This is a genomic window from Streptoalloteichus tenebrarius (assembly GCF_024171885.1).
Taxonomy (GTDB): Bacteria; Actinomycetota; Actinomycetes; order Mycobacteriales; family Pseudonocardiaceae; genus Streptoalloteichus; species Streptoalloteichus tenebrarius.
Genome location: NZ_JAMTCP010000025.1, coordinates 57,672 through 98,419, shown reverse-complemented (window position 1 = coordinate 98,419; position 40,748 = coordinate 57,672). Strand labels below are relative to the sequence as shown.

Here is a 40,748-nt window from a genome sequence, read left to right as displayed (position 1 = left end):
GGCCTCGGCGCACGCGGAGCACTCGGGCCACTGCCACTCGGGGGGGTTGTCGCCCGGGTAGCTGGTGGTGGTCAACGGCGTGCCACAGAAGGCGACGACGTTCTCGCCATCCGGCCGCCGGCCGCCACGGTAGGCGTGGCGCCTCTCCCCCCAGGGCTGCCACATGTATCCGGGCCAGGCGGGGTCGGTCACGTTCACAGTGCCTCCTCTGTGGACGGACAGTCGGTGTGTGGTGGTGGCGGCGGGACCGGGCCAAGGGATGGGAGGGGGCCCGGTCCCGCCGCCGAAGCCCCGCTCCACCAACGGGGCCTCATCCCGCGTCTCGCCCGCTACTGGGGCAGCCCCCGCCCGTGAACGAACACGAGGACTGAACGGACGAGACACGGTCGCCTATCCCTGGCCGGCCACGGCCGTGAACAGGAGTGCGCCCACGTCGCCGGTCAGCACGATCACGGCGACCAGCAGCGCGATCACCGTTCGGGCGACCCGGGCGACGCGCACCCGAACCCGGATCGGCGGACCGGGCAGGACGACGATGAAACCACCGTCGGCGGTGGGGACGAGCACGTCGGCGAGTTCGACGCCGCACACCCGACATTCAGGGCGGATGCAGCGAGCCCAGTGCCCGAGCATCCAGAACGCGACGCCGAGCAGCCCGACGGCGAGGATGCTGGCGGCCACGGTCATCGCCGCGACCGGTCGGGGACGGTGATGACGGGAATCCTCTGGGTCTGGTCGAGCTGGGCGCGCCAGGTGGCGAGGATGGCGCGCATCGCGGCGTGGTCAGCGGCGCGGCGCCGTTCGTCGGCCTCGACCTCGCGGGTCCAGCGCTGGTTGCTGCGGTGGGCGATGAGGACCAGGGCGACGACGACTGCGACGAGCAGGGCCGTGGTGACCGTGATGATCAGTGGCGACAGGGGGATCATGCCTCTCCTCTCCGTGGGGTGCGGATCGGTGCGGATGATCATCGGCGCGACTGCGGCGTCCCGGCCGCGACCTGGTCGCGACTTATCGCGACTTCGCTACGACTTCTGCCCTGCGGGCTCTTCGCCAAGGAAGCCTGCGCCCCTACCGTGAGCCCGTACTCAGGGAGGATCTCTATGGACGTTCCTGCCACTCGACTCGCTCAACTTGTGCGAGGAAAACACCTGACCGCGAAAGACTTCGTGGATGCGTTCGGCGACCAAGCCAAGGCCATGGGCGAATCGGCGACGATCACGGAACGGCAAGCTCAGCGGTGGCTAGCCGGACACGCTCAGCCGCGCGGCGGTGTGAATGCTCGCGTCCTCGAACGCTGGTTCGGTGAGACGTTGGCCGTGCTCTTCGGTCCGCCCCAATCAGCGTCCACCCCTACTCTCACTGGTGAGGAGTTGGTCATGGCTGCTGCTCACGAGAGCACCCAGCACGCCCTCTCTGCGACGGCGGCACTCGATCCGGCCGCGATCGAACAGCTCCACGCGGCGGCTCGGCGGTACGCCCGGGCGTACACGACGATGCCGCCCATGAGTCTGTTCACCCAACTCGTCGAGCTACGCCGAACGGTGTGGGATCTCCTCGACCAGACCCGACGGCCGAGGCAGCAGACCGAGCTGTACCTGATCGCCGGCCTGATCACCGGCCTCATGGCCTCAGTCAGTTGGGATCTCGGCCACCCCGACGTCGCCGAGGAGCAAGCACAGGCCGCGATCACCTACGGGTCGGTCATCGAGCATCTACCGCTCATGTCGTGGGCGAGGGCGCTCCAGGCCACCGTGACGTTCTGGGGAGGGCGCCCGAGGCAGGCCGAGAAGGTCGCGGCGGCCGCACTGGAGCTGGCCCCGCCAGGGACGGCCCGGGTCCGGCTGCACGCCGTGCACGCCCGCGCGCTCGCCATGCTCGGCGCGCGGGGGGAGGTGGCCGAGGCCGTGGAACGCGCGACTGACGAGCTGGGAAGCACCGACCGCGACGAGTTCTTCTCGGCTGGCGGGGAACTCGCGTTCGGTAGCGCGCGACTGTCGTTGTGCGCGGCGAGTTCCTACATCGCACTGGGTGAGCCGGCTGCCGCCGAGCGGGAGGCGCAAGCCGCGCTGGACGAGTGGGCGCGCACGCCGGAGGGGGACCGGTGGCTACCCGGGGAGCTGTCGGCGCGGGCTGACCTGGTAGCCGCTCGGGTGCTAGACGATAGTCTTGACGGCGTCGTCGAGGCGCTCAAGCCGGTGCTCAAGCTGTCTCCGGACCGCCGAACCGAGGCCCTGACGCGACGCCTGGCCGAGCTTCGGCGAGCTGTCAGTGCGCCCCGATTCCGCGGTTCGCCGTCCGCTACCGAGATCGGTGAGCAAATCGAGGCGTGGACCGCTCGGACGGTGGCGCGACCGAGTCTCCCGCCTGTGGGCTGACCGTCCGCCGAATTCAGGGCCGCTGGGCTCGCCACGCCTCCAAGATCGTGGATTCGCGTTCCGGGGTGATGCCGAGTTCGGCGGCCCTTTCGTGTGCCATCGGCTCGGCGTTCTGAAGCCACTCCCACGTGTCGTGGACGGTTTCGGCCAGTGGCCGCGTGGTCAGTCCGGCCCGCTCGGCCGCCGAGGCCGAGATGTCCCACGTGCCGGCGAATGGCCGCCAGAGGGGGATCTCAGTCCAATGCTTCACGCCCGACTTGATGAGGTGCTCATCGGGTACCCACTCGACTTCGGCTGCTGATCCGGTCACCTCCGCGCAGGCTGCGAGGAACTCGCCCATGGTCGCTTCCTCGTCAAGGCCCACGACGTTGTACACACCTTGCAAACCGAGCGCGCACCGGAGCGCGAACTTCGCGACATCGCGGACGTCGACGGGCTGAATGCGCCGAGCGGGATCACCCGGCCCAATGACCGTTCCGCCGCGCTCGAATCGCCGGAGCCACCACGGGAGCCGGCCGACGTACTCATGCGGGCCGAGGATCACTCCCGGACGCAGAATCGCTACTCGCGCGGGGCCGAACGCGCTCGTGACCGCACATTCGCAACCAGCCTTCCCGAAGCCGTACCGACTCGGCCCCGGATCGGCATCGACGCCATAGTCCGCGTCCGCGTCTGGCGGACATTTGAGGGTCGGCGAGTGCTCCGTGAGCGGCTCGACCGGCCACCCCTCGTAGACGCTGACCGTCGAAACCAGCACGTAGCGATCCGCGACGGTTTCGAGGATGCGCGCCATGGCGAGGGATTCGCGGGGTACGTAGCTCATCGTGTCCACGATCGCGTCCCAGGGGCCGTGGGTGGCCAGCCGCGCGAGGTCGGCCGGCTCGGTCCGGTCGCCCTGGACCAGGCGGACGCCGCCCTGGTGGCCGGTGCGGCCCCGGCGGAAGGTGGTCACCTCCCAACCGGCCGCCAGGGCGGCGTCCACTACAGCGCGACCGAGGAACCACGAACCGCCGAGCAGGAGGAGGCGCATGGGGGCGATCCTCCCGGCGATCAGGGGAGTCGATCAACCCCCCTCCCGTGTGGGAACAGTGGGGAACAGCCCCCTCGCCCGTGTCGCTCTGTGACGTGATGCGGACTGCTACGACCACCCTTGACGCGCTGTCACCAGGACTGATCACTGCCGCCGCCGGACGCGTTCGAGCTTCCGCAGCTTTCTCCGTTCGTGCGGCTGACCGAACGCATTGAGGGGGCGCGTTTCCTGTCTCCGGTCGATCGGGCGTGGATGCGTGAGCGCCTGGCCGAGTCGCGACATCGGTACGGCCAGATTCCGCGTGGCCGGCCGATCGGCGTTGTGTCGCCTGCTTCCGGGGCGAGCGGGGTCCGCGCCCGTGGTCTGGGTGGCGCGGGGTGCCATGAGACAGCGGGCGGGGCACCGCGGAAGGCACCCCGCCCGCCCTGACCTGCGGAATCAGAGTCAGTGTTTAGCCCACACACTCGTCCGTCAGTGTTGCCAGGGGGTCCCGGAGTACCCGCCCCGGTGGCAGTCCCCGCTGGACGTACCACTCCGTGCCCAGCACCCAGCGGAACAGCGGCCGGGGGATCCGGAGCAGGGCGGCCAGGGTCCTGGTGGAGTCCCCCCCGGTTGCCTGCGTCACATGCGCGGCCATGCTCTGCCGTTTCGCCTGGGCGTATCGGCGAACATCCACCTTATGTGTGATGGCGGCGCGGGGCGAGTACGCGGTCTCGAACGTCCGCGCGTCGAACTCGGGCGGGAACGGGTAGACCTTCGACGCCAGGCGCAGCCCGCGCAGCAGCAGGTCGCGGTCGACGGTCGCCTCCAGCACCACGGGCGTCCCGGCGATCTCCGCGGCGCGCGCGCCGACCCGGTGCACCTGCACGTGGTCGGGGTGCCCGTAGCCGCCCGCCGGGTCGTAGCTGGTCAGCAGGCTGGCGTTCTCCTCGCGCAGCAGGTCGGCGAGCCGCCCGGCGGCCTCCTCGACGTCCGCCGAGGCGAACGGCGTGGGGCCGTCCCCGGCGACGGCGGAGCCGTCCAGCCCGGAGTCGGCGTAGCCGAGGAACTCCACCCTGGCGCAGCCCAGTGCCCTGGCCGAGGCGTGCAGCTCCCGGGTGCGGACCGCGCCGAGGGATCCGCCCGTCACGGCCTCGGGGGCGGCCAGCCCCTGTTCACCGGCTGTGGCCACGACCAGCACCACCCGGTGACCCTCAGCAGCCAAACGGGCCATTGTGCCGGCCGTCAGCAACGCCTCGTCATCCGGATGGGCATGAAAGAAGACACAAGCGTGTCGCATGCGCCCAGCCTGCCAGGAGGTGCACGATCGACGGGGGAAGACGGGCAGGGGGAGTCGCCGCAGTGATCGTTCACGTCACCGACTGTTTCCATCCGCGGTTGGGGGGAATCGAGGTCCAGGTCGGGGAGTTGGCCAGGGCGCAGCGGGCGAGCGGCGCCGAGATCCACGTGATCACTGCCACACCCGAGGGTGACGCCGGCCTGCCCGACCCGGGGTACCCCGTCCACCGGGTGACCGCCGCCCTGCCGTGGGAGCTCCCGGTGCACCCCCGGGCCGGCCAGCACATCCTCCGGCTGCTGCGGCGGCTGGGGCCGGACGTCGTCCACGTGCACGTCGGCGCGGTGTCGCCGTTCGCCTGGTCCGCGGTGCGGTGCGCGGTCAGGGCGGGGCTGCCCACCGTCGTCACCGTGCACAGCATGTGGGACCCGGTGACGCGCGGCATCTACCGCACGTTCGACCAGCTCACGCGGTGGAGCGACTTCCCGCTGGTCGCCTCGACCGTCAGCTCGGCCGCGGCGGGCCTGGTGCGGCGGGTGGCCCCCGAGCTGGAGGTCGCCGTCGTCCCCAACGGGATCGACCCCTCGCAGTGGCGCGTCACCCCCGCGTCCGACGCCCCGGCCCCCAACGACGCCGACGACGCCGACAACGCCGACGACGCGGACCGCTCGGAGGACGGGGTGCACGTCGTGGCCGTCGGCCGGCTGGCTCCCCGTAAGCAGCCCATCACGCTTCTCGACGTCCTGCGGGTGGCGCGCTCGCGGCTGCGCCCCGAGGTGCCGCTGCGGGCCACCATCGCCGGCTCGGGTCCCGCGCTGGAGGCGATGCGCCGCCACCTCCGACGGCACGGGATGGCCGACTGGGTGCGCCTGGCCGGCCGGCTCGACCGCGCCGGCATCCACGAGCTGCTGCGCACGGCGGACGTGTTCGTGAGCCCGACTGTGCGGGAGTCCTTCGGCATCGCGGCCCTGGAGGCGCGCACGGCCGGCGTCCCGGTCGTCGCGCGGGCGGGCACCGGTGTCGCGGACTTCGTGCGGCACGGCAGGGAGGGCCTGCTCTGCCACAGCGCGGGCGGGCTCGGCAACGCGGTCGCCCAGCTCGCCGGGGACCACCAGCTCCGTCGGCGCATCGCGGCGCACAACCTCGCCACGGAGCCGACGCACTGCACGTGGCCAGCCGTGACCAGCGCGTTCCAGCGGCTCTACGAGCGCGCCGCGGCGCTCAGCTCGCGGCACGCGTCACTCGCGCGCCCCCTCCCGTCCTGACCCGGACGGGAACAGGCGGGCGCAGGGCGCGGGCGGGCGCCGACTGGCGGCTGACCGGCGTCAGAAGAGGCGGAACTCGTCGGGCTCACGCCGACTACGCACCGACCACGACGACACGAACCGGAAAGTCCGGATCGTCGTCCCGGAAGTCGTTCTCGAATCCCCGTGGATTGTCCATGAGACGTCCCGGGTCGTAGACGATCGCGAAGAAGGCGGACACGTCGGGATGCCTCCGGTATCCGAAGATGTCGGCCACGAGCTGGTCCCGCACCTGCCGCGTCGTCATGGACTCGCGGGTCATCTTGACCTCCACGGCCACTTTCTCGGATGTCAACAGGAAGTCGATCCGGTACGAGCCCCCCGCCCTGGAGGGCGTTGTCTCCTCAGCCCGGACGTCGTCGAAGAAGACCGAGAGCACCGCGTGGAGAATCCGCTGGAGGTCGTACTCGTCGCGAATGGGCGCGCCGGGGCGTTCGCGGTTCTCCCTGGTCAGGATCGCGATCGCCTCCGGAAGTCGTACGGCGATCCTCTGGAGGAGGTCGAAGCCCGGGAACGCGCTGGCGGCGGGCTCACATCTGGCCAGAGCCTGGAGGAGGAGCTGCTTCTGCTCCTGAAGGGGAGCGAGAAAACTGTCGTTGAGCGCGTACTGCCACGGCCCACGTTCCTTGAAGAACCTGGGAACGTGGTCGTACAACGCCCACCTCTGCCGGGGGCTGCGCACGAAGTGTTGGATTTTGGGGTAGGCATACCGCCTTAGGTAGAGCCCCCGGAACCGCGCTGTCAGGTCGTCCGGGATGACGGCCAACGCCTCCGCGTACCACCGCGCGTATCGATCCTGGAGTTCGGCCGCGGCGACGAGGGCGTCCTCCTCGTCATCCTCCTGCGCGCGTCTCCCGAGGCTTTCGAGCGCGGGAACCGCTTCCAACAGGGATTCCAGCTTCCTGGCCCCGGCGGACACACTCACGTCACACCCCGCGTGATCGACGAAGAACGCGCGTCCCACCTACCACACGACCGGGTGTGCGCGAGAACTCAGAAGAGGCGGAACTCGTCGGGCTCGATGCCACGCAGGGCGTCGTAGTCCACGACCAGGCACCGGATGCCCCGGTCCTCGGCCAACGTGCGCGCCTGCGGCTTGATCTGCTGCGCGGCGAACACGCCCTTGACGGGGGCGAGCAGGGGGTCGCGGTTGAGCAGCTCCAGGTACCGCGTGAGCTGCTCGACGCCGTCGATCTCGCCCCGCCGCTTGACCTCCACGGCGACGGTCGCGCCGTCGGCGTCCCTGCACAGCAGGTCCACGGGTCCGATCGCGGTCGGGTACTCCCGCCGCACCAGCGACCACCCCTCGCCGAAGGTCGTCACGTGCTCGGCGAGCAGCTCCTGGAGGTGGGCCTCCACGCCGTCCTTGACCAGGCCCGGCTCGGCGCCCAGCTCGTGCCGCGAGTCGTGCAGGATCTCGTCGAGGGTGATGACCAGCTTCTCCCCCGCCTTGTTCTGCACGGTCCACACGCCCTCGTCCTCGACGAGCCAGCACGGCGGGCTCATCCAGTTCAACGGCTTGTAGGCGCGGTCGTCGGAGTGCACCGACACCGACCCGTCCGCCTTGACCAGCAGCAACCGCTGGGCCATCGGCAGATGGGCGGTCAGACGGCCGACGTAGTCCACCTGGCAGCGGGCGATCACGAGACGCACCTGACAAGCGTAATGACTCGTCAGAACGGTGGAACCGTAGCCCCGTCGCCGGAGTCAATAGCGCGCGAATGCCCCGAAACGGACCCCTGTGACCGAGGTGCGAGCGTGTACGGAGACCCGGACAAGATCGACGAGTTGGCGCGGTCGCTCCGTGCCCAGGCGGCCCGCGCCGCCGAACAGGCCTCCCGTGTCCGCGACGCCGTGGCGGCGGTGCACTGGGAGGGCCAGGCGGCCGCCGCGTTCCGGCAGCGGATGGCCCAGCGGGTGAAGGCGTGCGAGACGGCCCAGGCCGACCTGCTGGCCGCCGCGAAGGCGGTGGAGGAGCACGCCGACGAGGTCCGCACACTCCTCGCCGAGATCAACCGGTTGCAGGAGGCGGTGACCGGGTGGGTCAACTCCGCCATCGACACCGCGACCGGGCTGGCCAGGAAGGCCGTCGACGCCGTGGGCAAGGTCGTGGGCGCGGTCGAGGACCACCTGCCGTGGAAGGGTTGGGACTTCGACCCGACCAAGCTGCCCGCCCCCGGCCACAAGGACTGGTTGGAGCTGGGGCGCCGGATCTCCGAGAAGGGAGTCGCGCTGTGACGGCCGACGCCACCGGGTCCCTCCGGGTCTCCAGCGAGGAGCTGGAGGTGTTGCTGTTCGTGCTCGGGGAGGCCGCCGCGCTGCCGGGTCGGATGGTCAGCCGCGAGCAGACCGAGCACATGGAGCTGGTGCGGGAGGTCGCGGCGCGCTCGTTGCTCGCGCGGGGCCTGGTGACCGGGGTCGAGGGCGGCTACCGGGTGGAGCCGACGCTGGCGGAGGCGCTGGCGGTCCCCACCCGGCAGGTGCTGGCGTTCGAGGCGGACCTGGAGCGCGAGGGCCGGCTCGTGCGGGGCGCGGCGGCCACCGACGGCGAGCGCGGCCTGCTCGTGCTGCCCTCGGTGGACGGCACGGTGGCGCTGCGCTGGTTCCCCGCCCACGAGCTGGCCCGCGCCGTGGTCGCCTCCGCCGGCCACGCCGAGGCGGGCCGCGCCGACCTTCGGGTGCCGGCCGCGCTGCTGGTCGAGCCGCCGGTCGACCTGAACCTGGAGCTGGACGTGCCGGCGGCGGTCGCGCGGGGCGCCTCCCCCGAGGCCGCCGCCGCCCTCGCGGAGATCCTCGCCGCCCGACACGGGTCCGGCCGTGTGGCGGCCGTGCGCCCGGTCGGCGACGGGTGGGTGGAGTCGGCGGCCCCCGTGGCCTGGTGGGACACCGACCGGGGCCGGTTCCTGGTGACCCCGGGCGGCCCTGGGCCGGACGGCGCGCGGACCGTGCGGGTGTCGCCGGGCGGGGACGAGGAGCTGGTCGGGGCGCTCGCCGGGCTCGCGGCGACGGTGTCGTAGAGGGGAGCACGAGGGTGAGCGGACACTTCGAGGTCAACACGGAGCTGCTGCGCAGGCAGTCGACCGCGGTCGCCGCGGCCGCCGAGCAGCTCAAGAAGGTCGAGCCGGTGGTCACCGGCGCCCTGACGAACGGCGACATGCTCGCCTCCGCCGTGCTCTCCCCCGGTTCGGCGGCCACCGCGGCGAAGGCGCTCGTGCGCGCGCTGACCAACGCGGGCGGGCTGGGCTGCGCGTTCGCCGGCGGCGGTCTGGCCAGCGTGGTCGACGGGATCGGCACGGTGACCGGCAACGAGGGGCTCGCCGAGCGGATCGCGGCCGACGCGCTGGGCATGCGGATCAGCTCGGTCCTCTACGACCACCCCGAGCTGGCCAACAACGACAAGCTCAACGAGATCGTCGACCTGCTGGCCGGCGACCACCAGGCCGAGGCGCTGCTGAAGATCAAGGAGCTGATGGACGACCCGAACGGCGGGGGCATGGGGACCCTCGCCCCGGTGTTGCCCGAGCTGCTGGCGCTCAACGCCCTGCTCGACGAGAACCCGGCCAACGACGCCGTGGGCTGGGACATGCTCGGCGGCCGCGAGCCCACGGTGGACCCGGTGCTCGGCATCAGCCTGGACTGGCTGTCGGGCGTCATGGACTCCGGGCCGGGCCACGCGGAGAAGATCGACAACTCCGAGATGGTCGACGAGATGACCGGCCGGCAGGCCGGCATCCACGACTATCTGTCCACACTGGACTCGCTGGGCAACACCGGCAAGATCGCGGTCTACCAGGTGGCCGGACCCGACGGCCAGCCGCGCTACGTCGTCACCCTGCCCGGGATGTCGCCGGGCAACCCGATGATGGAGTCGCCACAGGACCTCGGCGGGGCCATGCGCAACGCCCAGCACCCGGACTCCTCCTACACCAAGGCCATCCAGATGGCGTTGGACCAGGCCGGGGTGCCCAGGGGCGCGAACATGATGATCGTGGGCCACAGCGAGGGCGGCATCGCCGCCGCCAACCTGGCGCAGGACCCGAACTTCAACGGCGGCAAGTACAACGTCACCAACGTGGTGACCGTCGGGTCCCCCGTGGACAACAAGGGGCTGCCGCCCGGCGCCACCACGCAGTTCACCACCGTCACCAACGACAGGGACATCGTGCCGACGCTGGACGGCCGGGGCCCTGGCTCGCCGGAGTCGGTCGCGCCGGGGCGCACCGAGATCCGGGGCAACACGCACCACACGACGGTGCAGGACCACCAGGGGAAGAAGATCGACGCGACCGACTTCCCGAACAGCCACTCGATCGCGGCCTACCAGCACATCATCGACCAGAGCGGGCGGACCGACGCGATCAACCAGCAGGCCGCCCCCTACACACAGGGCAGGATCCAGAAGTCGTGGACCTACCAACTCCTCGACGAGCCACCGAAGAAGTGACGAGCCGAACCCGGACCACGAGGGCGGTCACCGCGGCGAAGGCCGTGGTGACCGCCGTGACCAGCGCCGTCCTCTGCGCCGCGCTGACCGCCTGCGGCTGGAGCGAGCCGGAACGCGCCGACCGCGACCGGACGATCCGCGCGGCCGTGGAGCAGCACGTGCCCGGCGTGACCGTCACCGCGACCGAACCGGGCACCGGGCCGTGGCGGAACCTGACCGACCGCCACTCGCCCTACGCCGTCGGGGTCACGGTGCGGAGCACGCCGGCCAGCCTGGACGAGGCGGAACGCACCACTAGGGCAGTGCTGCGCGCGTTGTGGGACCACGGTCCCGACGAGATGGCGCGGCTCACCGTGACGCACGAGTTCGCGCTCCCGGCCGGCGTGCCCTGCCCCGAGCAGCGCAAGCCGGACCCGTGCGGGCTGGACGGCCAGTCGGTCAGCGCCGGCTACGCGCGGAGGCTGTGGGGCGAGCCGGCCAACCGGCACAGCGTGCGGAACGCGGACGACGAGCAGACCTTCCCGCCGCTGGAGACCACGCGGTTCCTGCTGGCCGTCGGCGGCGGCACGGAGATCAGCAGCCCGCTGCTGGACCCGAGGGTGCCGCACTACGTCCAGCTCCGACTGCCGGCCGGCACGCCGGAGCAGAAGGCCCGCGAGGCGCTGGTCGGCGCGGCCAGGGCGTCGTGGCTGACCGACATCGGGCCGCTCCGACCGCTGCTGGTGCGGGCGGCCGTGCCGGCGAAGGACAAGGGTGGCCCGTGCGCGTTCGAGACCACCCACGTCGTGGTCGAGAACGGCCAGGCGGCCACTGTGACGAAGTCGCCCAGCGTGACACCCCAGCCGTGCGCGGTGATCGAGGAGACCTACTCCCCCGAGCGCATGCGACAGGAGTTCGGTGCGCGACCCGAGGGCCTTCCGCAATGAACATGACAGGAACGGGGTGCCGAGGCGTGATTCGTTGCGGAGTCACGGAACTGTTTTTCGTCCCATGACCCCCTGGTCAGGTGAGAAACGTCACTCTTGGTGACGGCGTTCACCTTGCGGGATTCTGGTCCGAACGGGCTACCGTCGCGCCTTGTGCTGCTGACCCGACACACCCTGCTGCGCACCAAGCCCGTCGAGCAGCTCGCCGACGAGGGCGCGCATACGAAGCTGAAGCGCAGCCTGGGCCTGCTGCCCCTGGTGTCGCTGTCGGTCGGCGCCACCCTCGGCACGGGGATCTTCGTGGTGCTCGGCGACGCGGCGCCCGAGGCCGGCCCCGCCGTGGTGCTGTCGTTCGTGCTCGCGGGCCTGGCCGCGCTGTTCTCCGCCCTGTCCTACGCGGAGCTGGCCGGCGCGGTGCCCGTCTCGGGCTCGGCCTACTCCTACTCGTACGCGACCCTCGGCGAGCTGGTGGCCTGGATCTGCGGCTGGTGCCTGCTGCTGGAGTACGGGGTGTCGGTCGCGGCGGTGGCCGTCGGCTGGGGCGAGTACCTCAACTCGTTCTTCGAGTCCACGCTCGGCTTCCGCATCCCCGACGCGCTCTCCGCCCCGCCCGGCGACGGCGGCGTCATCAACGTCCCCGCCGCGATCGTCGTCCTGCTCGCGACCGTGGTGCTGTTGGGCGGCATCCGGGAGAGCGCGGCGGTGACGACCACGACGACGCTGCTCAAGATCGGCGTCCTCGTGTTCTTCGTGGTGGTCGCGGTCACCGGCTTCCGGTCCGGCAACCTCACCCCGTTTTCGCCGATGGGGCTCAGCGGCATCGCCAGCGGGGCCTCGCTGGTCTTCTTCTCCTTCATCGGCTTCGACGCCGCGTCCACCGCCGGCGAGGAGGCCCGCAACCCCCAGCGCGACCTGCCGAGGGCGATCGTGATCTCGCTGGCCATCGTCACGGCGGCCTACGTCCTGGTCGCGCTCACCGCGATCGGCGCGGTCGGCGTGGACACCCTCAGCTCCTCCAAGGCGTCGCTGGCCGCCGTGCTCCAGGCCGTGACCGGGACCGGGTGGCCGGCGACCGTGCTGGCGCTGGGCGCCGTGATCGCCATCGCCTCGGTCGTGCTGACCGTGCTCTACGGCCAGACCAGGATCCTGGTCTCGATGTCCAGGGACGGCCTGGTCCCCGGGCTGTTCTCCCGCGTCAACCGGCGCGCCGTGCCGGCGGCCAACACCCTGCTCGTCGGCATCGTGGTGGCCCTGCTGGCGGCGCTGGTCCCGCTGGGCCAGCTCGCCGAGGCGACCAGCATCGGGACGCTGGTCGCGTTCAGCCTGGTCAACATCGGGGTGATGGTGCTGCGGCGGACCCGGCCCGACCTCCAGCGCAGCTTCCGCGCCCCGCTGGTGCCGATCACCCCGCTGATCGGCCTCGCGCTGTGCCTGTGGCTGGTGGCCGGCCTGCGGAAGGAGACCTGGCTCGCGTTCGCGGTCTGGAGCGTGGTGGGCCTGGTCGTGTACTTCGGCTACGGCATGCGGCGCTCGCGGTTGAACACCCCCAGGAAGGGCGGGGCCACGGGGGCCGACGCGGCACCGTGATCGCACGGCAGGATGGCGGGCGTGGAGACGCTCGCCAGTCGTGAGGTGTACGCCAACCCGTGGATGACCGTCCGTGAGGACGTGATCCGCCGCCCCGACGGCTCGACCGGCATCTACGGTGTGATCGACAAGCCGACGTACGCGCTGGTCATCCCCCTGGACGGGGACCGGCTCCAGCTCGTGGAGCAGTTCCGCTACCCCCTGGGGATGCGGCGGTGGGAGTTCCCCCAGGGCACCGCCCCCGAGCGGGCGCGGCTGGACCCGGCCGCGCTCGCCGCCCGCGAGCTGCGGGAGGAGACCGGGCTGACGGCCGGGCGAATGGTCGAACTCGGCCTGATCGACTGTGCCGCCGGCACGTCCAGCCAACGCGGGCACGCCTACCTGGCTACCGACCTGACGGTGGGCGAACCCGAGCGGGAGCCCGAGGAGCAGGACATGCGCACGGGGTGGTTCACCAGGGCCGAGTTCGAGGACATGGCGCGGCGGGGTGAGATCACCGACGCCCAGTCGCTGGCCGCGTACGCCCTGCTCCTCCTCCACGAGCGCCGGGAGGATCACGCAGGGTGACCCTGTCGTCACCCTCTACTGATCTTGCGGGACACTTCCGTGGTCGGGCGGGACCGGCACTCGCCATCCGCCCCCGAGACGGGAGTGTCCCCCTTTCATGCCCAGTGAGCTGGACGAACTCCGTACCGAGATGAACGACCTGAAGGCACGTGTCGCCAATCTGGAGGAGAAGATCGAGGTCGCTCGGGCGGACGCCGCTGCCGCCCGCGTCCTGGCCGGCGCCGCGGACCGCGACGTCGCGGAGTTCCGGGACGTCCAACGCGACCACACCCGGCTCCTCCACGCGATGCGCGCCGACCTCACCGACCTGAAGGACGAGGTGCACACGGGGTTCGCGGAGGTGCGCGGCAAGCTGGACGCCACGGCCGCCGGACAGGAGACGATCATCCGCCTGATCAGCCGGGCGCTCGACCGCGAGGCCGACGGCAACTCCTGAGCAAGCAAGTCTGAACACCCTCGCGTCACGACGGGACGCGGGCGATGAGGGAGGGCGTGGGCTCTCCTCCTCCCGCCCGCGTCCCGTTTCCGCGTCTGGGGCAACACTGCCTCTGGGGCAACACTTTCCCAGGCAGTCATAGAACGTCCACTGTGGACGATCTGGTCAACCCACCCGCGCTGGGAAGACCAGTCCGTCGCGCGGCACGGCCATCCCCTCCAAGTCGGCATCCACCTCCTCACGACGTGGCGGCGCCGGGCCGGGTCGAGAAACATTCAGTCTTGACTGTTTTTTCGGGGGCGGGCAGGGTGTGGCCATGGTCACCGCCGTGCCGGCCAGGAGCCGGCAGGAGGAACGCAGTCAGCAGACCCGCCAGCGGCTCATGACGGCCACCATCGAGTGCCTCGCCGAACTGGGCTGGTCAGGCACGACCACCACGGTGGTCGCGGAACGGGCCGGGGTCTCCCGGGGCGCGCAGCTCCACCACTACCGCACCCGCGCCGAGCTGGTGCTCGCCGCCGTCGAGCACCTCGCCGAGGTCCGGCGCGAGGAGGTGCTGCGCGAGGCGGCGGCCCTGCCCGCCGGCGAGAACCGCACGGCCGCGGTGCTCGACATGCTCGCCCGCCTCTACACCGGTCCGCTGTTCCAGGCCGCGCTGGAGCTGTGGGTCGCCGCCCGCACCGACGAGGAGCTGCGCGCGGCGGTCGTGCCGCTGGAGGCCAAGGTCGGCCGGGAGTCACACCGGCTCACGATCGAGCTGCTGGGCGCGGACGAGAGCCGTCCCGGCGTGCGGGAGGCGATCCAGGCGACCCTCGACCTGATGCGCGGCCTGGGCCTGGCCAACACCCTGACCGACGACTCCGCCCGCCGCTCGCGCCTGCTGGCGGAGTGGGCGCGGACGTTGGACCGGACCCTGCGGGAGGCGAGGTGACGGCGTCGGCGGCGGTCTTACGGGCGCCGGTTCCCGCCGCGACGGCGCCTCCCGACCCGGACCCGTTGTTGGAGCGTTCCCCCGAGGAGGCACGGTGAACACCGCCACCCTGGTCGACGACCTGCGTGCCGAGGGCGACGAGCTGGACGCGCTCGTGCGGGACCTGCCCGCCGAGGGCTGGGCCACGGCCACACCGGCGCCGGGCTGGAGCATCGCCCACCAGATCGCGCACCTGGCGTGGACCGACGCGCAGGCGCTCTGGGCGATCAAGGACCCTGACGGCTTCACCGCCGGCCTCGCCAAAGCAGCCGCCGACCCGGGCGGGTTCGTGGACGCGGGTGCGGAGGAGGGCGCCCGCGAGGACCCCGCGCGGCTGCTCCACCGCTGGCGGACCGGGCGCGCGCAGCTCGCCACGGCGCTGCAACACTTCCCGGTCGGCAGCCGCATCGTCTGGTACGGGCCGCCGATGGCCGCCGGCTCCATGGCCACCGCCCGGCTGATGGAGACCTGGGCCCACGGGCTCGACGTCGCCGAGGCGCTGGGCGTGCGGCGCGAGCCCACCCGCCGGCTGCGGCACGTCGCCCACCTCGGTGTCCGCACACTGGGGTTCTCGTTCCAGGTCAACGGGTTGCCCGCGCCGGCGGCGGACGTGCGGGTCGAGCTGCTCGGCCCGGACGGCGAGCGGTGGGAGTGGGGTCCGGAGGACGCCGAGAACCGGGTCTCCGGCCCGGCGCTGGACTTCTGCCTCCTGGTGACCCGCCGACGCCACCCCGACGACCTGGCGCTGGAGGCGGTGGGCGAGGTCGCGCGGCAGTGGCTGCGCGTGGCGCAGGCGTTCGCCGGCCCTCCCGGGCCGGACCCCGCGCCGAGGCGGAAGGAGCGGGCGTGACCGGGACTCTCCGCGTCGGCAACGCCTCCGGCTTCTACGGCGACCGGTTCTCCGCGATGCGGGAGATGCTGGAGGGCGGCCCGCTCGACGTGCTCACCGGGGACTACCTCGCCGAGCTGACCATGCTCATCCTGGGCAGGGACCGGATGCGGGACCCCGCGCTCGGGTACGCGAGGACGTTCCTGCGGCAGATGGAGGAATGCCTGGTCCTCGCCGGGGAACGGGGCGTGCGGATCGTGACCAACGCCGGGGGGCTGCACCCGGCCGGGCTCGCCGCCGCGCTCCGCGACCTGGCCGCCCGCCTCGGCCTCCGGACCAGGGTCGCCCACGTCGACGGCGACGACCTGCGAGAACGGGCCGGTGAGCTGGGGATCGACGCGCCGCTCACCGCCAACGCCTACCTCGGGTGCTGGGGCGTCGCCGAGTGCCTGCGCGCGGGCGCGGACGTCGTCGTCACCGGGCGGGTCACCGACGCGTCGCTGGTGGTCGGCCCGGCGGCGGCGCACTTCGGGTGGTCGCGGGACGACTGGGACGCGCTGGCCGGGGCCACCGTCGCCGGCCACGTGCTGGAGTGCGGGGCGCAGGCCACCGGCGGCAACTACTCCTTCTTCACTGAGTTGTCCGATGTGGACAGACCAGGGTTCCCGGTCGCCGAGGTCTCCGCCGACGGCTCGGCGGTCATCACCAAGCACGCCGGCACCGGGGGCGCGGTCACGGTCGACACCGTGACGGCCCAGCTCCTGTACGAGATCGGCGGCGCGCACTACGCGGGACCGGACGTGGTGGCGCGGTTCGACACCGCGCTGCTGACGCAGGAGGGCGTCGACCGCGTGCGGATCAGCGGCGTGCGGGGCGCTCCTCCCCCACCCGACCTCAAGGTGTGCGTGAACCGGCTCGGCGGGTTCCGCAACGCCACGACGTTCGTGCTGTGCGGTCTCGACGTGGAGGCCAAGGCGGCGCTGGCGCGACGACAGCTCGAAGCGGCGGTGGGGCCGGACGGTCTCGTGTGGACACTCGCGAGGACCGACCACGCCGACGCGGACACCGAGGAGACCGCCAGCGCCCTGTTACACGCCACGATCAAGACGCCCGATCCCGCGCGTGCCAAGGCGTTCTCCCGCGCCGCGATCGAACTGGCTCTCGCCTCCTACCCCGGCTTCCACGTGACCGCGCCGCCGACGGACGGCACCCCGTTCGGCGTCTTCTCCGCCGCGTTCGTCCCGCAGGACGCCGTCGAGCACCGGGCCGTCCTGCCCGACGGGACGTCGGTCCCGATCCCCCCGCCTCCCACGACGACTCCCCTGCCGCCCGACCCGCCCGTCGCACGGCCGGGGCCGTTGCCGGGCGGCCCCACCCGCCGGGTCCCGCTCGGCGTCCTCGCCGGCGCCCGCTCCGGCGACAAGGGCGGAGCCGCCAACCTCGGCGTGTGGGTCCGGTCGGACCCCGCCTACCGCTGGCTGACCCACGAGCTGACCACCGACCGGCTCCGCGAGCTGCTCCCCGAGGTGGCGGGCCTGCCCGTCGACCGCCACGACTTCCCGAACCTGCGCGCGGTCAACTTCGTCGTGCACGGCCTGCTCGGCGACGGGGTGGCCTCCGCGACCCGGTTCGACCCCCAGGCCAAGGCGCTCGGCGAGTGGTTGCGGTCCCGGATCGTCGACGTCCCGGAGGTGTTGCTGTGATCGAACGGGATGCGCCCGAGCGCCGCGCGCTGCGGGAGACCGTGCGCCGGTTCGTCCTGCGCGAGGTCGTGCCCCACCTGGCCGAGTGGGAACGCGCCGGGGAGGTTCCCCGCGACCCGCACCGACGCGCGGCGGAGGTCGGGCTGCTCGGCGTCGGCTTCCCCGAGGAGGTCGGCGGGGCCGGGGGGAGCCTGCTGGACTCCCTGGCCGTCACCGAGGAGGTGATCCTCGCCGGCGGGTCGTCCGGCCTGGTGGCGGCGTTGTTCACCCACGGCATCGCGCTGCCACACATCGTCGACCGGGGCTCGCCCGAGCTGGTCGAGCGGTTCGTCCGGCCGACGCTGGCCGGCGAGCTGATCGGCGCGCTGGCCGTGACCGAGCCCGACGGCGGGTCGGACGTGGCCGCCCTGCGCACCACCGCCGTGCGCCACGGCGACGCGTTCGTCGTCAACGGGGCCAAGACCTACATCACCTCGGGCGCCCGCGCGGACTTCGTGACCACCGCCGTGCGCACCGGGGGACCGGGTTACGGCGGGGTGAGCCTGCTCGTGGTCGAGCGGGGCACGCCCGGCTTCACGGTGACCCGGCGGCTGGACAAGATGGGGTGGCACTGCTCCGACACGGCGGAACTGTCCTTCGTGGACGCCGTGGTCCCCGCGAGCAACCTGGTCGGCGAGCAGGACCAGGGTTTCGCCCTGCTCATGCGGCAGTTCCAGGTCGAACGGCTGAGCCTGGCCGCGCAGGCGCACGCCACCGCGCGTCGCTGTCTCGACCTCGCGCTGGAGTGGGTCAGGGCGCGGACGACCTTCGGCCGCCCCCTGGTCTCCCGTCAGCTCGTGCGGCACCGGCTGGTCGAGATGCGGCAACGCGTCGAGTTGGCCGGGACCTACGTGTGGGCCGTCGCCGCCAGGGTGGCGGCGGGCGAGGAGGTGGTGGCGGAGGTGTGCATGGCGAAGAACGCGGCCGTGGAGGCCTGCCAGTTCGTCGTCGACGCGGCCGTGCAGCTCCACGGCGGGTTCGGCTACATGCGCGAGGCCGAGGTGGAGCGGCACTACCGGGACGCGCGCATCCTCGGCATCGGCGGCGGCGCCAGCGAGGTGCTGGCCGAGCTGGCCGCCCGGCAGATGGGGTACACCGCATGACCACTCTCCGATCCACTGTGGACAGGCGGTCGCCGGAGTTCCTGGCCAACCGCGAGGCGATGCTGGCCCGGTTGGCCGAACTCGCCGAGGAGCACGCCAAGGCGTTGGCCGGCGGCGGCCCCAAGTACGTCGACCGCCACCACGGCAGGGGCAAGCTGCTGCCGAGGGAGCGCATCGAGCTGCTGGTCGACCAGGACTCCGCGTTCCTGGAGCTGTCCCCGCTCGCGGCGTGGGGCACCGACCACACGGTGGGCGCGAGCGTCGTGACGGGGATCGGGGTCATCTCGGGCGTCGAGTGCCTGATCGTCGCCAACGACCCGACCGTGCGGGGCGGGGCCAGCAACCCGTGGACGTTGCGCAAGACCTTCCGCGCCACCGACATCGCGCTGGCCAACCGCCTGCCCGTGGTGAACCTGGTGGAGTCGGGCGGCGCGGACCTGGCGAGCCAGAGCGAGATCTTCGTGCCGGGCGGCCGGCTGTTCCGGGACCTCACCCGGTTCTCCGCCGCCCGCATCCCGACCGTGACCCTGGTCTTCGGCAACTCCACGGCCGGAGGGGCGTACGTGCCGGGCATGTCCGACCACGTCGTCATGGTCAGGGAACGGGCCAAGGTGTTCCTCGGCGGGCCGCCGCTGGTGCGGATGGCCACGGGCGAGGAGGCCGACGACGAGGAGCTGGGCGGGGCGGAGATGCACGCCCGCGTCTCCGGTCTCGCCGACCACCTCGCCGAGGACGAGCTGGACGCCCTGCGGCTGGGCCGGCGGATCGTGGCCCGGCTGAACTGGCGCAAGCACGGGCCGGGGCCGTCCCTCCCTCCGGTCGAGCCGGCGCACGACCCGGAGGACCTGCTGGGCATCGTGCCCAGCGACCTCAGGACCCCGTTCGACCCCCGCGAGGTCATCGCCCGGATCGTCGACGGATCGGACTTCGACGAGTTCAAGCCGCGCTACGGCACGAGCCTGGTCACCGGGTGGGCGTCGCTGCACGGGTACCCGCTGGGCGTCCTCGCCAACGCGCGCGGCGTGTTGTTCAGCGAGGAGGCGCAGAAGGCGGCGCAGTTCATCCAGCTCGCCAACTCGGCCGAGGTCCCGCTGCTGTTCCTCCAGAACACCACCGGGTACATGGTCGGCAGGGAGTACGAGCAGGCGGGGATCATCAAGCACGGCGCGATGATGATCAACGCGGTGTCCAACAGCGCCGTGCCGCACCTGACCGTCGTGATGGGCGCGTCCTACGGGGCCGGCAACTACGGGATGTGCGGCAGGGCCTACGACCCCCGTTTCCTGTTCACCTGGCCCAACGCGAAGTCGGCGGTGATGGGGCCCGCCCAGCTCGCCGGGGTGCTCTCGATCGTCGCGCGCCAGGCCGCCGCCGCGAAGGGGCAGCCCTACGACGAGGAGGCCGACGCCAACCTGCGCGCGATGGTGGAACAGCAGGTCGAGCAGCAGTCGCTGGCCCCGTTCCTGTCCGGCCGGCTCTACGACGACGGGGTCATCGACCCGCGCGACACCCGCGCGGTGCTCGGCATCTGTCTCTCGGCGATCCACAGTGGACCGGTCCGCGGCGCGGAGCGGTTCGGCGTGTTCCGGATGTGAGGGGACATCGGTGATCACTCGTCTGCTCGTGGCGAACCGGGGCGAGATCGCCCGCCGGGTCATCCGCACCTGCCGCGACCTCGGCGTCTCCCCCGTGGCGGTCTTCTCCGACGCCGACGCGGACGCGCCGCACGTCGGCGAGGCCGACCTGGCGGTGCGCCTGCCGGGGGCCGCGCCCTCCGAGACCTACCTGCGCGCCGACCTGCTGGTGGCCGCGGCCAGGACCGCGGGCGCGGACGCGGTGCACCCCGGCTACGGCTTCCTGTCCGAGAACGCGGACTTCGCGCGCGCCGTGCTCGACGCGGGGCTGACCTGGGTCGGTCCACCGCCGGAGGCCATCGCCGCGATGGGGTCGAAGGTGGCGGCGAAGGCGATGATGGCCGAGGCGGGCGTGCCCGTGCTGCCGGAGCTGGACCCGGCCGAGGTCACGGAGGCGGACCTCCCGGTGCTGGTCAAGGCCTCGGCCGGGGGCGGAGGCAGGGGGATGCGGGTGGTGCGCTCGCTGTCCGCGCTCCCGACGGCCGTGGCCGACGCCGAGGCCGAGGCGGCGAGCGCCTTCGGCGACGGCACCGTCTTCTGCGAGCCCTACCTGGAGCGGGGCCGGCACATCGAGGTGCAGGTGCTCGCGGACCGGCACGGCGCGGTGTGGGCGTTCCCGGAACGGGAGTGCTCCCTCCAGCGGCGTCACCAGAAGGTGCTGGAGGAGACGCCCTCTCCGGCGGTGGACGAGGAGCTGAGGGAGGCGTTGCGCGCGGCGGCCACCGCCGCGGTCACGGCGATCGGCTACGTCGGCGCGGGAACGGTCGAGTTCCTGCTCGCGCCGGACGGGCGGTTCTTCTTCCTGGAGACCAACACGCGGTTGCAGGTGGAGCACCCGATCACCGAGTGCGTGACCGGGTCGGACCTCGTGCGGTGGCAGCTCGCCATCGCGGAGGGCGCGCGGCTCCCGGAAGGGCCCCCGCCCGCTCGCGGCCACGCCATCGAGGTTCGGCTCTACGCCGAGGACCCCGCCGACGGATGGCGCCCGTCAACGGGTGTCCTGCACCGCTTCGCCCTCGCCTCGGGCGGACCCGGCACTGGTTCGTCCACTATGGACGGACAAGTGGTGGAGTTCCGCACCGGGGAACGGGACCACGGGCTGCGTCTGGACTCCGGGGTCGCGGGCAGCTCCGTCATCGGCACGCACTACGACCCGATGCTCGCCAAGGTGATCGCGTGGGCACCCACCCGGACGGAGGCCGCGCGGCGGTTGGCCTCGGCGTTGGCCTCCGCGCGCGTCCACGGGCCAACCACCAACCGGGACCTCCTGGTCCGCGCCCTCCGGCACCCCGCGTTCCTCGCGGGCGACACCGACACCGCGTTCCTCGCGACGCACGACCTCACCGCTCCCCTCGCCGACCGGCGCGCGCGTGAGGTGTCCGCGCTCGCCGCGGCCCTGGCCGACGCGGCGGACGCCAGGCGGCGTTCCCCCGTCCAGCGGGGTGTTCCCCCTGGCTGGCGCAACCTCTCCTCCCAACCGGAGCGCAAGCGGTTCCTCGCGGCGGGCGAGGAGATCGAGATCGCGTACCGGCTGACCAGGGACGGGGTGACGGCGGAGGGGTTCCCCGAGGTCGCCCTGGTCGGGTACGACGCGGAGCGGGTCGTGCTCGACGTCGACGGCGTGCGGGTCGCGTTCGACGTCGGCGCGTACGGGGACGAGGTGTACGTGGACTCGGCGCTCGGACCGGTCGCGCTGCGGCAGGTCCCCCGGTTCACCGAGCCGGGCGAGGCCGTCGAGGAGGGCTCCCTGCTCGCGCCGATGCCCGGCACGGTGGTCGCGGTCGAGGCGGCCGAGGGCGACGAGGTGCGGGCCGGGCAGGACCTGGTCGTGCTGGAGGCGATGAAGATGCGGCACGCCGTGCGCGCCCCGGCCGACGGGGTGCTCAGGGCGCTCAAGGTCGCGGCCGGCGACCAGGTGGAGGCGGGGGCGGTCCTCGCCGTCGTGCACTGAGTCGGCCGTGCCCAGGGTCGCGGTCGCCGGCGGGGTCCCTTCCGAAGGGCGGGGTCCCTTCCGAAGGCCGGGGTCCCTTGCGAAGGGCGGGGTGCGCCCGAGTCGGACGACGTCGACGACAAGCGCTCGATCTTCTCTCACCTCGCGCGGGCGAGAGCACCGGACGAGACATGGTCACGGCGGGCCACGCGGGAAGGCGCACGAAGACGACCGTCCTCTGTGTACGGAGGAAATCCTCCACCGCACACGGAAGTCGGACGTCGCTCGGAACAACGGAGAGGCGGGGTCGACCGGCCGCGGAACCGACCGGGTGCCCGCGCGATGACGGGAGTGGTGGGAGGCGGGATGGACTTCCAGGAAAGCGACGAGCACCGCGCGCTGCGGTCGGCGGTCGCCGCGCTCGCGGCGAAGTACGGCCACGAGTACTGGGTGGAGAAGGCCAGGAGCGGGGAGAAGACCACCGAGCTGTGGGCGGAGGCCGGCCGGCTCGGCTACCTCGGGGTCGCCGTGCCCGAGGAGTACGGCGGGGGCGGCGGTGGCATCACCGAGCTGAGCATCGTGTGCGAGGAACTGGCGGCCGGCGGGTGCCCCCTGCTGCTGCTCGTGGTCTCCCCGGCCATCGCCGCCACGGTGATCGCCCGGTCCGGCACGCCCGAACAGCGCGGGACCTGGCTGCCCGGATTCGCCGACGGCTCGGTCAGAATGTCCTTCGCCATCACCGAGCCGGACGCCGGGTCGAACTCCCACCGCATCACCACCACCGCGCGGCGGGACGGCGACGGCTGGCGGCTCACCGGCCGCAAGGTGTTCATCTCCGGGGTGGACGAGACCGACACGACACTCGTGGTCAGCAGGTTGGCCGACTCCCGGACGGGAAAGCTGCGCCCGGCCATGTTCCTCGTGCCCAACGACGCCCCCGGGGTGGAGTACCAACCGATCCCGATGGAGTTCACCTCGCCGGAACGCCAGTTCACCATGTTCTTCGACGACGCGCGCCTGCCCGAGGAGTCCCTGGTGGGCGGGGAGGACGCGGGGCTGGCCGCGTTGTTCGCCGGGCTGAACCCGGAGCGCATCACCGTCGCGGCCTACGCCTGCGGCATCGGGCGTTACGCCGTGAGCAAGGGAGCGGCCTACGCCGGGAGCAGGTCGGTCTGGGGCCGGCCGATCGGCGCGCACCAGGCGGTGGCCCACCCCCTCGCGAAGGCGCACATCGAGGTCGACCTCGCCAGCCTGGCCACGCGCAGGGCCGCGTGGGCCTACGACGCGGACGACCCGGCGACCGGGGAGTACGCCAACAGCGCCAAGTACGCCGCGGCGGAAGCCGCGATCGGCGCGGTGGACGCCGCCGTTCAGGCACATGGCGGCAACGGGATGACAAGCGAGTACGGCGTTGGCACGCTGTGGGGCGCGGTCCGCGCCGCGCGCATCGCCCCGGTCAGCCGGGAGATGATCCTGAACTTCGTCGCCCAGCACACGCTGGGCCTGGACCGCTCGTACTAGGAGACAGCCCCGACACAGCACCGCCAACGGGAGGTCGCGATGCCCCACCGCAGTCCGTTCCCCGACGTCGAGATCCCCGACCTCCCGTTACACGAGCTGGTGCTCGCCGGCGCCGCCGACCGGGGCGACGCGCTCGCCCTCGTCGACGGCGCCGGGCCGGACGGGCTCCGGGTCACCTACGCGCAACTCGACACGGCGGTGCGCCGGCTCGCCGCCGGACTCGCCGAGTGGGGGCTGCGCAAGGGCGACGTGCTCGCCCTGTTCAGCCCCAACACCGTCGCCTTCCCGATCGTCCTCTACGCCGCGTCGATGTGCGGCGCCACCGTGACCACGGTGAACTCTCTGTACACAGTGGACGAAATCACCGCGCAGCTCCGGGACTGCGGCGCCCGTGTGCTGGTCACGGTCTCCCCCTTCCTCGACAGGGCGGCGCCGGCGGCGGACGCGGCGGGCGTCGACGAGGTCCTCGTCTGTGACAGGGCGGAGGGGCGTCGCTCGATCCTGGAGCTGATGGCGTCGACGGCCCCGGAGCCCCGCGTGCCGATCGACCCGGCCAGCGACGTCGTGGTGCTGCCCTACTCCTCGGGCACCACCGGGCGCGCCAAGGGCGTCATGCTGACCCACCGCAACATCGTGGCCAACCTGGTGCAGACCCATTCCGCGGTGCGGCTCGGCCCCGGCGAGACGACGGTCGCCGTGCTGCCGTTCTTCCACATGTACGGCCTCACCACCCTGCTGAATCACCCGCTCCACCTCGGGGCCACCGTGGTCGTGCTGCCCCGCTTCGACCTGGAGCGGTTCCTCGCGGTGATCCAGGAGCACCGGGTCACCAGGGCCTCGGTCGCGCCGCCGATCGTGCTGGCGCTGGCCAAGAACCCCCTGGTGGACCGCTATGACCTGTCGTCGTTGCGGACCGTCCTCAGCGCGGCCGCGCCGCTGGACCAGGAGCTGGCGGAGGCCGCGGCGCGCCGGGTGGGCTGTCCGGTCGTCCAGGGCTACGGCATGACGGAGCTGTCGCCGTGTTCCCACGTGGTCCCTGACCACGACGAGGCGACGCCGCCGGGCACGGTCGGCAAGCTGGTGGCCAACACCGAGTGCCGGGTCGTCGACCCCGCGACCGGCGAGGACACCGACGGCGTCGGCGAGCTGTGGATCAGGGGCCCGCAGGTGATGAGGGGCTACCTCGGCCGGCCGGAGGAGACCGACGCCCTGGTGGACCGGGACGGCTGGCTGCACACCGGGGACGTGGGCCGCGTCGACGACCGGGGCAACTTCTTCGTGGTCGACCGGCTCAAGGAGCTGATCAAGTACAAGGGGTACCAGGTGCCCCCGGCCGAGTTGGAGGCCGTGCTGCTGTCCCATCCGGGGATCGCCGACGCCGCGGTGATCGGGACCGCCGTCGACGGCGAGGAGGTGCCCAAGGCGTTCGTGGTGCGCTCGCGGGACGCGGCGGACCTCGACGCCGGAGCCGTGCTGGCGTTCGTCGCCGAGCGCGTGGCACCGCACAAGAAGGTGCGCGCGGTGGAGTTCGTCGACAGCATTCCCAAGTCCGCGGCCGGGAAGATCCTGCGGCGCGAACTCCGGGAACGAGAACGGGCCAGGACCGCCGGATAGCGCGGCGGAGATCATTATTCCCCCGCCGTATGGGAATTCGTTCCGCATGACCCCGGGCCGCGCGAAACTCCCTTCCTTCCGTGACGGTCGGAAAGAAACGGGCGAGGACGCGCGACGCCCCTGAGCTGGGCCGGAAGACGGTCCCACCCGTCCTCCGGCCCCTCGTCGGCCAGGGGCGAACCGGACCAGCGCCGCTCCGCCGTTACTCCGTCCGGATTACGCCATCCGGCCTACAACCTTCGTCGGTTCCGTGACGGACGAACGTCCTCTACCGTCCGTGCTCCACGAGGACACCGTTCGGCCGGTCCCGCGCCGACCACGGCGAACGCCGTTGGTCGGGGATCGCGGGGCCGGCCGGGAACAGCCACGACCGGAATGCGCGTGACGCGTTCCGGCGATGATGGCGGCCAGAACCAGAAAAGGAATTCGATGACGTCTCCGGCGCGAGCCGGAATTCGTCGTTCCCTCGTTCTGCCCGGTGTCCGACGCGGTGACGGACAGGCGCGAGCGACGCCGGGAGAACCACCCGGCGAGGGGACGGGAAATGACCAGTCGCGGACCTGTGGCCGCCGGTGGGACCACCCGGGGCACGAGCCGGCGCACGCTGTTGGCCGGCGGACTCGCCGCCGGCGGCGCGTGGCTGCTCGGCGGGTGCGGTGGCGAGGCCCCGCGCCCGGACGGGGCGTCGCACCCCGACCGGCCGGAGAAGGACGTCGTGCGCGTGGGCGTGCTCCCGGTGCCCGACGTGGCCCCGCTGCACATCGGCGACCGGGAGGGGATCTTCGCCCGGCACGGGCTGCGCCTGGAGATGGTGCAGATGGACCTGGCGGGGGAGAACCGGGTCGACCTGGACTCCGGCCCCGTCGACGTGCTGTTCGACAGTTGGGTCTCGGTGTTCGCCAACTACGGGTCCAACCCCGACCTGCGCCTGGTCGGGGAGGCCTACCAGTCCGCCCCGTTGACCACGGGACTGGTGATCCCCGCCCAGTCGACCTACCGCAAGCTCGGGGACAGGCCCAAGCCCAGGATCGCGGTGAACAACCCCAGGGGGCTCGGGGTGCTGCTCACCTCCGCGGCGCTCGGCTCCCACGGCGTCGGCCCCGGCGACGTCCAGTGGGTCCACCTCCCGTTCGAGTCCATGAACGCGGCGCTGACCTCGGGGGAGGCGGACGCGGCGTGGATGATCGAGCCCTACATCACCAGTCTCCAGATCACCTCGGGGACCCGACTGCTGGCCGACACCGCCACCGGCCCCACCGCCGACATGCCGCGCTCCGGCTACGTCTGCGGTCGGAGGTTCGCCGAGCGCAACCCGAGGACGCTCGCGGCGTTCCGCGCGGCGCTGGTCGAGTCCCAGCACCGGGGCGCCGACCGCGCCGAGGTGGTCAGGACCCTGCCCACCTACGCCGGCATCGACCCCGGCACCGCAGCGCTGATGGCCCACGGCGCCTACCCGCTGACGCTGACCTCCGTGCGCATCCAGCGCGTGGCGGACCTGATGCACGGCTACCGCCTGTTGTCGGCGCCGGTGCGGGTCGACGACTTCATCCCGAAGTGACCAGGCCCGTCGTGGTCAGTCGTCGTCGTCCAGGTCCGGCTCACGCCACGGAAGCTGGGGCCACGGCAGGTCAGCCCACCGACGCGCCCACGACCGACAGCGCCCGCACCGGGGCACCCACGGGCTCATGTGCGAGGGAGCTGGCAGCACGGGACGACCGCACACCGCGACGTAGGTCCCCGGCGCGCCGATCCGCCAGCCGTCCGGCCGGCCGAGTCTGGTGTCGGGCACGCCGTGCGCGACGGCCTCGTTGACAGTCCGAATCCACCACAGGGGCGCCTCACGGGCCCGGCGTCGACGCATGTGGTTGGGTACCACAGCCCCGACGGCATCCGATCGGGTCATCCCCGGTCAGGCGATGGCCGATCACACGACGTCAGCCGAGTCCGGCCGCGGGCCTCGCGTCGTGCCGCGCCGCCCTGATCCAGCACCGCCCTGATCCAGCACCGCTCTCACCCAGCACCGTCCTGGCCCAGCGCCGCCCTGGCCCAGCACCGACGGGGACCGGGACCTACCCCGGCCGCTCCGCCGGACGCGGCTGGAGGTCGAGCACGGCCAGCCCGCCGCCGTCGGGGGCGTTGGCCAGGGTCAGCCGGGCGCCCAGCACGGCGGCCTGCCCGCTCGCGATGGTCAGGCCGAGCCCGTGCCCCCTGCCCCGTTCCCTGGCCCCGGTGCGGAAGCGCTGCGGCCCCAGCTCCAACAGCTCCTCGGGGAACCCCGGCCCGTGGTCGCGGACCTCGACGGTCGCGCCCACGACCCGCACCTCCACCGGCGGCGCGCCGTGCCGGTGCGCGTTGGCGAGCAGGTTGGTGAGGATGCGCCGCACCCGGCGCGGGTCGGTGGAGACCACGGCGTCCCGCTCGACGGTGAGCGAGGACGCGGGCTCGCCGCCGGGCTCGGTGGACTCGGCCACCGCGCCGCGCACGACCTCACTGAGCAGGACCTCCTCGGCCTCGACCGACTCGGCCCCCGCGTCCAGCCTCGCCACCTCCAGCACGTCCTCCACCAGCCGGCGCATGACGCGGACCCGGTCGCGGACCAGCTCCGTGGGCCGGCCGGGCGGCAGCAGCTCGGCGGCGGTGACCAGTCCGGTGACCGGGGTGCGCAGCTCGTGCGCGATGTCGGCGGTCACCCGGCGCTCGGCCTCCAGCCGGTCGTGCAGGGCCGCGGCCATGGCGTCGATGGCGGTGCCCAGCTCCGCGACCTCGTCCCTGCCCCTGGTGCCGATGGTGTCGCGGACCCGCGCGTCCAGCTCGCCCTCGGCGATGCGCCGCGCGGTGCGCGCCGTGGCGCCCAGGCGGCGGGACATGCCGACGGCGAGCAGGACGCCGAGCAGGCTCGCCCCGCCCACGGTCACCAGGCCCGCCAACGTCAGGGTCTGGTCCAGCTCACGCAACGCGTCGCGTTCCGCCTGGTAGGAGGAGCGGACCGAGAGCATCTCGCCGTCGACGACCGTGGCCGCCCACAGCAGCGGCCCGTCGTCGGTCTCCTGGAGGTAGGTCGCCCGGTTGCCGGCGCGGGCCGCCTCGGCCAGCTCGGGTGGCACGCCGGGGTCGTCGACGGTCACGCCGAACGGGGTGCCGCCCTGCTCCAGGTAGGCCTCGGCGGCGAGCTGGAGGCGCTGGTCGATGAGCTGCCGCCCGTTGGCGAGCCGGTTCCGCTCGGTCGCCTTGTGCACCGCGTAGCCGAGGGTCAGGGCGCCGAACGCGGCCGTCCCGGCGATCGCGGCGGAGAGCCGGACCCACAGTCGCATCGCGTCAGCGCCTCAGCTTGTAGCCGAACCCGCGCACCGTCTCGATGCGCTCCTTGCCGATCTTCGCCCTGAGCCGCTGGACGTGCACGTCGACGACCCGGGTGTCGCCGCCGGCCGGGTAGTCCCACACCCTGCGCAGCAACGTGTCCCTGGACAGCACGATGCCCGGCTCGGCGGCGAACTCCAGCAGCAGGCGCGACTCGGTGGGCGTCAGCGACAGCAGCTCGCCGCCCCGGCGCACCTCCATGGCCGCCCGGTCGATCTCCAGGTCCCCGAAGACCTCGACCCCGGCCGGTCCGGTGACCGGTTCGACGCCGGAACGGCGCAGCACCGCGCGGATGCGGGCGACGAGGACCTGGGTGTCGAACGGCTTGGTGACGTAGTCGTCGGCCCCGGCCTCCAGCCCCTGCACGACGTCCAGCGGGTCCGACCGCGCGGACAGCAGCAGCACCGGCACGGCCGAGGCGTCACGGATGCGGCGGCACAGGCTGATGCCGTCCAGGTGCGGGAGCATGATGTCGAGGACCGCGATGTCCGGCGGGGCCGAGGTGAACGACTCCAGGCCGACCAGCCCGTCGGGCGCGGTCCTGACCCGGAACCCGTAGCGTTCGAGCGCGAGCTGGGTCGCCTCGCGGATGACCGCGTCGTCCTCCACGAGCAGCACCTCGGTCGCGGGTTCTGGGGTCACCGGCTCTCCTTCGGCTTCGGGACGGGGGTCGGTCTGACACTCGTCGGCGCCCGGTGCTCCGGGTACCGCCTGACCTCCACCAGTCGTCTCCCGTCCCACGAGTACCGGACGGTCTCCTCGCCGGACGGGCAACAGTACGGGTCGCCGGGCGCGAACAACGCGCGCCACAGCATCAGGTCGCCGTTGTCCGGCCACACCTCCATGGCGCTGGTCCCGGTCACGCCGAAGATCTGCCGGAGTTCGCCGTTCTGGACGCTGTAGACGTAGTACGCCGTCTCGGCGTCCCGCTCGGTGTCGTTCTCGGCCCCGGAGACGACCTGGACGACCACGTCCTCCCGCCCGTCCCGTGTCAGGTCCACATAGGACGGTTGCTGGAGGCCGCAGTCGCCGCACCGGCTGAGGGTCTTCTTGACGTACGGGGAGACCTGGGGGTCGGCCAGCAGCGCGCCCCGCAGGTCGACCTCCCGGATGTTGTCCGGGTTGCTGGGGCGCGGCGGCGGGACCGAGGTGGTCGAGGTGACCGGCCGGGCGGTCACGCTGGGCGCGGAACCCTCGACCTGCAACGCCGGCCGCCGACCGCAGGCTCCGACGGCGAGCACCAGTGGCACGACCACGAGCACGGCGAGCGCGCGCCTCATCGCGTCGTCCCCCTCACCGTCGGTTCCTTCGCGGGCGACGCGCTCGGCGTCGGTTCCTTCGCGGGCGACGAGCTGGTCGCCGGCTCCTTCGGGGCGGAGGTGCCGCCCGTCGGCGCCAGACGGCCGCCGGAACGCTCCACGACGGACAGGGAGAGCCCGTCCCACCGGGCCCGCACGACCTCCGCCCCCGCGTGGTGCCGCACGACGAGGTCCCCGTTGCTCTCCTGCGCCGACAGGTCGTCGTTGCCGAAGAAGGAGAAGATCTGCCGGATCTCGCCGCGCTGGAAGCTGTAGACGTAGAGGGCCGCCACGTCCCTGCGCTCCGGCTGGCGGATGATGACGACGGCGTCCTCCACGTGGTCCCCCGTCAGGTCCACATAGGTCGGTTTCTCCTGGCCGCACGCGTCGCACGTGAGGACCGCCTGTTTGACCAGCGGCCCGACGCCGGGGTCGGCGAGCAGGATGCTGCGCAGGTCCACGGTGCGGATGTCGGTCGGGTCCGGTGGCACGGCCGACGGCCGGGCGGCCGGCGAGGACGGGGCGACGCCCTCCAACCGCAGCGCGGGGTCACGCGTGCAGGCGGTGGCGGCGACCGCCGTCAGCGCCGCCAGCCCCACGCCGACGGCGCCGCGCACCCCACGACGCACCGTCCCGCCTCTCCCGTCCAGCCCGCACCTCCGTGCGGCGTCACACACCTGCCCTGGTCACGCGGCCAGCAGGGCCCGCTCCACCCGCGGCCGGGTCCCCGCCGGCTCGGCGGCGAACACCCCGCCCTCCGCCCGCACCGCCAGCACGGCGGGCTGGCGCCGCATCCTCGCCAGGGCCCGGCACACGGTGCTCTTCACCGTGCCCACCGAACAGCCGAGCGTCTCCGCGGTCTCCGCCTCGGTCCGACCGTGAAGGTAACGCAGCAGGACGGCGCTGCGCTGGCGCGGCGTCAGGGCGGCGAGCGCCTCGCGCAGCGCCGCCATCGACCGGACGTGCTCGTCGCGGGCCGCGATCTCCTCCGGCGTGTCCCACTCGTCGGGGCGCTCGGGCAGGTCGGCGGTGGGGAACTCCTGGTAACGCCGGTTCTTGCGGCGCAGCCAGGACGCGAAGGTGTTGGTGATCGCACGCTGCACGTAGGCGTCGGCGGCGGCCGGCTCCCGCAGGCGCTCCCACGCGGCGAAGGTGTTGGTCAACGCCGTCTGCACCAGGTCCTCCGCGTCCGCGCGGTTGCCGGTCATCGCCCACGCGCGCCGCACCAACGACTCCCGACGGTCCGCCACGAACTCCCCGAAGTTCACCCTGCTTCCCCTTCCGTCGATCGCGACGAAGGTATGCGGGGTGTTTCGCGGCGAACCGACTGTTGTGTAACAGCCAGTCATCGGTCGCCGGTGCGGCGAGCGCCCTGGTCACGCCCTCCCGATGCGGTGGAGCACCCGCAGCAGCAGGGCGTAACCGCGTGCCAGCAGGGGGTAGCTCACGCCGGGCGGGCGGCCCAGTCCCATCACGTGCTGGGTCACGACGGCCTGCGCCTCGGTGAACCGCAGCAGGCCCTCCGCGCCGTGACGTCTTCCCACACCCGACGCGCCGACGCCGCCCATGGGGACGTCCACGCTGCCGTAGCTCGCGGCGTAGCCCTCGTTGACGTTGACCGACCCCGCGCGCAGCCGGGCCGCGACGCGCGCGCCGCGCGCCCTGTCCCGCGTCCAGACGCTGGCGTTGAGCCCGTACGGGGTGTCGTTGGCCGCGGCGACGGCCTCCTCGATGTGCTCGAACGGGTGGAGCGCGACGACCGGGCCGAAGGTCTCGTCCGCGAAGCAGGCCATGTCCGGCGTCACGTCGGTGAGCACGGTGGGCTCGTAGAAGTACGGCCCCAGGTCGGGCCGGGCCCTGCCGCCGGCGAGCACCGTGGCGCCCTTGGCGACCGCGTCCTCCACGTGCGCCGTGACCGCGTCGAGCTGCCGTCGGGACACCAACGACCCCATGTCCGCGTCCCAGTCGAGGCCGGCGGACAGCCGCATCGCCCTGACGCGGCGCAGGAACGCGGGGACGAACGTGTCCCACACCCGCCGGTCCACGTAGATCCGCTCGATGGACACGCAGAGCTGGCCGGCGGAGGAGAAGCACGCCCGGACCGCGCCCTCCGCCGCCCGGTTCACGTCCGCGTCGTCGAGGACCAGCATGGCGTTCTTGCCGCCCAGTTCGAGCGAGCACCCGACGAGGCGCTCGCCCGCGCGTCGGCCGACGGTGCGCCCGGTGCGCGTGGAGCCGGTGAAGCAGACGTAGTCGGCGATGTCGACGACCGCGCCCCCGACGACCGGGCCGTCGCCGAGCACCACCTGCCACAGCCCCTCGGGCAGGCCCGCCTGGTGCAGCAGCTCGACGCAGCGGAGCACGGCGAGCGAGCCCTGGTTGTCCGGCTTGTGCAGGATCGCGTTCCCGGCCACGAGCGCGGCCAGCCCGTCCGAGATCCCCAGCGCCACCGGGTAGTTCCACGGCGAGACCAGCCCGACCACGCCCTTGGGGTGGCGCAGTTCCCTGGCGCTGGTGAGCAGGGGGATGACGCCGCCCCTCCGGTGCGCGGCGAGCAGGCGCGGCGCGCGCCGGCCGTAGTAGCGGGCGTTGATCGCCGCGATGACGATCTCCTCGTAGGCGTGCCACCTGGCCTTGCCGGTCTCCGTCTGGAGCAGGTCGAGGATCTCGTCGCGGTGGGCGAGCACCAGCTCGTGGTAGCGGAGCAACACCGCCGCGCGCTCGCGCACCGGGACGTCGGCCCACGCGCGCTGGGCCTCGGTGGCGCGCCGGTAGGCCTCGGACACGTCGTCCGGGGTGGACTGGGGCAGTTCGGCGAGCGGCCGGCCGGTGAACGGCGCGATCGCGGGCTCCGTGCCACCGCTGGCGACCACTCGGCCCACCAGGCGCCGTGTCCGGTCCGCCGGGAGGTTCGTCTCGTCCATCCGCGCTCCGTTCGCCGATACCGACCATTTCCGTTAACGACGCGTTCCGTTAATGGATTCTGCCGTCGGCGAGCGGTTCGCGGGAGATCCCGGGACCGGGCCGGACGGGCGGCTCCCACGCCGCCGGCGGCGGCGGTCGCGAGCGGCTCCCGCGCGAGCGGTCTCCCCGCGCCAGGGCGTGTTTGCTCATCGATCTCGTGGTGCGTCGTGGCGAGCTGACCGACCAGGCCCAGTCCCGGATCGAGCCGTTGCTGCCGTCGGGTTGCTCGCAGACAAGGCCCACGACGATCCCCGGGTGATCCGCGAGCTCCCGGCCGCCGAGGCGTCACCACGACGATCCCGCAGGCCGCCGACCGGGTGACGCAACCGGCTGGCCAAGGGCAGTCGCGGTGGCCGGCCGCCGGACTTCGACCAGGTGGCCCACCGCGGTCGCAACACGGTGGAACGCTGCGTCAACCGCCTCAAGCACTGGCGTGGCCTGGCCACCCGCTACGACAAGACCGCCCAGTCCTACCCGGCGCCCTCACGATCGCCAGCCTGATGACCCGACCGGTCACCGAAAAGTCAGACACGCCCTAGTCGGGCCAGACCGGAGGGCGCTTCTCCAGGAAGGCCGTCATGCCCTCCTTGGCCGCCGGGGTCTGCGAGGTCGCCACCATGACCTCCACGGCGATGTCGTACGCGTCCTTCTCCGGCCGGTCGAGCTGGGCATACAGGGTCGCCTTGCCCATCGCCTTGCTGTCGCGGCTGCCCCGGGTGGCGCGCGCGAGCAACGCGTCGACGGCCTCGTCCAGCTCGTCGTCGGCGACGACGTGGTTGACCAGGCCCCACTCCGCCGCGGTGGTCGCGTCGACCACGTCGCCGGTCAACGCCATCTCCATCAGCCGCTTCCTGCCGATCGCCCGCGCCACCGGCACGGCCGGCGTGTGGCAGAACCAGCCGCCCTTGCCGCCGGGCAGGGCGAACCCGGCGGACTCCGCGGCGACCGCGAGGTCGCAGGACGCCACGAGCTGGCACCCGGCCGCCGTCGCCAGGCCGTGCACCCTGGCGACCACGACCTGCGGCAGGTACTGGATCGTGTGCATCAGGTCCGTGCACAGCTTGAGCAGCTCGCGCACACCGTCGACGTCCCGACCCACGACGTCGGCGAAGTCGTGGCCCGCCGAGAAGACCGGCCCGTTGCCGGCCAACACCACGCCGCTCGCGTCACTCGCGGAGATCTCCTCGAACGCGGCGCGCAGCTCGGTGAGCAGCTCCGCCGACAACGCGTTGCGCCGCTCCGGCCGGTTCATCGTGACCCGCGCGACGTCGCCGTCCCGCCGGACGAGGATGTGCTGGTAGTCGCTCACTGACGCGACGTTACGCCTCTTGTGTGGCGCCCGGAAGCTCCTAGCATGGCGCAATGCCCGCTCAGCTCCTGCCGTTCCTGCTGGTCGTCACGATCCTCACCATCACGCCCGGACCCGACTGGGCGATCGTGCTGCGCAACGGGATGCGGGGCGGGGCGAGCCTCGCGTGGTGGACCGGGCTGGGCTGCTGCACGGGCATCGCCGTGCACGCGGCCGCCGCGGTGCTCGGCCTCTCGGCGTTGCTGGCCGCGTCCGCGACCGCCTACACGGTGGTGAAGCTGGCGGGCGCGGCGTACCTCGTCTACCTGGGGGTGAGCGCGCTCTGGCACTCCCGGCGCGGTGCGGCCCCCGCGCCGGTCGCCGAGGTCGACGCGGCGACCGGCGAGGTCGTGACGCGCGGCGCGGCGTTCCGGCAGGGCGTGCTCAACAACCTGCTCAACCCCAAGATCGCGCTGCTGTTCCTCACGCTGCTGCCGCAGTTCGTGGCCGCCGACGAGCCCCGCACCGCGACCTCGGCCGTGCTCGCGGCGGTGTTCCTGCTCAGCGCCGTGCTGTGGTGGCGGGTGTTCTCGCTGGCGGTCGGCGCGCTCGGCCGCGCGCTCACCAGGGACCGGGTGCGCCTGGCGTTGGAGCGGCTGACCGGCGCCGTCCTGGTCGCGCTCGGGATCAAGGTGGCGCTCGACCAGTCCTGACCACGGCGTGACGCGAAGACGCACGGCGCCGGCCCGCTCCCGCCTCGCCGCGACGCGGCCCTGGCGGTCGCCGCCCGCCAGGGTCGCGTGGCGGTGACGGTCATGGCCCTCCCCGGCGTCAGGCGAGGCTCTCCGCGACGTCGGCGATCAGCTTGCGCGAGGCGTCCTCGTCGAGCGCGACCTCGCGCATGCTCTCGAAGTTGAGGGTGAAGACCGAGACGACCTCCGGGTCCTCCACGTACTGCCCCTGGGTCAGGCTCTCCAGGTACACGACGTCGTCGTGGTGGTCCTGGTCGAAGGAGAGCATGTCGAACGTGGACCCCATCGCCGGGTAGGCGCCCACGTCGAACGGCATGATCTGGATGACGACGTGCGGCAGCTCCGCCAGCGTGATGAGGCGTTCGAGCTGCTCGCGCATCACCCTCGGTCCCCCGACCACCTGGCGCAGCGCGGACTCGCTCACGACGGCCTCCACCCGCAGGGGCTTGCCGTCGTAGAGGCGTTTCTGGCGTGTCACGCGCACGGCGGCCCGCTGCCGGGCCGTCTCCTCGGAGACGGCGGGGACGTCGGCCCTGGCGAGGGAGGTCGCGTACTCCTCGGTCTGGAGCAGTCCGGGGACCAGGTCGACCTTGTACGAGCGGAGCAGGGACGCCTCGGACTCCAGCTCGACGAAGTCCTGCGCCGCGTCGAACAACGCGTTGCAGCCGTACTCCTCCCACCAGCCGCGCTGCTGGGCGTTCTGGGTGGTGAGGAACAGGGCGTCCCGCTCGTCCTCGGGGATCTGGTAGACGAGGCCGAGGGCCAGCACGTCGACCGGGTTGATCGGCTGGGTCGCGTTCTCCAGCCGGCTCAGCTTGGCCTGTGACCAGCCGAGGCTGCGCGCCACCTCCAGCCCCTTGCCCTTCATGCCGGCCCGCTCCCGCCACTGACGCAGGACCCGACCGACCCGACGCAACCGAACACTGGGCTTGAACGCCTCCGCCACGGCAACTCCTCGACGCGAACGACAGGGATCGTGGCCGGAAGCCTACGGATTTCGGACCAGTCGATCGCTCCCACGATCGGCTGACCCCTGAAACTTTCACAGGATGCGCATTTGCATGCGGGGCCGAGAAAATCTCGCAACATCCGTCCACTGTGGAACTCGCGATCTGAACCGCGCGGGAGGGCACCCCGGTGAGACCGGGTTCGGGCCGCGCCCGCCGCCCCTCACCGCGGGTCAGGCCCGTCGAGCCCGAGCAGCCGCCGCGCGTTGCCCCCGCCGACCAGGGCGCGTTGCTCCGGCTCCAGCCCCGACCTGCTCAGGCGCAACAGCGGCACCGTCGGCTCCGACAACGGAGCCCGCGACCCGAACAGCAACCGACGCGCCCCCACCTCGGCCGCCACCAGCTCCAGGCTGTCGACCGAGTTCAGCAGGCGCGTCGAGGTGTGGAAACCCGGCTCGTCCCTGGCGAGCAGCAGGAAGTCGGCGAGGTGGTAGCAGTGCGTGTCGAGGAAGACCACGGTGGCGCCGAGGTCGGCGAACGGCCGCCACACCCGGCGCACGTCCCCGCCGGTCAGGACCACCAGACCCCGCTCGGCGGCGCGGCGCGCGACGTGCCGGAACCCGGGGAAGTCCGCCTCCACCCGCTGCTCGTCGGGGAACAGGCGCAGCACCCGCGCGCCGTCCTCCGCCATGCGCTCGATCTCCCGCTCGGCGCGGAGCGCGTCCCTTAAGTCCACAGTGGACACAGGAACCAGTCGCGGATAGGCCATGGCGACCGCGTGCGTCTCCGTGTTGCCCGTCGTGAGGTCGAAGACCGCGCCCCGCACCGAGCAGACCGCGCCCGCGTGGATCCCGTTGCCGTTCAACATCGACCACACGGCGGCGGGATCGCCGTCCTGCCCAGGGCGGTCCGGGTGCCGGCCCACCAGCACGTCGACGTCGAACAGGTCGATGCCCTCCAGACCCCGCACCCGCGCGCCGCTGGACACGGCCACGTCGCGCGCCTCCCGCGCGTCCCAGCCGTTCACGCCCGCGCCGTTCCCGCTCATGCCCGTCATGCCCCCACCGTCCGCTCAGCCGATGCCACGCCATCGGCGAATGCCCGCGCCCTCACCTCAACGGCAGGGCGACGAAGCACTCGCCTCCACGTGCCCCGACTTACCGCACGAGCCGCCGGGTCCGCCAGGGTCCCCGGTGTTTCGCCAACGAGATGGCCGATCTCCTCGGCGTGAGCGGCATCTGACCCCCACTCCGCGGGGCGCGCGCTCAGGCCGCGCGAAAGGTGCGGCGGTAGGCCGAGGGACCGACGCCGAGTTCCGCCCGCATCCGGCGGCGGAGGTTGGCCGCGGTGCCCAAACCGGCCCGTTCCGCGACGCGCTCGACCGGCAGGTCGGTGCTCTCCAGCAACCGCTGGGCGTGACGAACCCGTTGCAGCAGGAGCCATCGACCCGGCGTGCTGCCGGTCGCCGCGCGGAACGCGCGGAGGAAGGTGCGCTCGCTCATCCCGCTGCGCGCGGCCAGGTCGGCGACGCCGATCGGCTCCCCGATCCGCCCCGCTGCCCAGTCCACAATGGACGCCATGTCGGCGCGGCCGGGCCGGCTGGGCACCGGGGCCTCGACGTACTGGTGCTGGCCGCCCTCCCGCGCCGGCGGCGTGACCATCCGCCGGGCCAGCGCCGCCGCCACCTCCGCGCCGTGCGCCAGGCGGACGAGGTGCAGACACAGGTCCACGCCGCCGGCCACCCCCGCCGACGTGAACACCCCGTCCGCCTCGGTGAACAACACGTCCCTGCGCACGTCCGCGCGGGGAGCCGCGCGCTCCAGCTCGTCCAGCAGCAGCCAGTGCGTGGTCGCCGGCCGGCCGTCGACCAGGCCGGCGGCGGCCAGCGTGAACGCACCGGAGCACAGGGAGGCCACGACCGCGCCCCGCGCGTGCGCCGCGCGCAGCGCCGCCACGACCGACCGGGGCGTCGCGGCGAACGGGTCGTGCCGCCCCGGCACCACGACCAGGTCGCAGTCGTCCAGCCCGCCGACGCCGTGCGTGGCGCGCAGCGCGCCGGCGGGGCGCAGGTCGACCGCGCGCCGCCCCGGAGCGCAGATCCGCAGCTCGAACGGCCCGATCCCGGAGGACGTCCGGTCCACGCCCCACACCTCGCTGGCCACGGCCACGTCGAACGTCCGGCTGCCCGGCAGCGCCACCAGCCCCACGACCCGCATGGCGGGAAAGTACCGCAGCAGGCGGTTCCCGCCACTGTCGGCGGACCCGCCCGCCCCGGCAGGCTCGTGGCCATGACCAAGACGGCCCTGATCGTGATCGACGTCCAGCGCGGTTTCGACTCCCCCGCCTGGGGCAGGCGCGACAACCCGGCCTGCGAGGCCAACGTGCGCGCCCTGCTCGACGGCTGGCGGGACGCCGGCCAGCCGGTCGTGCTCGTGCGCCACGACTCGACCACCCCCGGTTCGCCGCTCGCGCCCGGCCAGCCGGGCAACGCGTTCAAGCCGGAACTCGACGGCGTGCGCCCGGACCTGCTGGTGCCCAAGAGCGCGCACTCCGCCTTCCACGGACACGTCGACCTGCACGCGTGGCTGACCGACAACGGCATCCGCGACATCGTGGTGTGCGGCATCCAGACCAACCGCTGCGTGGAGACGACCAGCAGGGTCGGCGGGGACCTCGGCTACCGCGTGCGGGTCGCGCTGGACGCGACGCACACCTTCGACGAGCGGGGGCCGGACGGCGCGCTGGTCACCGCCGAGGAGTTCGCCAGGGCGACCGCCGCCAACCTGCACGGCCACTTCGCCGAGGTCACCACGACCGCCGCCGTCCTGGCCGCCCTGGCGCCGGACGGTTCCTGACGGGGGTCCGACGCTGACACCGCACCCTTCCTGACACGGCCCGACCCCGGCGCGCCGCGCTCCCGCTCCTGTTCCTGTTCCTGTCAGGGGTGTGGCGAATACTCGTGGCCATGTCCTCTCCCGACCGCCCGATCCCTCCCTTCGCCGCCGACGAGCGCTCCACACTGGAGGGCTGGCTGGACTTCCACCGCGCCACGCTCGCCGCCAAGTGCGCCGGGCTGGACGAGGAGCAGCTCAGGGCCGCGTCCACCCCGCCTTCCCCGATCTCCCTGCTCGGCCTGGTGCGGCACATGGCCGAGGTCGAGCGGAACTGGTTCCGCCGGATCCTGGCCGGCGAGGAGGTCGGCGTGATCTACGGCGACGGGGAGGACGGCGGCGAGGGCGCCGACAGCGGCGGGTTCACCACCGGCGAGGAGGTCCCGGTGGCCGAGGTGTTCGCCACCTGGGAGGCGGAGGTCGCCCGCGCCAGGGCCAACGCCGCCGCCCGCGCGCTGGACGACACCGGCCGGTTCGAGTACGGCGAGGTCAGCCTGCGGTGGATCTACGTCCACATGATCGAGGAGTACGCGCGGCACAACGGCCACGCCGACCTCGTCCGGGAACGGATCGACGGCCGCACCGGCGTCTGACACCGGTCGGCGCGGGTCCCCCGCCTCGTCCGCGCGGGGGACCCGCCCCAGGTCACCGGCCCAGGCCGTTGGCCTCGCGGATCACGTCGACGATCTCGGACATGATGTCGGTCAACGCGTAGTCCTTGGGCGTGAAGACGCGGGCCACCCCGCGCTCGCGCAGCCGCGCCGCGTCCTCGGGCGGGATGATCCCGCCGACGATCACCGGCACGTCGCCGGCGCCCGCCGCGCGCAGCCCGTCGACCACCGCCGGCACCACCTCCAGGTGCGAGCCGGACAGCACCGACAGCCCGACCACGTGCACGCCCTCCTGCACGGCGGCGGCCACGATCTGCGCCGGGGTCAGCCGGATCCCCTGGTACACCACCTCGAAACCGACGTCGCGCGCCCGCACCGCCACCTGCTCGGCGCCGTTGGAGTGGCCGTCGAGGCCGGGCTTGCCGACCAGCATCCGCAGCCGCTCGCCCAGCTCCTCCCCTGTCGCGCGCACCTTCTCCCGCACCCGGCCCAGCTCCGCGCCGGCCTCGCCGGCGGCGGCCGCCGCCGACACCCCGGTGGGCGCCCGGTACTCGCCGAACACCTCGCGCAGCGCCCCCGCCCACTCGCCGGTGGTCACCCCGGCCCTGGCGCAGGCCAGCGTCGCCTCCATCAGGTTGGCGTCGGTCTTGGCCGCGTCCCGCAGGTCGCGCAGCGCCGCGTCCACGGCCGCGCCGTCCCGCCGCTCCCGCCACTCCCGGATCGCCTCCACGGCCCGCGCCTCCACGGCGGGGTCCACGGTCTCGATCGCGTTGGCCCCCTCGGCCTGGAGCGGGCTCGGCTCGGTGCTGGTGAACCTGTTCACCCCGACGATGACGTCCTCGCCCGCCTCGATCCGCCGGCGCTTCTCCGCCAGCGACGCGACCAGCCGCGACTTCATGTAGCCGCTCTCCACGGCGGCGACCGCGCCGCCCATCGCCTGCACCCGGTCGATCTCGGCCCTGGCCCCGGCGAGGATCTCGTCCACCTTCGCCTGGACCACGGGCGAGCCGTCGAAGAGGTCCTCGTACTCCAGCAGGTCCGTCTCGTAGGCCAGCACCTGCTGCATCCGCAGCGCCCACTGCTGGTCCCACGGGCGGGGCAGGCCCAGCGCCTCGTTCCACGCGGGGAGCTGGATGGCCCGCGCCCTGGCGCCGCGGGACAGCGTCACCGCGAGCATCTCCAGCACGATGCGCTGGACGTTGTTCTCCGGCTGCGCCTCGGTCAGGCCCAGCGAGTTGACCTGCACCCCGTACCGGAACCGCCGGTGCTTCGGGTTCTCGATGCCGTACCGCTCCCGGGTGATCTCGTCCCAGAGGGCGGCGAAGGCCCGCATCTTGCACATCTCCTCGACG

At 72.9% G+C, this 40,748-nt stretch carries 40 protein-coding genes (1 of these 40 only partly in view); 21 read left to right on the top strand and 19 right to left on the bottom strand.

Annotated elements, in window-relative coordinates; all coding sequences use genetic code 11:
- The 3 genes from LX15_RS20320 to LX15_RS20310 all read right to left on the bottom strand — a co-directional run.
- A partial coding sequence (locus LX15_RS20320) for an HC3 family zinc finger protein (RefSeq protein WP_308213494.1) occupies positions 1–198 on the bottom strand: 198 nt, incomplete at its 3' end.
- A 192-nt stretch (positions 199–390) separates the two neighbouring features.
- Entirely contained in the window at positions 391–687 is a 297-nt protein-coding gene (locus LX15_RS20315; RefSeq protein ID WP_253671199.1) for a hypothetical protein, read from the bottom strand.
- Positions 684–926 (bottom strand): hypothetical protein, encoded by a 243-nt coding sequence (locus LX15_RS20310; protein WP_253671198.1) that lies wholly within the window; start codon positions 924–926, stop codon positions 684–686. Before LX15_RS20310 ends, LX15_RS20315 begins: the two co-directional genes overlap by 4 nt.
- Positions 927–1,100: 174 nt before the next feature.
- Between LX15_RS20310 and LX15_RS20305 the strand changes: the two genes are divergently transcribed.
- Complete coding sequence (locus LX15_RS20305) at positions 1,101–2,375, top strand: NsdA family TPR-like regulatory protein (RefSeq protein WP_253671197.1); 1,275 nt, start codon at positions 1,101–1,103, stop codon at positions 2,373–2,375.
- 13 nt (positions 2,376–2,388) lie between these two features.
- On the opposite strand, the gene LX15_RS20300 is transcribed toward LX15_RS20305, so the two are convergent.
- Together LX15_RS20300 and LX15_RS20295 are read right to left on the bottom strand one after the other, a co-directional pair.
- The gene (locus LX15_RS20300; RefSeq protein ID WP_253671196.1) at positions 2,389–3,405 is read right to left on the bottom strand and encodes an NAD-dependent epimerase/dehydratase family protein; all 1,017 of its coding nucleotides are present in this window, start codon (positions 3,403–3,405) and stop codon (positions 2,389–2,391) included.
- A gap of 451 nt (positions 3,406–3,856) precedes the next feature.
- Entirely contained in the window at positions 3,857–4,684 is an 828-nt protein-coding gene (locus LX15_RS20295) for a PIG-L family deacetylase (RefSeq protein WP_301304920.1), read from the bottom strand.
- A 98-nt stretch (positions 4,685–4,782) separates the two neighbouring features.
- On the opposite strand from LX15_RS20295, the gene LX15_RS20290 reads away from it, so the two are divergent.
- Entirely contained in the window at positions 4,783–5,946 is a 1,164-nt protein-coding gene (locus LX15_RS20290; protein ID WP_253671195.1) for a glycosyltransferase family 4 protein, read from the top strand.
- Positions 5,947–6,040: 94 nt separating this feature from the next.
- Here LX15_RS20290 and LX15_RS20285 read toward each other — a convergent pair whose 3' ends face one another.
- Together LX15_RS20285 and nucS are read right to left on the bottom strand one after the other, a co-directional pair.
- Positions 6,041–6,949 (bottom strand): PD-(D/E)XK nuclease domain-containing protein, encoded by a 909-nt coding sequence (locus LX15_RS20285; protein WP_253671194.1) that lies wholly within the window; start codon positions 6,947–6,949, stop codon positions 6,041–6,043.
- A gap of 29 nt (positions 6,950–6,978) precedes the next feature.
- Entirely contained in the window at positions 6,979–7,638 is a 660-nt protein-coding gene (gene nucS, locus LX15_RS20280) for an endonuclease NucS (RefSeq protein WP_253671193.1), read from the bottom strand.
- Between the two features lie 105 nt (positions 7,639–7,743).
- Between nucS and LX15_RS20275 the strand changes: the two genes are divergently transcribed.
- The 16 genes from LX15_RS20275 (at position 7,744) to LX15_RS20200 (ending at position 26,846) form a co-directional block, all read left to right on the top strand.
- Positions 7,744–8,223 carry a putative T7SS-secreted protein gene (locus tag LX15_RS20275; protein WP_253671192.1) on the top strand — a complete coding sequence of 160 codons (480 nt, stop codon included), beginning with the start codon at positions 7,744–7,746 and terminating at the stop codon, positions 8,221–8,223.
- Positions 8,220–9,002 carry an ESX secretion-associated protein EspG gene (locus LX15_RS20270; protein ID WP_253671191.1) on the top strand — a complete coding sequence of 261 codons (783 nt, stop codon included), beginning with the start codon at positions 8,220–8,222 and terminating at the stop codon, positions 9,000–9,002. Before LX15_RS20275 ends, LX15_RS20270 begins: the two co-directional genes overlap by 4 nt.
- A gap of 14 nt (positions 9,003–9,016) precedes the next feature.
- Positions 9,017–10,429, top strand: coding sequence for an alpha/beta hydrolase family protein (locus LX15_RS20265; protein WP_253671190.1), 1,413 nt, complete (start codon positions 9,017–9,019; stop codon positions 10,427–10,429).
- Positions 10,426–11,355: a hypothetical protein gene (locus tag LX15_RS20260; protein WP_253671189.1), complete on the top strand. Its 930-nt coding sequence runs from the start codon at positions 10,426–10,428 to the stop codon at positions 11,353–11,355. Before LX15_RS20265 ends, LX15_RS20260 begins: the two co-directional genes overlap by 4 nt.
- Positions 11,356–11,511: 156 nt before the next feature.
- Positions 11,512–12,942 carry an amino acid permease gene (locus LX15_RS20255; protein ID WP_253671206.1) on the top strand — a complete coding sequence of 477 codons (1,431 nt, stop codon included), beginning with the start codon at positions 11,512–11,514 and terminating at the stop codon, positions 12,940–12,942.
- A 21-nt stretch (positions 12,943–12,963) separates the two neighbouring features.
- Positions 12,964–13,509, top strand: coding sequence for an NUDIX domain-containing protein (locus LX15_RS20250; protein ID WP_443729323.1), 546 nt, complete (start codon positions 12,964–12,966; stop codon positions 13,507–13,509).
- Between the two features lie 97 nt (positions 13,510–13,606).
- Entirely contained in the window at positions 13,607–13,945 is a 339-nt protein-coding gene (locus tag LX15_RS20245) for a permease (protein WP_253671187.1), read from the top strand.
- Between the two features lie 316 nt (positions 13,946–14,261).
- Positions 14,262–14,876, top strand: a complete 615-nt coding sequence (locus LX15_RS20240) for a TetR/AcrR family transcriptional regulator (protein ID WP_253671186.1) — start codon at positions 14,262–14,264, stop codon at positions 14,874–14,876.
- Between the two features lie 94 nt (positions 14,877–14,970).
- Positions 14,971–15,765: a TIGR03084 family metal-binding protein gene (locus tag LX15_RS20235; RefSeq protein WP_253671185.1), complete on the top strand. Its 795-nt coding sequence runs from the start codon at positions 14,971–14,973 to the stop codon at positions 15,763–15,765.
- Positions 15,766–15,821: 56 nt separating this feature from the next.
- On the top strand, positions 15,822–17,447 hold the full coding sequence (locus tag LX15_RS20230) for an acyclic terpene utilization AtuA family protein (RefSeq protein ID WP_253671205.1): 1,626 nt from the start codon (positions 15,822–15,824) through the stop codon (positions 17,445–17,447).
- Complete coding sequence (locus tag LX15_RS20225; RefSeq protein WP_253671184.1) at positions 17,444–18,589, top strand: acyl-CoA dehydrogenase family protein; 1,146 nt, start codon at positions 17,444–17,446, stop codon at positions 18,587–18,589. Before LX15_RS20230 ends, LX15_RS20225 begins: the two co-directional genes overlap by 4 nt.
- On the top strand, positions 18,586–20,184 hold the full coding sequence (locus tag LX15_RS20220) for an acyl-CoA carboxylase subunit beta (RefSeq protein WP_253671183.1): 1,599 nt from the start codon (positions 18,586–18,588) through the stop codon (positions 20,182–20,184). The genes LX15_RS20225 and LX15_RS20220 overlap by 4 nt, the downstream gene beginning before the upstream one ends.
- 10 nt (positions 20,185–20,194) lie before the next feature.
- The gene (locus LX15_RS20215; protein WP_253671182.1) at positions 20,195–22,174 is read left to right on the top strand and encodes an ATP-binding protein; all 1,980 of its coding nucleotides are present in this window, start codon (positions 20,195–20,197) and stop codon (positions 22,172–22,174) included.
- A 345-nt stretch (positions 22,175–22,519) separates the two neighbouring features.
- Entirely contained in the window at positions 22,520–23,674 is a 1,155-nt protein-coding gene (locus LX15_RS20210) for an acyl-CoA dehydrogenase family protein (protein WP_253671181.1), read from the top strand.
- A gap of 39 nt (positions 23,675–23,713) precedes the next feature.
- Positions 23,714–25,288, top strand: a complete 1,575-nt coding sequence (locus tag LX15_RS20205; RefSeq protein WP_253671180.1) for an AMP-binding protein — start codon at positions 23,714–23,716, stop codon at positions 25,286–25,288.
- Positions 25,289–25,832: 544 nt separating this feature from the next.
- The gene (locus LX15_RS20200; RefSeq protein ID WP_253671179.1) at positions 25,833–26,846 is read left to right on the top strand and encodes an ABC transporter substrate-binding protein; all 1,014 of its coding nucleotides are present in this window, start codon (positions 25,833–25,835) and stop codon (positions 26,844–26,846) included.
- Between the two features lie 15 nt (positions 26,847–26,861).
- On the opposite strand, the gene LX15_RS20195 is transcribed toward LX15_RS20200, so the two are convergent.
- The 8 genes from LX15_RS20195 to LX15_RS20160 all read right to left on the bottom strand — a co-directional run bounded on the left by LX15_RS20195 (position 26,862) and on the right by LX15_RS20160 (position 34,216).
- Entirely contained in the window at positions 26,862–27,077 is a 216-nt protein-coding gene (locus LX15_RS20195; RefSeq protein WP_253671178.1) for a hypothetical protein, read from the bottom strand.
- A 280-nt stretch (positions 27,078–27,357) separates the two neighbouring features.
- Complete coding sequence (locus tag LX15_RS20190) at positions 27,358–28,599, bottom strand: ATP-binding protein (protein ID WP_253671177.1); 1,242 nt, start codon at positions 28,597–28,599, stop codon at positions 27,358–27,360.
- 4 nt (positions 28,600–28,603) lie between these two features.
- Complete coding sequence (gene cseB / locus LX15_RS20185) at positions 28,604–29,287, bottom strand: two-component system response regulator CseB (protein ID WP_253671176.1); 684 nt, start codon at positions 29,285–29,287, stop codon at positions 28,604–28,606.
- Entirely contained in the window at positions 29,284–29,925 is a 642-nt protein-coding gene (locus LX15_RS20180; RefSeq protein WP_253671175.1) for an LppP/LprE family lipoprotein, read from the bottom strand. Before LX15_RS20180 ends, cseB begins: the two co-directional genes overlap by 4 nt.
- Positions 29,922–30,572 carry a hypothetical protein gene (locus LX15_RS20175; protein WP_253671174.1) on the bottom strand — a complete coding sequence of 217 codons (651 nt, stop codon included), beginning with the start codon at positions 30,570–30,572 and terminating at the stop codon, positions 29,922–29,924. The genes LX15_RS20180 and LX15_RS20175 overlap by 4 nt, the downstream gene beginning before the upstream one ends.
- A 57-nt stretch (positions 30,573–30,629) precedes the next feature.
- Positions 30,630–31,211: a SigE family RNA polymerase sigma factor gene (locus tag LX15_RS20170; RefSeq protein ID WP_253671173.1), complete on the bottom strand. Its 582-nt coding sequence runs from the start codon at positions 31,209–31,211 to the stop codon at positions 30,630–30,632.
- 108 nt (positions 31,212–31,319) lie between these two features.
- A complete protein-coding gene (locus LX15_RS20165) occupies positions 31,320–32,867 on the bottom strand; it encodes a succinic semialdehyde dehydrogenase (protein ID WP_253671172.1) in 1,548 nt (515 codons plus the stop codon).
- A 575-nt stretch (positions 32,868–33,442) separates the two neighbouring features.
- Complete coding sequence (locus tag LX15_RS20160) at positions 33,443–34,216, bottom strand: enoyl-CoA hydratase-related protein (RefSeq protein ID WP_253671171.1); 774 nt, start codon at positions 34,214–34,216, stop codon at positions 33,443–33,445.
- A 53-nt stretch (positions 34,217–34,269) separates the two neighbouring features.
- On the opposite strand from LX15_RS20160, the gene LX15_RS20155 reads away from it, so the two are divergent.
- A complete protein-coding gene (locus tag LX15_RS20155) occupies positions 34,270–34,908 on the top strand; it encodes a LysE family translocator (protein WP_253671170.1) in 639 nt (212 codons plus the stop codon).
- A gap of 118 nt (positions 34,909–35,026) precedes the next feature.
- Here LX15_RS20155 and LX15_RS20150 read toward each other — a convergent pair whose 3' ends face one another.
- The 3 genes from LX15_RS20150 to LX15_RS20140 form a co-directional block, all read right to left on the bottom strand.
- The gene (locus LX15_RS20150; RefSeq protein ID WP_253671169.1) at positions 35,027–35,893 is read right to left on the bottom strand and encodes a helix-turn-helix domain-containing protein; all 867 of its coding nucleotides are present in this window, start codon (positions 35,891–35,893) and stop codon (positions 35,027–35,029) included.
- 224 nt (positions 35,894–36,117) lie between these two features.
- Positions 36,118–36,951, bottom strand: a complete 834-nt coding sequence (locus tag LX15_RS20145) for an amidohydrolase family protein (RefSeq protein WP_253671168.1) — start codon at positions 36,949–36,951, stop codon at positions 36,118–36,120.
- A gap of 208 nt (positions 36,952–37,159) precedes the next feature.
- A complete protein-coding gene (locus LX15_RS20140; protein ID WP_253671167.1) occupies positions 37,160–38,110 on the bottom strand; it encodes a GlxA family transcriptional regulator in 951 nt (316 codons plus the stop codon).
- Positions 38,111–38,182: 72 nt separating this feature from the next.
- On the opposite strand from LX15_RS20140, the gene LX15_RS20135 reads away from it, so the two are divergent.
- Both LX15_RS20135 and LX15_RS20130 read left to right on the top strand, forming a co-directional pair.
- Positions 38,183–38,749: a cysteine hydrolase family protein gene (locus LX15_RS20135; protein WP_253671166.1), complete on the top strand. Its 567-nt coding sequence runs from the start codon at positions 38,183–38,185 to the stop codon at positions 38,747–38,749.
- Positions 38,750–38,859: 110 nt separating this feature from the next.
- Positions 38,860–39,378, top strand: a complete 519-nt coding sequence (locus tag LX15_RS20130) for a DinB family protein (RefSeq protein WP_253671165.1) — start codon at positions 38,860–38,862, stop codon at positions 39,376–39,378.
- Positions 39,379–39,430: 52 nt separating this feature from the next.
- On the opposite strand, the gene LX15_RS20125 is transcribed toward LX15_RS20130, so the two are convergent.
- Positions 39,431–40,748, bottom strand: the 3' portion of a protein-coding gene (locus LX15_RS20125; RefSeq protein ID WP_253671164.1) for an ethylmalonyl-CoA mutase. Its footprint extends 704 nt past the window's final position; 1,318 of the gene's 2,022 nt are visible here — the last part of the coding sequence; the start codon falls outside the window, past its right edge — the gene reads right to left on this strand; the stop codon is at positions 39,431–39,433.

Coding starts and splice junctions, on each gene's coding strand:
- LX15_RS20315 (WP_253671199.1), bottom strand. CDS start 687: ATGACCGTGGCCGCCAGCATCCTCGCCGTCGGGCTGCTCGGCGTCGCG.
- LX15_RS20310 (WP_253671198.1), bottom strand. CDS start 926: ATGATCCCCCTGTCGCCACTGATCATCACGGTCACCACGGCCCTGCTC.
- LX15_RS20305 (WP_253671197.1), top strand. CDS start 1,101: ATGGACGTTCCTGCCACTCGACTCGCTCAACTTGTGCGAGGAAAACAC.
- LX15_RS20300 (WP_253671196.1), bottom strand. CDS start 3,405: ATGCGCCTCCTCCTGCTCGGCGGTTCGTGGTTCCTCGGTCGCGCTGTA.
- LX15_RS20295 (WP_301304920.1), bottom strand. CDS start 4,684: ATGCGACACGCTTGTGTCTTCTTTCATGCCCATCCGGATGACGAGGCG.
- LX15_RS20245 (WP_253671187.1), top strand. CDS start 13,607: ATGCCCAGTGAGCTGGACGAACTCCGTACCGAGATGAACGACCTGAAG.
- LX15_RS20240 (WP_253671186.1), top strand. CDS start 14,262: ATGGTCACCGCCGTGCCGGCCAGGAGCCGGCAGGAGGAACGCAGTCAG.
- LX15_RS20230 (WP_253671205.1), top strand. CDS start 15,822: ATGCGGGAGATGCTGGAGGGCGGCCCGCTCGACGTGCTCACCGGGGAC.
- LX15_RS20220 (WP_253671183.1), top strand. CDS start 18,586: ATGACCACTCTCCGATCCACTGTGGACAGGCGGTCGCCGGAGTTCCTG.
- LX15_RS20210 (WP_253671181.1), top strand. CDS start 22,520: ATGGACTTCCAGGAAAGCGACGAGCACCGCGCGCTGCGGTCGGCGGTC.
- LX15_RS20205 (WP_253671180.1), top strand. CDS start 23,714: ATGCCCCACCGCAGTCCGTTCCCCGACGTCGAGATCCCCGACCTCCCG.
- LX15_RS20200 (WP_253671179.1), top strand. CDS start 25,833: ATGACCAGTCGCGGACCTGTGGCCGCCGGTGGGACCACCCGGGGCACG.
- LX15_RS20190 (WP_253671177.1), bottom strand. CDS start 28,599: ATGCGACTGTGGGTCCGGCTCTCCGCCGCGATCGCCGGGACGGCCGCG.
- LX15_RS20180 (WP_253671175.1), bottom strand. CDS start 29,925: ATGAGGCGCGCGCTCGCCGTGCTCGTGGTCGTGCCACTGGTGCTCGCC.
- LX15_RS20165 (WP_253671172.1), bottom strand. CDS start 32,867: ATGGACGAGACGAACCTCCCGGCGGACCGGACACGGCGCCTGGTGGGC.
- LX15_RS20155 (WP_253671170.1), top strand. CDS start 34,270: ATGCCCGCTCAGCTCCTGCCGTTCCTGCTGGTCGTCACGATCCTCACC.
- LX15_RS20145 (WP_253671168.1), bottom strand. CDS start 36,951: ATGACGGGCATGAGCGGGAACGGCGCGGGCGTGAACGGCTGGGACGCG.
- LX15_RS20140 (WP_253671167.1), bottom strand. CDS start 38,110: ATGCGGGTCGTGGGGCTGGTGGCGCTGCCGGGCAGCCGGACGTTCGAC.
- LX15_RS20135 (WP_253671166.1), top strand. CDS start 38,183: ATGACCAAGACGGCCCTGATCGTGATCGACGTCCAGCGCGGTTTCGAC.
- LX15_RS20130 (WP_253671165.1), top strand. CDS start 38,860: ATGTCCTCTCCCGACCGCCCGATCCCTCCCTTCGCCGCCGACGAGCGC.